The following is a 57,671-nucleotide window of genomic DNA, read 5'->3' on the forward strand; positions in this document are numbered from 1 at the left end:
CTCTTGCTCCTTCTTCTAGTTTAGATACTGCATTGATGGTTTCACCTATATTAGAAGAAAAGTTGATGGCATTTCCTGAAGTTACTTATGCGCTAAGCCGTATCGGGCGACCTGATATTGGCGGCGATCCTGAACCAGTTAATAACATCGAGATTTATATCGGACTTAAACCTGTATCCGAGTGGACCAGTGCTTCAAACCGTTATGAACTGCAAAACAAAATGGAACAATCGCTTGAAGAGTTTCCGGGACTTTTACTGAACTTTTCTCAACCAATTGCCACCCGTGTAGATGAGTTACTATCTGGTGTAAAAGCACAACTAGCGATAAAGCTGTTTGGGCCAGACCTCAATCAATTGGCAGTTAAAGGGCAAGAAATAGAATCGGCAATTAAAGAAGTTGAAGGCGCTAGAGATGTTGCGCTTGAACAAATAGCTGGTGAAGCTCAATTAGTTGTAAAGCCAAACAGACAAGAGCTTTCACGTTTTGGCCTATCGGTCGGTGATATAATGGAAGTGATACGAGATGGTATAGGTGGAGTTGAAGCAGGACAAATCATCAACGGGAATGAGCGTTATGATATATATGTGCGTTTAGAAAAAGAATATCGTAGTAATAAAGAAGCTATTTCTGATATTCGCATTCAGTCTCCAACAGGGGCTTGGGTTCGTCTTGGTGATGTTGCAACAATCTCTTTTGAGTCAGGCCCTCCGCAAGTGAGAAGAGATGATGTGCAACGACGTGTTGTTATCCAAGCCAACGTACAGAATCGAGATATGGGCAGTGTTGTTGCCGATATCAGACAAGTAATCGCCGAGAAAGTCGATTTACCTGCTGGCTACTCTGTTGCCATTGGTGGTCAATTTGAAAGTCAACAACGAGCACAACAACGGTTAGCTATAGTGGTTCCTTTATCTTTGGCGCTAATTGCTCTTTTGCTTTACTTCGCATTTGGCTCAGTTGGTCAAGCCATGTTGATTTTAGTTAATGTCCCATTAGCTGTTATCGGTGGTGTTTTCTCCTTATATTTCTCTGGGCAATACTTGTCCGTACCAAGCTCCGTTGGCTTCATTACACTATTTGGTGTTGCAGTGTTAAATGGTGTGGTTATGGTTGAAAGTATAAACCAGCGAATTAGAGATGGCTTAGAAGTCACTGATGCTGTTTTTGAAGGAGCAACTTCTCGTTTGAGACCTGTTCTTATGACAGCAATAACATCTGCATTAGGTTTAATACCGATGTTAATGTCAAATGGTGTAGGAGCTGAAATACAACGACCACTGGCAAGTGTTATAGTTGGTGGTTTGATAACAGCAACATTACTCACATTGTTTGTTTTGCCTGTTTTATATCGCTGGTTCTCCAAAAAGAAAATTGAGGAGTTATCCCGCTAATTCAATTTTCATCAATTGTGAAGCTTCCGAATCAAGGAATATGAATTGGAAGCTTCGCTTTATTGCTATCACTAAAAAGCTAGCTATTACGTAAAATTACTAATCTGATCGAATATTGAATTTGTTGAAGTCATTCTAGACTCCTTATTTTCGTTATTTAATGACTTTTATGTTGAGACTTAAGTTGCTCTCTCATTTCTAAAACTCGATCTGCCGAATAAGCTCCTGCTCTCATAACAACCAATTCAACAAACGAAATATCAATTAACTTGTGGTCAACATCAATCACATAGTAACTCCCATTATGTGTGGTTATTTCTAGTTTATCCTCGACAGCAGTTTTGCTAATAATCTTTGAAGTTACTATTTGCTCAAATGGCCGAAATCTGAATGTTTCATCGTCAATAACCACCCCTGATAAAAACTCGCCAATAAATGATTTTTCAAATTCTTTATAGTCATAGACTGAGACTATGTAGGCATCCTTTAAAAATGTTTTATCCATGTGTTACTCCCTACTAATAGCTAGCAGGGAGCATATCTCGCAACTCTAATAACTCATTTGGAGAATACATACACTCATGCATTAAATTGAACTCAAATACATTTACATCAAACTCTTTTGGTTCAGCATCTAAGGTATAAAAGTCAGCACCAAAAGTTCGGAACTCAAGGCCATTGATTTCGATAACTTTTGTTGTGAACAAAACTTCTCCCTTTTTACCGCAATCACTATCTTCAGCAAATGTGGCGTAAAGCACCTGTTCAACTTTTTCCTCTGTATCAGATTGAATTGAGATAAGTGTGGCGTTAGTCAGTTTGATTTTTGGTCTCATGCTTGTGCTTCCTTGTTATCCTCAATGCTAAACGGGCGAAAAAAACTTAGATATTTAACCCCATCGACTTCTAGTAAATTCTTGTCAGCATCAAAATGTGACAGAACACTAGATTGATACAACGAAATGTATTTTTCATAATCTATGGTGTTAAAAAAATTGGTATCAACGCGACGGGCATAGAAAATTAAGCTCTGCTGGTCTATACGAATAGTAAACTTTTGATCTCCATCTACGTTTTTGACCTGTAGACATAAATCGGGTTTGTGCCAATCAGATACATAGGAAGGAACCAGTGGGAAGCCATAAACCAAATAACGCATGCCCTCGATTTTGAAGGTTGTTGGACTGAACTGAGTCTTGCTTACTTTGCCGCTGTTGAATAGTTCGAGTGTCAACATCAGCCAATGTTCATGTTTCGAAAAGCTATTTCCGTCAGATATACAGCCTTCGAATTCACCATCATGGTTTACATGATTGATGTACATGTATTTTTTAATGTTATCCAAGGAAAGCTTTTCAAACGGAAACTTTGAAGCGATGAGCCTGAAATAACAACCATGAACTTTTAAATCTGCATATTGAACTATCAACGGATCATCAAAGGCATCAAAGTATGGTCGCCACTCTAAGCGGAAGTCAGCTCCTGTATTTACAATAAACTTGGCATCTTCAGGTAACCCTAAAGCTTGGTAGATCACTGAAACTAACTCTAATGTTTCGATATCTACCAGCATCAGGCTTTCAATGCGGTTTGCCATTGACTCAATTTCTTTATGAAGCGACTCAATGATTTCTTGATCATCATATTCATTGATCATCAAGTATTTCAGGGAATCGTGCTTTAGAATTGAATCCAGATTTTCCTGTTCAAACACCTCAGTGAGACAATTATGGGTATCAGAAAAATGAGGGCTGTTATAAACACCTCTAGCCCACAGACCTTGTGCGTAAAGATCAGGAAACTCTAATAACTCAGCAAACTCTTTAGCTTGTTTGTTAAGCTTATTCTTTAATTGGTATAGCGAGATCATATAGTTCTCCAAACAGTGCTTGCAAACAAACAATGGCCTACTAACACACTGTTTATCTGACTATTTGAATCACCAAATTTTTCGGATGCTCCGCTTCACTGCTCATATTTTTAACGAAAAAAATATGCGTAGGCGTAGGCTGTCCGGTCAGCCTTCATCTTATAATATCGCCAAAAAACAAAATGACAACTTACGTATTTGTACAAATTTATGTAGATATTTTGAGTTTAAACTCTGAAAAGCTAAGCCCAAAAAGGGATATGACCAATTCTTCATTTATATTGGAGCCGGGAAATTTTTTTTCAAAATTTCCGATGATGCTATCTAGGTGGCTAGCCAATATTTTTACTAAAAATATTTCCGAGTTTGGTGAGAGAGCGGAAAGTACTATCAATGGATTGTCAAAAGATTCAGCTTTTATTTTTACTAGTAAATCACTGTAACTGTCACAGCCGTATAGACAAATAGATACTCCTTCTTGGGCCTGCCCAAGGGGAATTGATAACTTTTTTGACAACCTCTTTGCCTGACGCTTTATATTACTTATAAGCGCTTCTGATTCAAAAGACATACGCACACCAAAACATAACAACTAAGGTCCACAGCACCCAAGTCATTACATCTTCAATGTATGATTAATCTTTTAAACCCAGAGTAAATCCATTTCGTCCGCATGTGTGGAAACTGGCTTCTCTGAAAAGCCACTGCAAAAAGCAGTGGCTATTGTCGCAATATTATAAGGAAATGTGAATGGTAGTTTGATGCCTACATATTCTTTTCAGTGAATTCAGCCAAGCTACTACGCTCTACTTCATCAAAAATCAGCACTGATCCTTTTTCATAATGACGATACACATTAACAGCCGCACTTGCACCAGACGAAGCAGGTGTTACAAACTTATCGTCAATCTGGGCTAGGTTACCCAATACAATAGTCCGACAATTTTTACCTCCACGACTTAACATACCCTTGATTTGCGCTCTAGTCATGTTTTGAGCTTCATCAATGATTAACACAGCATCGTCTATTGAACGGCCCCGAAAGTAAGCCATGCTAGTAAATTCTATATTGGCTTTTTCAATCACATGCTCAACTGTTGCATGAATATTTCCTTCATGATTATCATCAGAGTGCATCGAGATAAGTGCATCCGTAATACCTGCAAGCAAAGGCATCGATTTTTCAGTTAAATCACCCGGAAGGAATCCGGGATCGTCATCCATAAAGTCTCTTGACCGCACCACAACAATTTTTTTGTACTTTTTCAACTCCAATACTTGATGCAGCGCCGAAGCAACTGCCAAAAAAGTTTTTCCGGAGCCAGCAGGGCCAAGGATGATATTTAAGTCATAGTAAGGGTCTGTTAATTGGCTTAAAGCTACCGCCTGACGCTGATTTTTTGGCAATATGCCCCATACCTTTTCTTGCTTACGAGGCAATAACTTTGTGTATACCTCAGTATCAGTCACTTCTGAAATCCGGCCAATGTGTCCGGCTTCATCGTACCAATACATGTTTGGCTGAACTTCATCGTTGAACAAGCTGATTGGGAATGTATAAACCTCTCCTGAGACTTTGAAATCTTTATCTGATTCAATTCGATCAAAAAGATCACCTTCAAAGGCTTGTACGCCTGTATAAAGCAAATCTATATCTGCGATTTGATTATCAACGGATACATCTTCAGCCATAACACCAACAGTTCGAGCTTTTAATCGCATATTGATGTCGCGGCTAACGATGGTAACGTCTTTATCTAACTCTTTCTGAAGATGCAGTGCATAGTTAATTATTCTATTGTCAGCATCGCTACCTATCGTGTGCTTTAATTCTTTTGCCATGTCCAATTGAGTATCAATACCAATGAACAACTTGCCTCTTTTAGCTGTTTCAGTAGAAGGCAGTGGAATACCTGCTTCCATTTCTTCTGCACTGTGCCCATTAATTATGTCTTCAAGCATACGAATACATACACGAGCATCAGCACTTACCGATTTATTGGTTCTTTCTTTTAAATTATCTAACTCTTCTAAAACTGTTAGACAGATGTATACATCTTCACTGTAAGCGAGCAATGACTTTGGATCATGAACTAGTGCCGATGTATCTAATACTCTTGGGTTTCTGTGTTCACTTAGATTATTCATTTTAGTTCTCCTTTGAGAACGATTTTCATTAATTAGCATTTTAGATTTACCTTAGGTTTATTATTTTTGTTTGTGCCTTCTTGCAGGTTAAATCCGTTATTTATATTTATTGATTAATGGTTCTGTTCTTTAAGTCACACTTAATGACATGTTAGAGAGATTAGATCTGAGCTTGTTATAAATACTCAATTTCTTCAGTAAGAATAAGGTCTGTAGATAGGTCTGCACAAATATTGAAAAAAAGCTTGCAGTAATACCTGTTTTACCACAACCCGCTGGACCAGTAAGAATAACCAGTTCGATATTCGGATCGAGCAACGCATTTAATGCCATCGCCTGATAGATGTTTTTTGGCGATATGCCCCAGGCTTTCCTTGCCATTAGACGTTGACGCCCCAAATCAACAAGCTCCACCTGCTCTTCTGAAATTGACGATACCCGTGCAGCAAAATCTGTGCTGTCGTCTAAAACATATTCATTGATAAATACACTTTGTAAAGCACTTCGTGGAATTTTGTGCACCGCATCTCTGCCGTCTTTCGTTGTCTCAACGCTTTTAATTTTGGCCCAAAAATCGCCTTCTACTTGTTCAAAGCCTTTTGTTAAAAACTCTATATCATCGATTAACTGATCAGTGGTGTAATCCTCTACATGCTTTAAGCCTGCTCCTTTGGCCTTTAATCGCATGTTGATGTCTTTGGTAACTAACACCACGGTAACTTTTGGACGTTCTTTTTGTAAATGCAGTGCTGCATTGATTATACGGTTATCATTTTCGCCACCGGGCAGTCCAGATACTTCACTCGTTATATGATGGTCATTCATGATGATTAAATGTCCAGTAACTTTACTGTCTTTTAGCTCCCCGCGATTAAGAGGCACACCTTCTATCATTGCTTCAGGCTCTACATCATGAAGCGTATTTTCTAACGATCTAATCGCCACTCTAGCGTCACGAGAAACGTCTTTGTGTCTGTCTTTAATATGATCAAGCTCTTCAAGAACGGTCATGGGGATGAGGACATCATGCTCTTGAAAATTGAAATAGGCGTGTGGGTCATGCAACAAGATATTTGTATCGAGTACAAACAGTTTAGGTTTAGTGTCATTCTTTTTAAGATTTGTACCACTCATAGTGTCCACCTTCTTTTTATTCTTCCCTATCTATCACTGTAGCTAATAAATCTCAGATTTGATGACAATTTGATGAAATTATTTAGCTACTAGAAACAATGTTCTACTTCTCAAAAGAACAATTTTCAGCCGGAACACTCAACAAATAACCAAAGGTGGCCTATGTTTAATACCGCTATAAGGATTTTTAACATTTAACAACGATTTTTGACGCAGAAGGGAGTAGACTACGCGCCTTTTTTTCGGCTTTCTTTACATGGGAGAATATATGAGTTTTTCGATAGGCCAGCGTTGGGTTAGCCAAGCTGAGTTTGATTTAGGTTTAGGTACCGTAATAAAAGTAGACAACCGATTTGTCCAGGTCCTATTTCCGGGTGCCGAAGAAACTCGTCAATACGCAATTGAACAAGCGCCGTTAATGCGCGTTGAGTATTCAATTGGCGATACGATTACCAGTATGGAAGGTTTTGAGTTTACGGTTTCTGAAGTTGAAACTGTTGGTGATATTTTGATTTACCACGGACAACGCGAAGATAACGAAGAAGTAGTGAGCGTTAAAGAGATAATGCTCGATCACCATGTACGTCTAAATAATCCAGAAGCTCGACTATTTACTGGCGCTTATGACAGAAAACATTGGTTTAGCCTAAGACTAGAGGCGCACCAGAAAAAGGCAGAGTTAGAAACCTTTTCTCTTCACGGTTTATTAGGTGCCCGCGTAAGTCTAATTCCTCATCAACTTTACATCGCAGATACCGTAGGAAAGCGTTTTGCTCCTCGTGTTTTATTATCTGATGAGGTTGGCTTAGGTAAAACTATAGAAGCTGGACTGATTATTCATCAACAGCTTATTTCTGGACGAGCGTCTAGAGTTTTAGTTGCCTTACCGGAAAGCTTGCAGCATCAATGGTTGGTTGAGATGTTACGCCGCTTCAACCTAAAGTTTGCGATTTTTGACGACCAGCGTTGTGAGGCAGAATCAGAATCAGATCCAAGCAAAAACGTATTTGAAAATGAACAACTTATTTTTGTTAGCCACGAATGGCTGAGTCATCCAGGAAAATGGCAATCTACTCTTGCTAATACCGACTGGGATTTAGTTGTTGTAGACGAAGCACATCATATATCTCCGCCAGAGAACAACAAAAATGATGACTCAGCAAACACCTTATATGAGCACATTCAAGATATTGGTAAAGCGACAAAAGGCTTAATATTACTTACTGCAACTCCCGATCAATTAGGCCATTACGGTCACTTTACTCGCTTACAATTATTAGACCCTAATCGCTTTCACGATTACGCCTCTTATCAAAAAGAGGAGCTTGAGTATAAGGCCGTAGCGGATATTGCAAACAAACTATTAAGTCTAGATGAGCTTGATCCTAGTGAAGTTAAAGCCTTATCTTTATTGTTAGATGATGAAAGTAGTTTGGCTCAAATCAATGAATACCAATCCAGTAGTGATAAGTCGTCTACATCACAACGACTCATTGCCGATTTATTAGACCGTCACGGCACGGGCCGAATAATGTTTCGTAACAGCCGACAAGGCATAAAAGGATTCCCGGAACGAAAAGTATTTGAGTACCCATTAGCCAGACCAGCAGAGTTTGCACCAGGAATTGAGTTACTTGGAATGCACCCAGAGCTAAGGCATAAACCTCAATCAGATAGCCTAGTCACGTGGTCACAAATTGATCCCCGTGTAAAATGGCTCTGTGAGTTTTTATTAGAAAATAAAGATGAAAAAGTGTTAGTCATTTGCGCCCATGCAAATACTGCAATGCAACTTGACGACGCACTATTTGAACGAGAGGGTCTTCGTTCAACGGTATTCCATGAAGGAATGACCATTGTTGAGCGCGACAAAGCAGCCGCTTACTTTGCTGATGAAGAAAAAAGTGCTCAAGCACTAATATGTTCAGAAATAGGATCTGAAGGCAGAAACTTTCAATTTGCGCATCACCTTGTTTTGTTTGACTTACCAGCCAACCCAGATTTACTTGAACAGCGTATTGGTCGCCTGGATCGTATAGGACAAACTCAAACCGTTAAAATACACGTTCCTTATATTGAGGGCAGTGCTGCTCAAAACTTATTTAAGTTTTATCACCAGGCTTTTAATGCGTTTGAACAGACTAGCACTACTGCACGAGTGGTCTTTGAGCAAAACCTGAATGCCATTCAACAGCAGGTTTTAAATTCACAAGATATTGAAAGTTTGAACACGTTAATCGAGCAATGTGATATCGCCAATCAAGCCTTAAAATTAGAGGTTGAACAAGGGCGAGACCGCCTATTAGAAATTAACTCAAGTGGCGGCGAACAAGCCAAACAAATTTGTGAAACCATAGAAGAAATTGATGACAGCACTGAACTTATGTCGTTTATGACACAAATTTGGGATCATTTTGGTGTTAACACCGAAGAGAAGTCAGACTATAGCTTCATATTGAAAGCAGGTGAGCACATGATGACCGATCATTTCCCTGCGTTACAAAATGACGGCATGACCGTATGCTTCGAACGAGACATTGCTTTATCTCAAGAAGATCAACATTTTTTAAGTTGGGAACACCCAATGACGACAGGCGTGCTCGACATGCTAACGAGTTCCGACTTAGGTAATACGTCTGTTTGTTTATTAAAAAACAAAAAACTACCTGCCGGTACCTACTTTGTTGAAATCAACTTTTTAATAACAACTAATGCACCAAGAAACTTGCAATTACACCGCTATCTTCCAAATACGCCAATCCGTATGATGCTGGACAAAAATGGTAACGACCTTGCACCTAAAGTTAAACAAGGTTCTTTAGATGAAAGTCTTAAAAATGTTAAAAAGACAATGGCGACACAATTAATTGGTGCGTTGAAGCCTGAGGTTATAAAACTTCTTGAGATTGCGAATCAAAAAGTTCAACCGTTTGTTGATGAGATTACCTCAGCTGCAAAGCAGAACCTTATTGATAATCGTGAACAAGAGCTTAACCGAATGAAAGCATTACAGGCAATAAACCCTAGTATACGCGATGAGGAAATTGAGTTTTTACAACATCAATTAGATCACTGTGTTGCAGAAATCGACGCCGCCCAAGTTCAACTTGATGCAATTCGTTTGATTGTTGCCGATAACAGTTAATTGAGTCCAAAAAATGGGGTAAACTTATGCTTACCCCATTTTTATATTTGAACGCTGTGGCTATATTAAATTACCAACCTCCAACATCACCCTATTTAGATATTCTTTATCAAGACGAAGACATTGTTGTATTAAACAAGCCTAGTGGGCTGCTCAGTGTGCCGGGTCGTAAAATCGAGCACTTTGATTCACTAATGAGCCGAGTCCAAACTGTCTGGCCTAAATCCTGTGTTGTTCACAGACTTGATATGATGACATCGGGTGTAATGGTCATGTCGATGCACCTTGATGCGACACGCCATCTCAATAAACAGTTTGCTGAGCGTACTACAGGAAAATATTATATTGCGGTTGTCGCTGGACATATGCCAGAAGACAATGGACACATTGACTACCCATTAATAGTTGACTGGCCGAACAGACCAAAGCAAAAGGTCTGCTACGAAACGGGCAAGGCTAGTATGACTTATTATGAGGTGTTAGAGCGTAGCGAGATCAACGGTCAAGCCGTTACTCGTGTAAAATTAACCCCGATTACTGGACGAAGTCATCAGTTAAGAGTTCATTTACAACAACTCGGCTTTCCAATTATAGGTGACAGGCTTTACGCACCTGAGAATATCGTTAAGCTAGTTGACAGATTACATTTACATGCAGAGCAACTGGAAATCTTTCATCCTAGCAACGGAGAAATGCTAACCTTTTACAAAAAAAGTGATTTTTAGAAAAATAATACAAACTATTCGTTAAATGCGATTGATTCTCATTTAAACTTAAACTATAGTCCACCCATCTAATGATAACCATTCTCATTAACATTAAGTGGATAGTCTGAATTATGTTTAAAAAGTCTCTTATTGCTCTAACTGTTATTGCAACGACCCTACTTACCGCTTGTTCTGGTTCAAGTGACGGAGAAGATCAACAAGCTCCAACAAATATTAACATCTCAACTAACACAGTTGTTGAAAATGCAGCTGGCGCTGAGATAGGTACGTTAAGTGCAACAGACGCTAATAGCGCTGATACTTTTACATTTGCCACTGACCACACTTCTTTTGTTATTAACGGCACTACACTTTCGTTAGCGGAAAACTTCCAACTAGATTATGAATACGCAACGTCTATTGACTTAGATGTGACCGTAACTGACTCTAGCAACCTGTCTTTTACAAAAACACTTACCATAAACGTTGAAGACGTATTAGACGTTTACGAATTTGAAAACAAGCTCAGTGCTACTAATAGTGTTTCGTACTCAGGCCAAGTTGCTCGCCACGTTTTAATTGCTGAGTTAACAGCATACATAGATTCAGGTTTACAAGCCGATATTAATTCTCAAACTATTTCATCTCGTTCAGAAGCACTCGAAAAGCTAATGTCATTTTATAAAATGTCAGAAGACGAATTCGCGATCTACGGCGACCGCGCTTTAACCTTATCAACCCTTGCAGAGCGCAAGCAGAAAACGTTACTAGAAATCTCAAGCACTTTAAAAGATTTGTCTGGCAAAATTGCTGGTAACGATCCGAGCGGCCAACATAAAGACTGGGCTGCTGAGTTTTTAGCATTTGGCGAGAAAGGAAGCTTATCTCCTGAAGGATTGATACTCCACTTCTTTGATCAAATTGCTGACAATGTAGAAACTCAATTATCTGGTGCAACTCGAACTGATATCAACGGCGACGTCATTTCAAAAGTGTATCTAGGTAGTAATGGTTTAGATTACAAACAACTTGTACAAAAAACACTGTTAGGTGCAGTCGCTTACTCGCAAGGCACCGACGATTACCTAGACGCAACAATTGACGGTAAAGGACTAAAAGCAAGTAATGAATTTTTAGTCAGTGGTAAAAGCTATACCGACCTTGAACATCAATATGACGAAGGTTTTGGTTATTTTGGTGCCGCTAGAGATTACTTAAACTACAGCGACGAAGAAATTGCTATCAAAGGAGGCCGTGACGCTTTCCAAGGTATGTCTGACAGTGATTCAGATGGCATGATAGATCTTAACTCTGAATATAATTTTGGCCATTCCCAAAATGCTGCAAAAAGAGATTTAGGCACAGCAAATAATACTTCACCGACTGACTTTACTGCAGCTGCCATGCAAGCGTTTTTGCAAGGACGCGCAATTATAAACGAGAATGTTGGTGCGGAATTAACAGATACGCAAATGCAGAGTTTATTAGCTCAAAGAGATGTTGCTGTTGCGAACTGGGAAATGGCAATTGCTGCAACAGCCGTTCACTACATTAATGATGTAACCGCAGACTACGCTAGTTTTGGTACAGATGAGTTCAATTATGCAGACCTAGCAAAACACTGGTCAGAGTTAAAAGGCTTTGTTATTAGCTTGCAATTTAATCCGTTAAAAAAAATAACGGACGAAAAATTTTCAGAGCTTAATACATTAATTAAAGATGCGCCTGTTTTGAGCAATGACTTAGTTGAGGGCTATTTAACAGACTTAGCTGCTGCTCAATTGATACTGCAAGAAGCGTATGAATTTGAACCGGAAAATGTTTCGAACTGGTAATAAAAAGCTATTCACATAGGCTGACACTTGTCGGCCTTTTTGCGTTTCTAACTATAAATTTTTTTGTTAAAAGAAATAATTGGACATCCAATGACTACAAAATTTAATAAAACTTTACAAATACTTACGGTATTTACTAGTTTAGCCATGCTAGGCGCTTGCAGCGATTCCACTTCAAGTGAGACTGGTAGCGAGTTTAATGGCAATCAAGGATCTTCGAACAACAACACAAATATAGACTTTAACAAACAAACATTAGTTGCCAATTTAGTTGATCACGTGTACTTACCTAGTGTTTCTAAATTTACTGCTTTTGCTTCAGAGCAAGCATTAGCGACAACCGCGTTTTGCGATGACTTGATCAATAATCAAACCGTAAATGCGGAACTAGAACTCGCCGCGCAACAAAGTTGGAAACAAGCAATGAGCGCCTGGCAAACTCTTGAAATGATGCAAATAGGTCCTTTAGCTGATAATGAAAACCAGCTACGAAATCAAATTTATTCTTGGCCGGTTGATAATCAATGTGCAGTTGACCTTGATGTTAGTTATTTTGAAGTAGGCAATATTGCCGGCACAGACTACAACATAAAAACTAGAACAAGTAATCGTCGTGGTATGGATGCGTTAGAACATTTACTGTTCACAGAAACATTAGACCATAGCTGTAAAAGTGATAGTTTGGGCCCTCAAAACTGGAATCAACGCCCCGAGTTAGAAAGAAAAGTCGCCCGTTGTGCATTTGCCATTGAAGTCGCAAATGACATAAGCGATTCAGCACTGTCGTTAGAAAATCAGTGGCTAGGAACAAATAATGATGGTTTTGGTCAAGTGTTAAAATCGATTTCGAGCAGTTCGACGAACGCAGCTTTTGAAGATATCGATGCAGTAATCAATCATCTTACCGACGCGTTATTTTATTTAGACACCATAACTAAAGACGCAAAAATCGGCGCGCCAATTGGTTTAATTACCAACAGCTGTGGCACTGCAACCTGCCTAAAGGATATAGAATCCCAGATAAGTAAGCATTCACTAGAAAATATTAAAGCTAACCTTAATGCACTATTAATCATATTCCAAGGTACTAGTCCTGAACAACAAATTGCCTTTGACGATTATCTCATTGCTGTTGGCGCCGAGAGCTTAGCGGAGCAAATGCGTGCTGATATTGAAAGTGCTATCACGAGCATTGATGAGTTTGCCGAGCAAGATAGTTTTGAGAACGCGGTTCAAAACAATCCGGCTAGTATTCAAACACTTTATCAAAATACTAAGAAGATCACCGACAATCTTAAGTCCGCGTTTATTGTCTTTTTATCATTACAACTGCCAAGTTCATCTGCAGGAGATGCTGATTAATGAAAAAATACTTTGTAGGCTCACCACTAGCTATCGCTGTAATGTCAGCTCTAACTGCCTATTCATCTTCTAGTTTTGCATTGGATGATTTGAATAACGAGGCCAAAGTTAGTACGAAAAAAAGCGTTGAGCACATTCAAATAATCGGGCGAGACGATAAATTAAGAACCGAAGCTGGCTCCGCCACGTTACTCGATGAGTTAATCTTAGAAAAGTATGAATATGATGATATTCATCGAGTTTTAGCGAATGTACCAGGTGTTAATATACGTCAAGAAGATGGTTATGGATTGCGCCCTAACATTGGCTTTCGCGGCGTTACGCCTGAGCGATCCAAAAAAATCAACATTTTAGAGGATGGTGTTTTAATTGGTCCTGCCCCTTACTCGGCACCGGCTGCTTATTATTTCCCAAGTGTTTCAAGAATGACGTCTGTCGAAGTAGTTAAAGGGCCTGCTGCAATAAAGTTTGGTCCAAATACAGTGGCGGGCACTCTGAATATGACAACTCGCCAAGTACCTGACTCATTTACTGGTCAATTGGAAATTGCAGCTGGTTCAAACGGTTACAAAAAAACGCATGCGCATGTTGGAAATGAAATTCAATTGAGTGATGGTTACCTTGGCTTTGTTTTAGAGCTTTTGCATAGCGAAGCGGATGGTTTTAAAGACATTGACTTTGCTGACCGCAGCCTATTTGATGAAGATTCAGGATTCGATAAAAACGACGTCATGGCGAAATTGGCTTATCGAAATCAAGTTTCTTTATTTAGTAATGATTTGAACCAATCATTTGAATTAAAAGTATCTAGTTCTAATGAAGAGTCTAACGAGACTTACATGGGTCTTACTGACGCCGACTTCTTATCAACACCCTATCGTCGTTATGCGGCAAGCCAAACTGGTGATATGGACTGGCAACAAAACCAAGTTCAGCTTACTCATCAATTATCTAATGCCGACTTTAGCTTAACTACTCGCCTTTATAACAATGAGTTTGAACGGGCATGGCAAAAAGTAAATGGCTTTAACCAAACAGGCAACGCCTCGATTGATAGAAGCTTACAAGAAATACTTGCTGACCCGATCGGTGAAATTAATCAAAACTATTATCTAGTATTAACAGGACAAAAAAACTCTGAAGAGGTTTACGAACAGCTTGTTGTCGGCACCAATGATCGTTCGTATTTTTCTCGTGGGTTACAAAGTGACATCAATTGGTCTTTATCCTTTTTGGATTTAAAGCACCTAATTAGTGCGGGTGTTCGTTTTCATAAAGATAGAATTGACCGCGATCATTTTGAGCAAAATTACTTAATGAATAGTGGTGTAATGACGCCTGATCAAATTGGCACTAAGTTCACAACGGTTGATTATGAGCAAACATCTGCAACCTCCGTCTACTTAGCAGATACAATCTCATTTGGTAAGCTGGATGTTACACTCGGAGGTCGTGGCGAACTTTTAGAAAGCCGCTACCAAAATGAAGCTATTGATAAGTCAAACGACTGGCAAGAGAAAACCACGAAAACATGGCTGTATAGTGCCTCAGCGTTTTACACACTTAATCAAGAATTAGGTATTTTTGGTGGCGTACATGAAGGTTATGTTCCAACGAGTCCAAAACAACCATCGCAACTAAAGCCAGAAGCTAGCGTCAACTATGAGTTAGGGTTACGTTACAACGAAAAAAATACCAAAGTTGAGGCCGTGTTGTTTTACAACGACTTTGATAATCTAAAAGAAAGTTGCTCGTTCTCTACTTCGGCTTCTTGCGCCAACCTTGGAAATTTAGATCAAGAATACAATGGTGGTGAAGTGGATGTTCAAGGTTTAGAGCTAAACATCCAACGACGTGAACGTCTTAATGAAGATTATGATTTACCTTGGTCAATAACTTATACCCGAACCGATTCAGAATTTAAATCTGACTTCGAATCGACGTTTGAATTATGGGGAAATGTCACTGCTGGTGATCCTGTGCCCTACCTTCCAGACAACCAAGTTACTGTTAACTTAGGTTTAGAAAGCAATGAATGGCAAATCAATCTTCTGATCAAGTACATTGACGAAATGCCTGAAGCGGCTGGTGATAATGTTGCCTTATCTGGTTTATATACAGACAGCTACACCGTTGTAGACTTATCGGCAAACTACATGTTTAACGCTAGTCATACACTGTATCTGAAAGTCGACAACATTACTGATGAAACTGCGTTGGTAAGCAGACGACCTTTTGGAGCAAGGCCTAGCAAACCACAACAAGTCTTTGTTGGTTATAAGTATAGCTTTTAGGCCTATTAATGTTCACGTCTATCATTGCTGATATTGAGCCTATTTTAAGACTCATTTGGCAAGATGTTTTAGCACATTTACTCAGCCCCAATAAGCGTTTGTATTGGGGCTACATATTATCGACATTGTTTTTGATAATGCTTGTGTTTACCTTAGATTATAGGCGTACTGGCCAATGGAATTGGCGAAAGGCATTTGGACGTGACATCCTGCTGCACTCGTCCTCGCGTCTTGATAGCAAAATTTGGTTTATCAATTTATTTATCAAGGCTTGGGTAATAACGCCATTACTATTTTCTGTCGCGCCTATTGCTATTTTTGTTCATAACTCGTTAAACAATATTTTTGGCGTGGTTACATTTACCCCACCCGAAGATTGGGTTGTACTTACTAGCTTTACATTATTCCTATTCTTACTTGATGACTTTACCCGCTTTTTATTACATTGGCTGATGCATAAAGTGCCCTTGCTTTGGCGCTTTCATCAGGTGCATCACAGCGCTGAAGTAATGACACCGCTAACTGTTTATCGAACTCATCCATTGGAAAGTTTTTTGTATGCCGCAAGACTATTGTTAGTTAATGCCATTACCATTGGTATTGGAGTCTACTTGTTTAAAGCTAAATTGAGTTTTTACGATATAGCAGGTGCCAACGTTGGTGTATTCTTATTTAACCTATTAGGCTCAAACTTGAGACATTCTCACGTTTGGTTATCTTGGGGAAAACAATTAGAGAACTGGCTTATATCCCCAGCTCAACATCAAATTCACCACAGTTTAGCGCAAGAACACTGGGATAAAAACTATGGAACTGCCTTGGCTATATGGGATCGAATTTGGGGTACGTTAGTTAAAGGGAGTGAGGTTAAAGATGAGCTACGCTTTGGCATTAACGATAAAAAAATAAACACGTTAAACGACGCCTATTTTGGACCGTTTAGAAGATCAAACCAAAAACCATAAAGTGTTACAAAATATAAAATTGCTTGAAACTTCCTTACCAGCCCTTATAACTAATAAAAGTTAAAATCTTAGAGGGAACATCATGTTTAAAAAATTACTTGCCAGTGTAGGTATTGGCAGCGCTAAAGTAGATACCTTTGTGCTATCAGAACATCTAGTACCTGGTGGAGAATGCAATTTAAAAGTAGTTATCAAGGCAAGCGACTCCGTTGAGCAAGATATTAATGGTTTAGAATTAGCATTGTGCACAAGTGCCAAATCTGAAAAAGATTTAGGTGATAGTGAAATAAAAGTGAATGAAACTGTTATTTTAAGTCGTTGGGCAATGACGCCTAACGAACTCGGTTTAACTGGAAGCGTATTAGCCCCCGGTGAGACAATAGAGTACGACCTGACCATTACTCTGCACCCTGACACACCTGTAACGTCTGTGACAAATAGCTTATCGAAAGTATGGATTGCTACTGGTTTAGACATTGATAAAGGTTTAGACAGCTCAGATAAGGATTACTTAGATATTCAACCAACGCAATTTCAAAAACATGCAGTTGACGCTATGTATGAACTTGGCTATAAAATATCTAAGGTCGACGTAGAAAAAGGCTATTTACGAGGCAATGGTTTTCAGTCCGAGGTGAACTGTTATCAAGAGTTCGAGTTTAGACGCCAAGCAGGGTTATTTTCAAGTAGTGAAGCTGAACTTAGTTTTGTCAGTTTAAACAATAGTGTGGGTTTATTGGTTGAAAAAGACCGCTTTTTAGGTGGTGATGCCTATTACAGTGAGGTATTACCTAACAATGCCAGTTATTCACTAATCAAGGCAAAATTAGAGCATTGGCTCTAACTTAATAAAAATTAAAAACGAACATAAACAAAGGGTTACTTTTCAGTAGCCCTTTTTAATACATAAAGTTTTGTGCATTTTATCTACATGCGATACATTAGTTTTGCAAGGGAATAATAATAAAAATAAACTCATGAAGTTAGGTAGTAAAATATGCGCATAATCAATCAGTCTATTGCTCTCCAATTGGTCTTTTGGACCGTCCTTCCGCTTTTTATCTTGTCAATTATTGTAGGAACAAACCATGTTTTTAGTGTCAAAGAAGATACTGTCAAACGTGTTGAGTCTGGAATCAATGACATAGTAGAACGCAACGCGATGGAGATAAAAAGCTTCTTTGAAGCAAAAGGTCAAGTCATCCATAGTGTATTTGCTAGCCCACAGGTCAAGAACTGGTTTAGTGATTACAATAATCGAGGTGGCGATCTAAGCTCAGACCAAGATTATCAGCAAATAGTCCGCTATTTTAGGTATTTTTCAGATCAAGACGCGACGATTAAAAGCGTCTTTTTTGGTTCAGGTAATACCTTTGAGTATTTCGACTTAAATGGTCGTCATAACGACCCAAGTTATTATACGCATAAACGTCCCTGGTGGCCTGAAGCACAAAACAAAGGCAGACTATATGTCTCTGATCCTGCAGTAGATGCCAATGACGGTTCGATTAATGCAACAGTGAAAACACCAATATACGACGATAATAGAAAACTTATTGGCGTAGCAGGTGTGGATATTCTTATATCGACCATAGGCGAAGAGTTACTAAGTAAAATAAAGTACGAAGGCGAAGGTTTCGCTTTTTTAGTCACTGACGAAGGTAAACTTGTGTATTTTCCTCGCTTTAGTGATGACTTTGCTCCAGGTTCACTTATTCAAGAAGTAGATAATAATTTTAGATCAGCTAGCGGCTTTAAAGAGTTTAGCCGTTTAGTAACAAACAAAAACCAAGGTAAATCATCTGTTATTTGGAATGATCAGCCTCATACAGTTCTCTATACTTCAATAGAAAGTGAATACCCACTAATGCGCTGGCGCTTAGGTTTTATTGTTCCTGATACAGTAATTGAAACGCCTGTTAACAAAGCCATCACTGAGAATATAATATGGGTTGTCATTACTATGCTGGTAGTCTGTGGTTTAGTATACGCAGCGACCAAGCCTATCATTAAACCCATTAAAAGCTTAGTTGCAGCGATGAAGGATATTTCGGAGGGAGACGGTGATTTAACAAAACGCATTGACGACTCTCGACAGGACGAGATTGGTGTTCTTGCAGCTGAATTTAATAACTTTATTAGCCGAATACAATCGCTTGTAAAAGAGTCTATTGAGATCTCCTTGCACGTTCATGACCGATCAGCGCAAGTAGAAAAAACGTCGACTGAGATTATAAGGCTCGTTGACAAAGAAAAGTCTGAAATTGTACAAGTCGCTAGTGCTTCAGAGGAACTTGCCTATACTAGCGAACAAATGGCCAAAAACACTTCTCAAGCTATGACACACGCGGCGATGGCAGAAGAGCAAGTTGTTAATGGCGGTAAAGTAGTAAGTAGCGCTATTGTTGATATTACCGCCCTTTCTAAAAATGTACTCGGTGCTGCAGATGTTGTTCGTAATTTACGACAAGACTCTGAAAATGTTGGCGAAGTGCTAGACGTGATTAGAACAATTGCCGAGCAAACGAACTTATTAGCGCTAAATGCCGCTATTGAAGCCGCCAGAGCGGGTGAACAAGGTCGAGGTTTCGCCGTTGTTGCCGATGAGGTAAGAACGTTAGCTAGTCGCACTCAAGAGTCTACTGCGAATATTCAAAATATCATTGAGGGCTTACGCAGTAGCGCTTCGCAAGCAGAAAATGTTATGGAAGAAAGCCGTGAGTATGCAGAGCGTAGTATTCATCAAACACAAAAGATTGAAGAGACATTACGTGAAATTACAACCGCTATTCACGAGATCCAACAACAAACTGAGTCTATTTCGCAAGCAAGCACCGAACAAACAGCAACAGCACACTCCGTATCTAAAAATGTTGGGCATTTGAAATCACTTGCTGATGATTCAGTCACAGAAACTCAAGGGGCTACAGACTCAATTAGCGACATGATTGTGGCAGCAGACCAATTATCCAGAGTAATGGGGCAATTTAAGGTGTAGTCGTCGCATTTCTTAATTAAGTATATTAACAAACTTAAGTTTAAATTCTAAAAAGCCAGTCTTTCGCACTGGCTTTTTTCTATCCATCAACATCTCTAAGCTTTTATTTCTAATGCCTGATCATCGAGTCTTGCTTTGTAAAAAGACCATAGTATTATCAAATATTAAATTTAATAACCTCAAAAAGTGAGATTAGGTTGAACGCAAAGTTAGCACTAATTAAGTGGTATGTAGCCTTAATGTTACTTGGTTTTTTTTCCTCGTCTATTAATGCGAACAATAATAGTGATTGTTTAGCGCCCTCAAAACAGTGTCTCGAATTTGCAAACGCTGGACTGCAAGATTCTACACCATACACTTTTAAGTGGTTTAACCTCAAAATTCATCAAATTGAGTCTTTAATCTCTATTAAAGAGTTTAACTTAGCAAAACAAGAAATTAATGAAATTGATTTGGCAAAAGCGCCAGCGACATTCGTTAGCTATGTAACAATGTACAAAGCAAAAGTATTAATAGTAGAAGGAAAGAAGGAGCAGGCGCTTCAATTACTTTTTGATGCAAAACTGAACTTAATCAAACTTAACGATGTTTTTTACAGTCCCATGCGAAGTATTTACATCGCTAACTTATTGCAAGATTTAGGAAAGATCGAAGAGTCTTTAGACATTTTACTCTCTATCAAAAATAAGTTTTCCAAAAGTAAAAACATACATTTAATGTTAGAACTATATGGTAATTTAGGACACGCGTATCGAAGGATGGAAAATTACCAGCTGTCACTTGAACATTACTTAGAGGCTTTACCATTTGCAAAGGCTTTAAATAATAACCAGCAAATAATGGTAATTTACACGCATATTGGTAATAGTTATATTTATATGCAGAATTTTAAGAACGCAGAACCTATGTTAAAAAAAGCGCTAAAATACGCGCAATTAGACGATCATAAAATCTCAATAACAACGGCAAAAATTAACTTAACATACTTTTTATTGAATCAAAATAAGCTGAATGAAGCCAAAAAACTCGCGTTAACTATCAACCCAGGCAATATAAATACATATCAATTAAAGACGTGGGACATTATCAAAACCCGCATACAAAGCGTTCCATAACGATTGTTAAAAACATTGCTAATTCTAATACCGCCCAAAACAACAAAAGCCAGCAATTCGCTGGCTTTTAATCCGATAAAACTTAAGTTCAAAGATGAATTAACGCGATTGTGTCGTTAAATTATCTACCCTGTTAAGTCGTCAAAGAACTTTTTAACACCATCAAAAAAACCTTGTTCTTTTGGACGGTATTTTGAAGTTTTACCAGTCATCGTTTCTTCAAACTGCTTCAATAAGTCTTTTTGCTTGTCGTTCAAGTTAACCGGCGTCTCTATCATTACTTTACACAGTAAATCACCAACAGCACCACCACGCACCGACTTAACACCTTTACCACGCAAGCGGAACATTTTGCCAGTTTGCGTTTCAGACGGCACTTTAAGCTTCGCTCTACCATCTAATGTCGGAACTTCGATTTCGCCACCAAGTGCAGCCGTTGTAAAGCCAATTGGAACTTCGCAATATAAATTACTTCCGTCACGCACAAAGATTGGGTGGTCTTTAACATGAACTTGTACAAACAAATCACCCGCTGGTGCTCCATTTGCGCCCGCTTCGCCTTCACCAGCTAAACGAATTCGATCGCCGGTATCAACACCCGCTGGGATCTTAACTGATAAGGTCTTTGTTTTTTCAACTCGGCCTTGACCATGACAGCTGTTACAAGGATCAGAAATAATCTGGCCTTGACCTTTACACGTTGGGCATGTTTGCTGAACTGCAAAGAAGCCTTGGCGCATTTGCACTTGCCCAGCGCCATGACAGGTTGAACAGGTTTTTGGCTTAGAGCCCGCTTTTGCACCTGAACCGTCACATGGCTTACAAGACACCCACGTCGGTACTTTAATTTCCAGCTCTTTGCCACGTACTGCATCTTCTAAACTCATCTCTAAGTTATAGCGAAGATCTGAGCCTCGTTGCTGACGTTGTCCGCCACCACCACGACGACCACCACCGAATATGTCACCGAAAACGTCACCAAATACGTCCGAGAAGTCGGCATGACCACCGCCAAAACCACCGCCACCATGACCATGTTCAAACGCAGCATGACCATGTTGATCGTACTTATGACGCTTATCTTCATCAGACAACACCTCATAAGCTTCTTTAACTTCTTTAAATTTTATTTCTAAGTCTTTATCGCCCGAGGTACGGTCAGGGTGATATTTCATAGCGAGGCGTTTGTATGCTTTTTTGATGTCACGCTCTGATGCACCTTTATCGACACCTAGAACTTCATAATAATCGCGTTTCGACATAATAAAAAAAGTACCTTTTAATTCTCTTAACTACTTACCTTTCATATAGCCACAGCTTTAAAAAACAAGTAACTAAGAAAGCAATTTAACAATACGTAATTAACAAACAAGGGCGTATAAAACGCCCATGTTAATTTTGTTAACTTTTACAAAGTCTTAACGATTATTTTTTATCGTCTTTAACTTCTTCAAATTCAGCATCTACTACATCGTCGTCAGCTGCATTTGTTGCTTGCTCAGCACCTTCGGCACCAGCGCCACCTTGAGCTTGGGCTTTCGCTTGCGCAATTTCCATAAGCTTTTGTGATGCTTCCATTAATGCTTGAGATTTTGCTTCGATTTCTTCTTTAGTACCAGACTTAGAGGCATCTTTAAGCTCATTGATTGCTTTTTCGATAGCTTCTTTATCGTCACTTGGAAGGTCGTCGCCAGCTTCAGTCACTTGCTTTTCTGTTGCATGTGCTAGTGCATCTGCTTGGTTACGTGCTTGCGCTAACTCTTCAAACTTTTTGTCTTCTTCAGCATTCGCTTCTGCGTCACGTACCATTGCTTCAATTTCATCATCTGATAAACCAGAAGACGCTTGAATCGTAATTTTTTGCTCTTTACCTGTATCTTTATCTTTAGCAGATACATGTAAGATACCGTCAGCATCAACATCGAATGTTACTTCGATTTGAGGTGCGCCACGTTGAGCAGGACGAATACCTTCTAAGTTAAACTGACCAAGCGACTTGTTGCTTGACGCTTGCTTACGCTCACCTTGAAGAACATGAATCGTTACCGCTGATTGATTGTCTTCTGCTGTAGAGAACGTTTGCGATTGCTTAGTTGGAATCGTTGTGTTCTTTTCAATAACCGAAGTCATCACGCCACCCATTGTCTCGATACCTAGAGATAATGGAGTTACGTCTAGTAATAATACGTCTTTAACGTCACCAGAAAGTACACCACCTTGAATCGCTGCACCAATTGCTACTGCTTCATCAGGGTTAACGTCTTTACGAGGCTCTTTACCGAAGAACTCTGTAACAGCCGCTTGAACTTTAGGCATACGTGTTTGACCACCAACTAGGATGATATCGTTCACATCGCTTACTGATAAGTCTGCATCTTTAAGTGCCACTTTTAATGGCTCTAGTGTCGCTTGAATCATATCTTCAACAAGAGACTCTAGCTTAGCGCGAGTGATCTTGATGTTCATGTGCTTAGGACCAGATGCATCTGCAGTCACATATGGTAAGTTAACTTCAGTTTGTTGTGCTGAAGATAATTCAATTTTTGCTTTTTCAGCGGCTTCTTTAACACGCTGCATTGCTAGCGGGTCATTTTTAAGGTTAACACCTTGTTCTTTGTTGAATTCTTCAACTAGGTAATTGATTACACGGTTGTCAAAGTCTTCACCACCTAAGTGCGTGTCACCGTTTGTCGCTAATACTTCAAACGTTTGCTCGCCATCTACTTCATCAATTTCAATGATTGAGATATCAAATGTACCACCACCTAAGTCGTAAACAGCAACAACATTGTCGCTACCTTTTTTACCAACACCGTACGCTAACGCTGCAGCAGTAGGCTCGTTGATGATACGTTTTACGTCTAAACCAGCGATACGACCAGCGTCTTTAGTTGCTTGACGTTGTGAGTCATTGAAGTAAGCCGGAACCGTAATAACCGCACCCGTTACTTTCTCACCTAAGAAGTCTTCTGCTGTCTTTTTCATTTTCTTAAGAACTTCAGCAGACACCTGAGGTGCCGCCATTTTTTCGTTCTTAACTTCAACCCATGCATCACCATTGTCAGCTTTAACAATGCTAAATGGCATGATGTCGATATCACGTTGAACTTCTTTGTCTTCAAAACGACGACCGATTAAACGCTTAATTGCGAATAATGTATTTTTTGGATTTGTAACCGCTTGGCGCTTAGCAGGTTGACCTACTAATATTTCACCTTCATCTGTGTATGCAATGATAGAAGGAGTTGTGCGATCGCCTTCCGCGTTTTCAATTACACGAGGCTTGTCACCATCTAAAACAGCGACACAAGAGTTTGTTGTACCTAAATCGATACCGATGATTCTACCCATGAGATTTACTCCGAAAACAACTATTAAAAGGGATAAATTAATTCTTGCACTATTAGTGGGGGTACTAAATACGTTTTCAACTAAAAAAGTTAAATTTTTTTACAATTTTTTGAACTTTTTTTTGATAAGCCAGAAAACCAAAAAAAATCACTTTCAACGCTCAGTAAAAATAATAAATTAACTCATACCAAGGCGATGCCAAATGCATTTTACGTTATGTGCATGTGTTTGAACTACAGCATGTGGTATTCGCTTTTCTTCCAAATTTAACGATTGTTGATGAAACAAAATGCGATAGTCCTCATAGGCTAACCACAACTTTTGACTATCATCTTTCGAGATTAGGTTAAGCTGTGCTGCCAATTCCAATAGCCGTTTATTATCACAATAGTCCGCCAACTTTTCGAATTTCTGGCTAAACTGTAAAACCAAATATTGGGTTATAAACTCAATATCCGCTATTCCACCGCGTGACTGTTTTAAATCAAACATGGTCTCGCTTTCTTTACTGAGATTTTCAAACATTCGCTGACGCATGGCGCTTATATCATTTATTAATTCGGTTTTATTACGAGTGGCCTTTAAAATACTTTTTCGAACATCCTCGAATTGAATAATTAGATGTTCACAACCTAACACGGCTCTTGCTCGAACTAACGCCTGATGCTCCCAAGTCCAAGCTTCATTGTGTTGATAGTCGTCAAAAGTATTAATGTTTATTGCCAGCAAACCACTGGCGCCAGAGGGTCTTAGTCTAGTATCAAGCTCATATAGAATACCGCTCGGTGTTCTTGTGGTGAAAAAGTGAAGGATCCTTTGGGCTAACTTTAAATAAAATTGTCGAGAATCGATTGCTTTCTTACCGTTTGTCGCCTTACTACTTTCACAACCATGTATGAACACTACGTCTAAATCTGATCCGTAACCCAGCTCATGGCCACCTAACTTTCCATAGCCAACTACGGCAAAGTTTTTATCCATGTCAGTCGCGCCGTCTGGATAACCATACTTTTTAACCATTTGACGCCATGAAAGATTCACCACCTGATTTAATATCGCTTCTGATAAAGCGGTCAAATGATTACTAACGCTAGGCAGGTCGATTATTTGAGAGATATCACAAGCAGCAATAATTAATTGTGAAGACAACTTAAACTGACGCAATATTTCCATTTGTAATTCTAAATCGTCCTCATCAACTCTCAGTAAACTGCGTCTTAAGTCCGCTTCATAATCACTAAGTTTTGGAACGGTATACAATAACTTGGGATCAATTAATTGATCTAAAAGTAAAGGGAAGTTTTTTAATTCTTGGCCAATGAAGTGACTCGCTGAAACTAGGCTCACTAGCTGAGTCAATGCGCCGGGATGTTCAACTAACAACGCCAAGTATGTCGTACGAGCCGCTATTCTTTTTATAATCTGAAGGATATCACGACATTGCTGAGTAGATGTTTGTTGGCGTTCGCACTCAGACATTAAATGCGGAACTAATAGATCCAAACGGTCCCGGCCTTTGCTACTCAGTACCGCTTTAATTAAGTCCGGTTTGAGTTCATTTAAACAAAGCGCTAACGACTTACGACTATCTGCTTCAGTGCTTACCTGATGTTCAGACTCGGTAATTGGTATTTCAACTTCTTGTGGATCTGAAGACCAGGCTGATTGCCAATATTCGCTTCTTGGGTCACTCTTTGCATTTTGATCAGAAGGCGTTTCGCCAATTAACTCACCAAAAATATGGTGTATAACTTGAGTAACATTATTAACCTTGGTTAGTAAGTGCGCCCAGTCACTTAACCCTAACGTCGCAAGCAATCGATTTTGATTTGTCTTATCCTTGGGAAGCGTCTGTGTCTGTTTGTCATCAAACGCTTGTAAATACTGCTCGCAATTTCTCAACCAAAGATAACTTGTCTGAATTGCGTTTGCTTCATCTTCAGTAAATATTTTTATTCTGGCGAGCTCTGGTAATACTGATAAAAAACTAGGTAGCTGTAATTGAGGCTCTTTTCCGCCTCGCAACATTTGCAAGGCTTGTACGATAAATTCGGCTTCTCTAATTCCACCTTTGCCTAGTTTTATATTGTTTACTAGGTTTCGTCTTACCACTTCCGTTTCAATCTGTCGTTTCATCGTGCGCAACGACTCGATGACACTAAAGTCTATATAACGCCGGTACACAAAAGGTTTTAGCAAATTAATCAGTTGCCTTTGAGCCGACGCTTCTTCATCAGAAGTAAAGTCATAATGAGCTAATGGCCTAGCCTTTAAAAGCGCGTATCGCTCCCACTCTCGGCCTTGCTCTTGGTAATAATCTTCAAGTGCAGCAAAGCTACTCACTAATGGGCCACTGTCACCAAACGGCCGCAAGCGCATATCCACTCTAAAAACTTGACCATCAGGTGTTAACGTATCGAGTAAATGAATAATTTTTTGTGATAATTTAGTAAAGTAAGCTTGGAAATCTTCTTGTTTTCGCCCTCCGGAAGTCACTCCTTTTTCTCTGTAACAGAAAATTAAGTCTATATCGGAAGAAAAGTTAAGTTCATATCCTCCTAGCTTACCCATTCCCATGGCAATTAATGCGACACGGTTACCATTGTTTAATATTGGTAAACCCCAACGAGGTGCTAAATCCGCTTCGGCCCATTGACGCGCCAGTCCGTAAAATAAGTCTGCCGCATAAGAAAGTTGTCGCATGCTGTTTTTAATATCGATCTGACCAAGAAAATGCTGAGCAGCAATGCTTGTCATTATGTGTTGTCGGTGGATGCGTAGGGCTTTTAGCGCTTCTTGCTCATTTTTTGCTTGCCATTCTTTTTCGGTCATAGACCAAGTTGGGGTTTGCAAGTTTAAATGATTATTTGCCAAATCTTTTAAAACTTCCGGATAACGGGTGCAATTGCGGTAAATAAAGTCGCTAATAGCCAGTAAATAAATTAATGTCGGCGCGTTATCCTCGTCGACGCGACATATATTTAACGCGCAAAGCTCGTCTAAACGACGTTCACCCAATTGGCGTAACGACGCATCTAAATGTTCTAGACTTATTGTTGCACTATTGCCATTTTGCTTATTACTGGCTTGTTCAAACTCAGCTTCGTCATTCACAATTATTATCTACCAATACGGTTTAATTTGGCTGATACTGCCAATTGAGGCTGCCAACGCCTTGTTTAAGCTATCTTGCTTACCCTTAACCCAAGCTAGATATTCAGAACTCACCGCTGCATTTAACGAGGTATCATTATTTTCGCTGTCCTGGGCATCGACGGTTAATAATCTTTCAAGTCGTGTTAGTAATAAAAACTCTTCACAACCCACCAGCAAATCATGTTGACTGTTATGCATTGATTCGCCCTGCTCTGCGTACAAGCTACCTAACGTTATTCCAGTTAATATCGATTCCACAAGTGGCCAATAAAGAGCAACTAAGTTAGCTTTATCACTATTGTTCGTGTAATTCGCTAACGCTACCTGAACGTTTTGCCAGGCTTTTTCTAGCCACAAATTTGAAAACTCAACGAGAGGCTCTTTCAATAAACCTAAATTTTCAAGTGGCATAGATTGTCGCCATTGTTTTTGGCTCAACCACTCAACAAAATTTACCACTAATTGGTTGTACTCAGTGGTACTAAAAAAGCCCACAGCTTTCATTAACTTTGATTCAGGTAATTGTTGCTGTGCCATTAATTCTGACAAATGCTCGCTGTTTTCTATTTCTTTTCGGTATGGACTCTTTCGGCTAACCAATTGGTTTAACTGATAAAAGCCATCGACCCATTTGTGCTGGTGACGAATGCTTTTAAAAGCTTCAATAAAGTGTTCTATTTGAGTTTGCGGTAATGCAGACGAAAAAAGCTGTAGTATATGGATGATCAATGACCAGCCATCAATGACTTTTCTAAGTGCTTTAGGTGACATTGACGAACAAAAAACTTGTTCATTGTGCTGAACAAATTTTAATGCCTCGGAGGAGGCCTGAATTAAAGCGGTTTCAAATTCGACGTTTTCTGGTAATTCAATTCGATTAAGATCTGTGCATTTCAGCATTTTGCCCGTCAGAAGCTGATAACCTCGGGCGGCTTTACTAAGGAAACCAAGGCGCACATCAACTTGTGAATTTATATAATGAGCGAGATTAAAAAGATCCTTTTCTTGACCAGACACAAATTCAAGCTCAATTTCACTAATAATAGACTCTTGTGAACCCGAGCGAATAACACCTTGATCTAATACACATTCAATTACGGTGCCTGAGGGCATTTCAACGAGCCAAGTCGTTCTTTCAAAATCCGTTTCAAATAACAATTTCAAATTAGGCTGGATGTCATTTACAACAAATCCTGTTGGCCATATGTTGTCATCAAATAAACTTAAGTCGGCTACTAAATTCACTGGCGTTGGTAACTCAACATTAAATTCTGGACGGCGATGAAGACCACCAATGTCTTGACCCGCTAACTTAACGGTTTGCTCAGCTTCAATATGACCGTTTGAGAATTTACTCGAGCGGATTCTAAGACCCATGTCAAAACTTCGTAACGTTTGATCATCGGTATCGAAGTAACCATTGCGTAATTGCTTTTGGTGAGTTGTAGTGATATTAAAATGTGAAGAACTTAGTGCAGAAATAAACTTTGCCACTAAGTCAGGTTGGATAAGAAACTTTAACTCTATTTCCATTAATTAAGGTTCTGTTTGCTATTGGAGTGGTCAGGTTACCTAACTCACTCCACAAACTCAATGATTAGCCTATTTTACTGAAATCATCCATCATGATGACAAGACTTCTAAGATGCTTTTGCTATGCCAAGACCACCTAACTGTGCCTTTACTTGCCCAGCAGATAAAGCACCTACAGGTCGGCGAGGAATGTTACCTTTGAAAATAGGTTCTGGCGGATAGGCACGCTCTTTTTTGCCAATTTTGTATAAAATGCCATTTCTAATTTCGTCGACTTTGTAACCTGTTTTCACTTTTATACGAATATGAGGAATACCGGCGGCTTCTAGTGCGCCCGTTACAAACCAGTCTTGCTTTGATTTATGACCACCACTCGCTTGATTCACTAAATCTACAGCTGCAATAATGCGATAAGTTTGAGGGTCACAAAGTACGTAATCAATCACTTTGCTAGACGCTTTAATCATAGCTGAACGCTTAGCTCGACCTTTAACGCTATCTTTGGTTTCAATAATATCTTGCAGACGTACACGATTAACTATTCGGTAGTCATTACCTACAGCTTTATCCAACAAAGCCAAAAAGCCTCGTTCAACGTTAGTAAATAGCTGTGACTTCTTTTTAAAAGGATAAGGATTGCTGGTGTCAATAAAGTGACTGGCCACTAGCGCAATGGTCAAAATCAACCCTACTAATAATACTAAAACCCATTCCATATAACTCTCCACTAAACGATAGATAATTCTTTATCGATATAAGCAGATACTGTGCCATTTAAACGTTTTATTTTTGACACCTACCTCTATTTCTGTTTTTAGTGCTTTTGCATAGCCAAGGAGCTATCGCTCTATTATAATTTCTCTTAATTTCAGATTGATAGATTACTATCCAAATTTACAAGAGAGTTTGATATGACAATTGCGATTATTGGCGCAATGGAACCAGAAGTTGCCATTTTAAAGAACAACATGGAAAACCTGAACACCACAAAAATAGCCAACTATGAATACTTTTCGGGGCAGCTAAATGGTCAGGATGTGGTATTAGTTCAGTCAGGTATTGGCAAGGTTGCATCGGCTATTGCAACTGCATTGTTAATTAATAACTTTAATCCTGAATATGTTATTAATACCGGTTCAGCGGGTGGTTTTGACAAAGAACTAAAAGTAGGTGACATTGCGGTTGGTAATAAGCTTGTTCATCATGATGTCGATGTTACTGCGTTTAATTATGAGTTTGGTCAAGTGCCTAACATGCCAGCGCGTTTTAGTGCCGATGAAAAGTTGGTGGCATTGGCAAAAGAGTCAATCGCAGAAATGGACGAGATCACTTGTAAAGTGGGTTTAGTTGCGACAGGCGACAGCTTTATGTGTGACCCGGTTCGTATCGAGGCGACTCGTCAACAATTTCCAGATATGCTTGCAGTAGAAATGGAAGGTGCCGCAATCGCACAGACTTGCTATCAAATGGATACGCCGTTTTTAGTGATTCGTTCACTTTCGGATATTGCAGGAGAGGAATCTCCAATGAGCTTCGATGCCTATCTAGAAATCGCGTCTAAAAACTCATCTGAGTTAGTGATGAAGCTTTTAAATAAATTATCTAAGTAACATTCAATATTATGATTGAAACAATGGCTGAACTTCCACACTTATTGGCTGCAGCCATTGTCATTATTGTTGAATGGATATTACCTATCCCGTTTCGATATTCGCCTTTAAAATTATGTGCTCTTCTAGCCGATGCTATCGCTAAAAAGGTAAATACGCCTGGCAGCGATCGACAGCGCCAAATCTCGGGTTTCATGTCGTTACTTACCTACTTTGTATTTGTCACTGTCATTATTTGGGCATTGTTGTTTATCATGCCCTATGATGTATGGACAGAGGCAATTCTTCTATACATTAGCCTTAGTTACCATTCCGTCGCGAAAGTTAATAAATCAATAAAAGATGCCCTGCACAATAAGCAGAACACCTTAGCAAAGGACTACTTAGCCGAGCATGCTGAATTTGATACCAAACCACTATCGCCCCTTGGAATTGTCAAAGGCGCTTTAGAGGTGGAAATACGTTCGTGGGCAACCGCATGGTTAACGCCCATAATACTATTTCTTGCTTTTGGAGGCGTTGCTGCGATTGCTTATCGAGTATTGGACATCGCCGTTCAGCGTTGGTGTGCTTTCGACCCTAAATTTGATAGCTTTGGGTTACCAAGTCTAGCAGTCCGCTCAGCGTTAGATTGGGTAATTGTTGTGATGGTTGCGCCAATTTACTCTGTATTTAAGTCGAGTCCTGGGTGGTGGCGAATGTTTCGTAAATATCAACCTGACTGGCCACAGCAGCAAAGCTTAGTTGAACTAGTTTGGTCGTGCATAGTTGCAGCAGGTTGCAGAATTGAAATGGCAGGTCCCGCTATGTTTAATGGCGTAAAGGCAAAACGACTACGAATTAATGAGGGACAGAAACCGTCTCAAACTACCATTGCTGAACTTCAAAGTTGGAATACCCGATTCATTATTTTTGTATTAGTGCTTTTATTATTATTTTGGTTAATCGCTAACACTATTTAGTTATCTATCAATAAGGAGTTTTTATGTTAAAAAATCTATTTACCCTGCTCGTCAGTGCGTTATTTGGGCTTATGAGTTATACGAGTACGGCAGCGGATACTGCTAAAATATCCGCTGAAGAATATTTAAAAAACAAGGATAACTACCAAATTTTGGATGTCCGCTCGCCTAGCGAATTTGCCGAAGGCCATATTGAAGGCGCGATTAATATTCCACATCACGCCATTATTGATGAAATAGCTAAATTAAAAGGGATTGAAAAAACCATTGTTGTTCATTGTCGAAGTGGTCGCAGGGCTGAAAAAGCTGAATCTATGATGCGAAAAAATGGCCTTACCGACTTCATTCACTTAGACGGTGATATGCTTGGTTGGCAAGCAAAACAACTGCCTTTAGTAAAACCTTAATTGATTTTATTGCTCGGAAAGTGTGGCTTCAAGTAAGCCCTCTTTCTCAGTCTCTTTTGTTAACAAACTTTCATTTAACAAGTCTTTATTACGCTGTTTTAGTTCAGCCAACTTTTCATTAACGTCACTTGTAATAATAACTTTGTCACCGTTGTCTAATAAACTATAAACCAGTTCGATGTCACTGTTTCTAAGACGTACACAACCATGAGTAGTGCGACTACCAATTGAGCCAGGGTTAGACGTCCCATGTAAAAAGAGCGAGTCACCAAAATGTAAAGCGTGATTACCCATAATGCCTCGCCAGCACCGCTCACCTCTGGCTATTTTATCGGCGAATTCGACTTCCATTTTTTTAGGTATACACCATTTAATTCCGTCGCTATCAAACAACTTAAACTCAACATTAAACTCACCCTCTGGCGTATAGTAACATTTACCGCCTTGGCTCTTTGGTAGGCACCTGTCGTAACCGAGCGCAACGGGAGAAGTCATGATTGGTTTGATGTCTTGCATAGTTTGCTCATAAACCGTCACGTTAAAAGAAGACTTGTCGATAATAACTAAACGTTGGGTATCAGCAGAGCGTTTAATTTGCTTGGGTTGCGTTCTGTCTTGCAAACGCACTGGCTTTATTAACCAAACAGGCTCTGGTAATGGCTGCCATTTGTTTTCAGGAAAATGTCCAGTGACTTTCAATGAGTCTTCATTTTCGAAGGCGCTGGTGAATGTTTTTCCCTTATACCATTGAGCAATTGCTTTACCTTGTCGATCAAAAACCGTTGCATCTTCTAGCAGCCGATAAGCTTTTGCCTTTTGCTTTTTAGCATCGAGTAACGTTTCTAACGGAACATGAAATATAGTCGCAGGCGCGGAGGTCGTTTGTGGGTGCTGTTCTTCAATATTACTTGATACTTTTATATACCACATTGGAAAAATGGACTGCCACTCACCTTCAGGAAAGTGTCCGGACACTCGAACCCAGAGCGTGTCTTCCATGTTCGATGTAAATAGAGTGTGGCTAGGCCAAGTTTGAATTACCTTGCCATTCGGCTCATCATAAACGTCGACTTTTGCCGTTGTTAAATAGGTTTTTGCCGCCCAACTAGGTACGACAAACAAGCCGAAAAATACAACCGTCATCCATAACGTTACTCTTTTTTTCATTACAAAAATTCCAATATTTGAGCGCCTTATGTTCTAATGGGACTACGCGCTTTTAAACATTCCAGGGTAATACCATGAAGAATAAAACACTTACCGCTATTTTGCTATCTCTAACGCTTTCCTCCGCACCAAGCTTGGCAAAGGACTTTTTTGTTGGCGAAATTTCCGGCCCAAGTATATTAAAAGAGTTTAAGTCTTTCGCTTCGCATAAAAACGATGTGACCTACAGCAAAGCTGATCTAGCCTCCCTTCGCGCTATTGCAGAACCAATAGAAGTAAAAGTGTTTTTTGGCGAGTGGTGTCACGACAGTGTAAGAGAAGTACCCCGCTTAATTTCACTATTCGAACAAGTCAACAATAACAACATTAACGTTTGGTTTTATGGCCTGGATACCGCCAAATCGGATCCTAGTGGCATCGCACTAAAACACTCTATTAAAAAGACCCCAACGGTTATCGTATATAAAAATGGCGTTGAGTTAGGTCGCTTTTTAGAGTTTCCAAAAACAGATTGGGCGAATGATATTTCGCAGTTAGCACTGAAAAAATAGACTGGATATGACCCGTCCTGAAATAGATTGACACATTAAAAAAGGAGCTCTAGAAGACGGGCTACTGAATGAACTTGGAGCTACCAATTCTGTTATTGGTAGCTTTTTACGTTTTTCTGATAGAAATTTAAAATAAAACAGTACATTAATTATCAACATTAAGTAAGCTAAAAGCCAAGCCATTACAATTAGCTTATGATTTTCAGCATGTTATCATGCCTTTTTAAGTGTATATGCCTTTTACTGTTGATAGCGATTTTCAAAGTTGCTAATTTATAGAGTTATAAAGCAGTTACAAGGAAAGTAATGAAAACCGTATTCAACCTAATTTTGTTTTTATTCTCAAGCTTCAGTATATCTAAAGAGATTAATCCTGCCGATTGGTTACTCTGGCATAAAGTTGAAACTGAGTTACCCTATTCATCAACGTTAACAATTTATCCGCCCGTAATGCTCTATGCAGAGAATGGAGTGCTTAGAGGCTCTATTTCTGCACCGTACTCCCTTAGCGGCAATAACAATAGAGTTATTAATGAATTTTTAATTACAGTCACGGATGGACGAGGAAATACACATTTTCTTGAACCTAAAATGGAATCAGTGGGCTTTGTTAATGATACTGGTATTAGTATGTCCTCTCTTAGCTCTAACTCTTTTTACAACGGTAAAATTCTAATCCAGCTTTACAAAACTAATTCACTAGAGAATCGTCAGGCGTTGTCTGATAGAAATAAAAAAGACATAGCTAGGCAGCAAGGAATTGAAAATGCTTTAACCAGCATAAGAATTCCTAGACCAGTTTTAGGAGAAATATGGCCCATTAAAGCCTTAACATTACAAGGGCAGAATATAGATGTGATCATCTCTTCATCAAAATTCACAATAATCCAACTCTATAGTGAGTTTTGTGGTTTCTGTAGAAAAGCAATTCCTTTAAATAACTCATTAAATGCTTCTGAGAATATTAAAGTTATAGGTATAGCTGGAACAAATAATATTAATGCATTTAAGAGATACTTAAACACTAGTGAACTTGAATACTCGTTCATTGCCTATGAGGACGACTACGCAGAATCAGCTCTGTTAGAAGCTACAGGTCAACAGGGTTTCCCAACGTATTTTGTTCTAGACCCAACAAAGCAAGTAGTCGGAATTTTTGTAGGGACTCCTTCTCTTGAGAGTTGGCTTGCAGATCAAGCTATCATTATTGAGGAATTATAGATAATCTGACTGATTTTTATAATATATTGTTGAAATTTAAGTACTAATTGTAGTGCTGTTACTAGTAATTAAGATGATTTGGTAGGTTTCTTAGCTATAAGTGAGTGTTTTATATAGTGGGGTTGCAAAAAAGCCACTGTTAAATACAGTGGCCTCCAAGTTCATTCAGTAGCCCGTCTAGATGAGCTCCTTTTTTTAATCCTTTTTATAAAAGGGCAACTTGTCTTTGGCATCTAGCCGCAAGCGTTGTTGCTCACTTCTAAAACGGGCGCCTTATTCCGCCGAGTCGTCCTGTTGCTCATTATTAGCAACCGGCTTCATGTGCGGGAACAAAATAACGTCTTTGATGGTTGGTGAGTCAGTGAACAACATTACTAAACGGTCAATACCGATACCTTCACCAGCTGTAGGTGGTAAACCATACTCAAGCGCTTGAATGTAGTCTTCATCAAAGTGCATTGCTTCAATGTCACCGGCATCCTTTTCTTCAACTTGTTTCTTAAAGCGGTTTGCTTGGTCTTCAGCGTCGTTTAACTCTGAGAAACCGTTTGCAAGCTCACGGCCGCCAACAAAGAATTCAAAACGGTCGGTAATAAACGCATTTTCATCATTACGACGAGCCAATGGAGATACTTCCCACGGGTAGCCTGTAATAAACGTTGGTTGGTCTAACTTCTCTTCCGCTGTCGCTTCAAAGATTTCACAAAGGTATTTACCTGCACCCCAAATACCTTCTACTTCAGGCTCTTTAATGTGAAGCTTTTTAGCAATCACTTTTAGCGTGTCTAAGTTGTTTTCAGGATCTTTAATTGCAGCTGCCCATTCAGGATTATTTGCTGCTTCATCGTAATACTTAAGAACCGCATCAGACATGGTTAAGCGAGTAAAAGGCTGTCCAAAGTCATATTCTTTCGTTTCAACAACGTTACCTTCTGCGTCTTTAACCGTATTAATTACAACTGCAGAACCTAATACATTGTTTGCAACGGTACGTAACATTTCTTCTGTTAAGTCCATCAAGTCATTGTAGTCAGCATAAGCCTGATAAAATTCAATCATTGTGAATTCAGGGTTATGGCGAGTTGAAAGACCTTCGTTTCTGAAGTTACGGTTAATTTCGAATACACGTTCAAAACCGCCAACAACCAAACGTTTCAAGTATAGCTCTGGCGCTATACGAAGATACATGTCACGACTCATTGCATTATGGTGCGTAATGAATGGACGGGCTGATGCGCCACCAGGAATTACCTGCAGCATTGGCGTTTCTACTTCCATAAATTCACGGTCTGCTAAGAAACGACGAATACCTTCCACAACTTTTGACCGGATCATGAATGTTTTGCGAGTATCTTGGTTTGTGATCAAATCAACATAACGTTGGCGATACTTTGCTTCTTGGTCTGTTAGGCCATGAAACTTCTCTGGCAATGGGCGAAGCGACTTTGTAAGTAGCTCATAGCTTTCCATATTTACGTATAGGTCGCCTTTTCCTGACTTATGTAAAGCACCAGACACACCAATGATGTCACCAATATCTAAAACACCATATTTTTCTTTTAGATCTTTCTGAACATTTTTGTCTGCATACGCTTGAATGCGACCTTTCATGTCTTGTAATAACATGAACGGACCACGCTTAGCCATAATACGGCCAGCAATAGATACCTTTGTATCCATTTCAATTAACTTTTCTTTTTCGAACTCACCAAACTCTTGTTGAAGGTCGTCGCTGTAATGTTCACGACGGAATTTGTTTGGATGTGCATTAGCCGAGCAGTTTTCGCGAATGTTTTCTAACTTTGCACGACGCTCTGCAATGAGTTTGTTCGCGTCTTGAGTTTGTTCAGTCATTTATGTTCTCAATTACCGTATAATGATTAATCTAATGATTTATGTACTGTTTATTTTTAGTGTAAGTCTGTTCTACTGTCTAATTAATAATTTACAGACTTACTTGCACGATTTATTAAAAGTCTTATAACCCAGCTTTCAAGCTTGCTTCAATAAATTTGTCCAAACCGCCATCCAAGACTGCTTGCGTGTTACGACTTTCAACACCTGTTCTTAAGTCTTTAATACGTGAGTCGTCTAATACGTATGAACGAATTTGACTGCCCCAGCCTATATCCGACTTGTTGTCCTCAGCTGCTTGTTTTTGTTCGTTTTGCTTAAGCATTTCCAATTCATAAAGCTTTGCTTTTAACTGCTTCATCGCTTGGTCTTTGTTTTTATGTTGTGAGCGTTCGTTTTGACATTGCACCACTGTATTGGTTGGCAAGTGTGTAATACGAACCGCTGAATCGGTGGTGTTTACGTGCTGACCACCAGCGCCTGACGCTCGGTATGTATCAATTTTTAAATCAGACATATTAATATCGATGTCAATATTGTCATCTACTTCGGGATAAACAAATGCAGACGCAAAAGACGTATGGCGACGAGAGTTTGAATCAAACGGAGACTTACGAACTAAACGGTGTACACCCGTTTCTGTTCTTGCCCAACCAAACGCATATTCACCACTAATACGGATTGTTGCACCTTTGATACCCGCAACATCACCATCTGTAACTTCAATTAATTCAGTTTTAAATCCTTTCGCTTCACACCAACGCAAATACATACGAAGTAAAATATTACACCAGTCTTGCGCTTCTGTACCGCCAGAGCCCGCTTGTAAATCAATATAAGCGTCATTGCCGTCTAGTTCACCAGAAAACATACGACGAAACTCTAGTAGTTCTAATTTACTCGTTAAATCATTTAACTCCGACTGCGCTTCTTCAAACGTTTCTTCGTCTTCGGCTTCTTGTGCCAGTTCAATTAAACCATCAATGTCTTCACAACCTTGGTCAAGCTCATCAATCGTTTTTACTATGGCCTCTAACATTGAACGTTCTTTGCCTAGCGCTTGGGCTTTAGCAGGATCGTTCCACACATTTGGATCTTCTAGTTCACCACTAACTTCTTCTAGCTGCTCTTTTTTGCCAGCATAGTCAAAGGTACCCCCGAAGGACTTCGGTACGTTCACGGATATCAGCTAATTGGTTTAGAACCGGATTGATCTCAAACATGGATTTAATAATAACCTTTAAATTAAAAACGACTCAGAAAATTGCGCCGAAGTGTAACAATATTAGTGTATCTACTCAAATACTGCTTTGCATTTATACAATGCAGTATGCTTTTATTTTTCAGCTTCTATAAGCTTAAGTATAGGCTCATTTGCATCAGGAAACGTTAAAGCTAAAAGCTCGTTTTTACTGAACCATTTTACCAACTGCCCCTCTTTTCCCGCAGGCTCACCGTTAAAGTTCTCAACAAGTTGAAAATATAACTGCACACGTTTTTCAGGATAATCAAACTCTAACTCGTGATAGCGAGTTTGTACTGTTGGAGTTATGCCTAACTCTTCCTGAAGCTCTCGTACTAAGGCTTGTTCAACGGACTCATCGGATTCAATTTTACCACCGGGAAACTCCCACTTTCCGCCCTGATGCAAATGTTCTAGACGTTTACTTAATAGATATTTCCCATTAATTCGAATAATAGCAGCTGCAACTCGTATCGCTCGCTTATTATCAGACATGTTTGTTTGTGTCATAACCGCCTACTACGTTACCTAAAAATCTTTAACAGAATCTATATAACAAAAAAGGCGAGCTCTGCTCACCTTTTTTAATATCACCAAGCTAGTTGAGCGCTAGCTTAACTTACCGTGACATTGTTTATATTTTTTACCTGAACCACATGGACAAGGATCGTTACGACCAACCTTGACGCGGTTGCTAACACTAACTTCTGTTTTTTGCTCATTGGCTAACTGGTTAGCTGATTCATGTTGATATTCTCTTTCCGCCGCTTCAGCCTTACGACGTTGCTCTTCAACAGCTTCAACATCTTCTTCAGCTTTAACTTGCACTCGACATAAGATTTTTATCACTTCAATTTTAAGCTGCTCTAGCATATTGCTGAACAACTCAAAAGATTCACGCTTATATTCTTGTTTCGGGTTTTTCTGTGCATAGCCACGCAAGTGAATGCCCTGACGAAGATGGTCCATTGCCGCCAAGTGCTCTTTCCAATGCTGGTCTAATGTTTGTAACATTACAGCTTTTTCGAAATGACGAATCACTTCTGGACCAACGTGTTGTTCTTTTTCTAGATACATCGCATCAATTTCTTCGCTCACTCTTTGTTTAAGCGTTTCTTCATGCAAGCTCTTGTCTTCATCTAGCCATTTACGAACTGGCATTTCCACACCAAAATCAGCAGATAATTGCTCTTCTAGCGCTTCTAAAGACCACATTTCCTCTAGGGAATGAGGTGGAATATGTGTATCTAAAACCGTAGCAACAACATCTCGGCGAATACTCTCAATAACTTCACCAATATCACCATCGTCTAATAACTCGTCACGCTGTGAGTAAATAACTTTACGCTGATCATTCGCAACATCATCATATTCTAATAATTGCTTACGGATATCAAAGTTACGAGCTTCAACTTTACGTTGAGCATTTTCGATAGCTTTGTTTACCCAAGGATGCTCAATTGCCTCACCCTCTTCCATACCTAGTTTGCGCATCATGCCAGTGACACGCTCAGAGGCAAACAAGCGCATTAATGTGTCTTCCATCGATAGGTAAAAACGCGATGAACCTGCATCACCCTGACGCCCAGAACGACCACGCAACTGGTTATCTATACGACGAGATTCGTGACGCTCAGTACCAATAATATGTAAACCACCGGCTTTAATTACGTCATCATGACGCTTTTTCCATTCCGATCTAATATGCTCTATTTGTTGTTCCGTTGGGTTTTTAAGACGCGCAACTTCTGCATTCCAGTTTCCACCTAACACGATATCGGTACCACGACCGGCCATGTTAGTTGCAATAGTTACTGAGCCTGAACGACCTGCGTCTTCAACAATCTGTGCTTCTTTTTCATGTTGCTTAGCATTTAGAACCGAGTGTTTAATTTTATCTTTTTTCAATAACTGCGAAAGCAATTCAGAAGATTCGATTGAAACCGTACCAACTAAAACAGGCTGACCACGTTCTTGACAATCTTTAATATCTTTAATAATTGCTCGGTACTTTTCTAACTGCGTTAGATAAACCAAGTCCGTCATATCATTACGGATCATAGGTTTATTAGTAGGGATTACTACCGTATCTAGTCCGTAAATTTGTTGAAATTCAAATGCTTCAGTATCAGCTGTACCTGTCATGCCTGACAATTTGTCATACATACGGAAGAAATTTTGGAACGTAATAGAAGCTAATGTTTGGTTTTCATTTTGAATACGAACACCTTCCTTCGCTTCTACCGCCTGATGTAACCCTTCAGACCAACGACGCCCTTCCATTGTACGGCCAGTATGTTCATCGATGATAATAACTTCGTCATCTTTAACAATATAATCAACATCTTTTTGATACATGATGTGGGCACGAAGTGCAGCATAAACATTATGAAGCAAAGGAATATTGACAGCACTGAATAAAGAGTCTGTCTCTGCAATCACGCCAGCTTCTTGTAAAATTTGCTCAACGCGAATCTGACCGCGCTCCGTTAAATAAACTTGTTTGCCTTTTTCATCGGCAGTGTAGTCGCCATCACCCTCAACGCCCTCTTCATCGTCTTTTTCTTGGCGCTCAAGAAGTGGCACAATTTTATTTATTTCAATGTAAATTTCAGAATTATCTTCAGCTGGACCAGAAATAATCAAAGGGGTACGAGCTTCATCAATTAGAATGGAGTCAACTTCGTCGATCAGTGCAAAGTTTAGTGCTTTTTGAACTCGTTCTTCTGCGCTAAATGCCATATTATCGCGCAAATAGTCAAAACCAAATTCATTGTTCGTACCATAAGTAATGTCGGCTTGATATGCCTGCTTTTTCTCTTCATGATTCATACCCGGAACGTTACAACCAACGCTCATGCCCAAGAATTCAAAAAGAGGTCGATTATACTCAGCATCACGACGAGCTAGGTAGTCGTTTACGGTGATAACATGCACACCTTTACCTGTTAGGGCATTTAGATAAGCCGGCAAAGTTGCCGTTAATGTTTTACCTTCACCAGTACGCATTTCTGCAATACTGCCTGAGTTTAAAACCATGCCACCAATCATTTGCACGTCAAAGTGACGCATTTCAAATACTCTTTTGCTTGCGGCACGAACTGTGGCGAAGGCTTCTGGAAGAATATCGTCTAACGTTTCATTTGCCTCTAAACGAGTGCGGAACTCGACCGTTTTTGCTTTAAGCTCAGCATCCGAGAGACTCTCAAATTGTGGCTCTAAAGCATTAATCGCATCGACGATTTTGTTTAATTGTTTTAGCGTACGTTGATTTCGGCTACCGAATAATTTTGTTAATAGTGAAGAGATCATATTTTTCAGCTTTACTTCTGACTGTTCTTATAATGAAAACAATCGGCTAAAGGCCGACTGTTTAGTTCCTGTACAACTAGATAGACACCAATCCTGGCTTTATATTTCACTAGTTCGCTTTTCGGTAAACATAAGGTAATGGATCAATTTGTTTACCACGTTTTAACACTTCATAATGCACATGGGGGCCTGTTGAGCGACCCGTGCTACCCATCTTACCGATGGCTTGGCCTTTTGTGACGATATCACCAACATCGACTAATAGAGACTTATTGTGTCCATATCGAGTGACCACACCATCACCGTGATCAATTTCCACCAAGTTTCCATAACCGAAGCGACTATCTGCCCACGTTACCACGCCTGCCCCTGTCGCGACAACAGGTGCGTCTTCATCTCCGGCAAAATCTAAGCCTTTGTGCATAGCAGGCATGCTAGTAAATGGGTCTTTTCGGACCCCATAGTAGGAAGATAACCATCCTGACTTTATAGGCCGGCCCGATACAAAAATTTCTTCTTCTATATGGGTATTCATTAATATAGATTCAAGTACTGCCATTCTTCTTTCTTGGCCATCAAGCTTTTGCAGCATTCCTTCCATTTCAGCGAACAAGTCATCCACATTAGAAACTACATCGCCAGCTGTCTCTGTACTAGGCCCACCAATACTTGAATCTAAATCAAAGTTAAATTCTTCGGCGGGAATATTAGCTTGGGATGCGACCCGACTGGCGACTGCGTCTAGGCGATTAACTTGGCCTTTAATTTCACCTAACTTTAGGGTTAATGCGCTTAGTTGATGTTCAGCTTGACGTTTTAAATCAATAATTTGGAGCTTTTCGTCACTGTATTCTTTTTGCGCTAATATCAGTTGTTCGCGAACGTGATTGGTATCGCTGTTCTCAACAACCGCATAGCTGACGAACCAAATGGCAGCAACAAGGAAACCAACTGCGATAGGCAGCCATTGAGCTTTAGGCATTTTTACCTTAAAGCTAACGTTCTTTCCTTTATAAATAAGTGTTAAACTCATTAAATACTACCTAGTCTATATGGATTAAATGTTGTGAAATCACCAAAATCATTAAATGATTTAATGTCACGCGACAAAGCAAGCGCGAATTTAGTGAACTACCAACAAAAAACGAGCAATTTTCGAGCCATTCAACAGCTACTTGTTTCTGTTTTAGGCGACAATATCGCTCAAAACATCGTCGTTAGCAACTTTAAAAACTCGATATTATACCTTGAAACGCCATCAGCAACGATCGCCACAGCGTTTAAAATGCATCAATCGAACATTCTCTCGCACGTGAGGCGTAAAATCAATCCAGCAACCGTTACGGTCGAGATGAAAGTCAGCCCTCGCTCAACAATATTAAACCACTTAAAAAGATCAAGTAATTCAGAAATAACGACGCCACCTGCTCGCCTAAAATCGTCTTTAATTCCTGAGGAAGTGGCTAACTCAATACAGTCGATAGCGCAATCTAGCGATGAAAAGCTAAAACAATCTTTAGAGCGTTTAATGCTGCATAGAAAAAATAAGTAACAAACCTAATTTATTTATTAGGTCAAAACCCAACTTTGCGATTCTTCTTTTAGCTGCTCTAACTCATCTAGCAGTTCAAATAACTCAGGCTCCAATGCCTTAATTTTTCGTAGCGCTTTTAAGTTTATTTCAATTTGTTCAGTTAATGATTTTATTTTTGGTATTCCAGTATAACAACACGCGCCATGAAACTTATGGATAGCTTTTATAACCTGCTCAACATCATCCTCTTTCATGCCGTGATTTATTGACTCTACGGTTGCAGGAATACTCTTGAGCATTAAATCCAACATTTGTATTGCCAAATCTCTTTTTCCCGCAGCCCTTTGCAACGCCATTGGCCAGTCAATATGATGATAGCCTGCAAAATCAGGTGCCGAACCACCTCTTAGAACCGCCTCCTTTGAAATCACTTGATTATTTGTCACCTTGTAACCATTGCCTGCAAATTCTATCAATATCTGTTTAAGAACGGATTCATCTATCGGTTTCGCTAAGTAATCATCAAAACCACAGTCTGACATTGTTTCTTGTTCTTCAGATGTTGCATGAGCGGTCACTGATATAATAGGTGTAGTCTCGTTAATTGAGGATGCTCTAATTTCTTTACAGGCGGTGACTCCATCCATGATTGGCATTTGAACATCCATAAATATCAAGTCGTAGCTATGCTTTTTAGCCATGTTAACCGCTTCAAGACCGTCATATGCAGTGTCAGCCACTACGGCCATTTCCGTTAGCAGCGTCGTTAATAGCTTTAAATTAGACTTATTATCGTCAACGGCTAATACCTTTAATCCACTAAAAGATGTTGATTTTACTTGCTCTGTTGGCTCAGCTTCTTGATATGGACTTGTTAATGCCTCAATCAGTTTCTTATGGTTAATTGGTTTACTAATACAGGCTATTGCACCAGACCCAATGAGCGCTTCTTTTAGATTAGGTGAAATACTGCCTATCATGGCTATTGTGTTCGTACATGATGCTGTTGCCTCTGATACAAGTTGCTGTAAAAGGCCAATTGTACTTGGCGAAACATTTCTAGAAATCAACACCAAGTCAAAGTCTTGCTTCAACTTTTCGGTAAATTCAGCCTGGCTTTCACACGTTACAATTTTTAAATTCGTATAATCTGTTAATAGGTTATTTATATCGTTGAGCGATTGCTTATTGTTGTCGAAGATGAGAATGCGTTTTTGGTTTAGTACGTCTGTAACTATAGGTTCAGCGACTGCAATACTGTTTTCTTTCACAACAATATCGAAATAAAAACTGCTACCGTGATCCTTTTCACTTTTAACACTGATTTTACCGCCCATCGCTTCAATTAGTTTTTTACAAATATTAAGGCCAAGTCCGGTGCCACCAAAGCGTCGCGTAACGGAGCTATCCGCTTGACCAAAAGCAGAAAACAACTTTTGAATTACATCTTTTTCTATGCCAATACCTGTATCTGAGACGATAAATTTTATTTTATGGCCCTGTTCATCGCCCCCTTTGTACTGAACATCCAATCGAATAAAACCTTGATGAGTAAATTTCAGAGCGTTACCCATTAAATTAAGAATGATTTGTTTAAGGCGATCTGGATCACCTCTTAACGAGTCGGGTGTAGCTGAGTCAATACCAAGGTGAACATCAATTCCTCTATCAAAAATAGTCGGTGCCATTAAAGTCATCACTTCATTGACGGTATCTCTTAATGAAAAAGGAATTGTCTCCAGCTCCATTTTGCCAACATCTAATTTTGAGAAATCTAAAATGTCATTAATAATTCTTAATAGATTTTTAGCAGAAGACTCTATTGTTTCTAAAAAATCATTTTGATTATCATTTAAAGGAGTCTTTTTCAGCTGCCTTGTAAAGCCTAGTACGCCATTAAGTGGGGTTCTTAGCTCATGTGACATATTTGCAAGAAATTGTGATTTAACGTCATTCGCTGCTTGCGCATCTTTTCTCGCAATACTTAGCTCCACGTTTTGTATTTCTAACAGTTCTACAGTTTGATGCAGCTCTTGAGTATACTCACTAATATTATGTTCGGCTTGTTCATTGGCTAAATGAATTTTTTTTCCAAGTGTATTGACTCCGTCACGCAGTACATTTAACTCCGCCAAATACTGCTCAGTTATTCGTAACTTAGTGTTACCCGCCGCTATTTTCTTTATCGACTTGTTAATTCTTTCAATCGGGTTAATGAGCTTCTTAATGAACATTTGCGCAACGGCAAAACTGATAAATAAAGCCACAACTAAAACACTTACCATTAACAATAGTGACGACTGTTGCTGCAATAACACTTTATTACGACTTAGCTCTACGACTAGATAGCCATAAAGAGCACGATTATCACCATTAATTACCAATAAATTTGATGACTTAATATTTTCTCCCCAAATTGGAGAGCGGATATACACGATATCACCGAATCGTTGCACGCTACTGACTGCAGGAATCGCTTTACCGGCTGGCAATTTCGTTTCTTGAATTCTGGCATGTTCGTTAGTTGATAAAAATATTTGATGATCAGGCGAGAATACCGTGATGTTTTTAACCGCTGGACTACCGCGTCGATGCGCTAAATCTAACGATTCTGCTAGAAATTCTATATCATTTTGTTGAATAGACTTGGCTGTTAACATGGCTAGAGGTTCAGCTAAAGAAAGTCCTCGCTCTATTAAAACGTTTTCCAGTTCCATATGACGTTTGTAAATTAAAATGCCACCAAGTAGCAAACTAATTAGCAATGTTGGAAATATAATAACGACAAACGCCCAATGACGCATGGAAAGCTGAGATTTCATGAGGTTTTTTCGAGTATAATAAAAGCCAATTGATATTCATCTAAAATAACTCAAAGCGGGTGCACAAACAATGGCGAAATTTTTTAAGCCTACAAAACAACTTAAGTCTAGAAAACACGCATCGTCGGCGAAACAACTAAGTCACTTCGTTGGTGCTGTTGAAAAATACGATCTAAATCTAAAAGCGATCGTGACTAACCCTCATAATAAAGTTGCGTTTGTTTCAGGTTTGTTAAAAGGTGAAAAAGCCAAAATAAAGCCAACTAGCTATACCGACAAAGTATTACAAGGCGATATTGTCGAAATTATTGAACCAAGTGCCCAAAGAATAAAACCCAATTGTCCACACTTTGGAACATGTGGTGGCTGTCAGTTACAGTATCTTTCAAACGACAATCAAGTGGTGGAAAAACAAGCTGCTCTTAAGCAATTATTAGAAATGCAATTAGGACCGTTGCAAGCAGAATGGCAAGCACCAATTAATAGCTCACCGTGGGGATACCGAAGAACAGCTCGATTGGCCTTATGGTGGACAACAAAGAGCAAACTAACACTTGGATTTAGAGAGTCTAAATCTAAACACATTGTCAACATTGACTCATGTCCAATACTGACACCCAATTTAGAAAACATTGCGTTGACCATTAAGCCTACTTTATTAAAACTTGAAAATGGTCGCCATTTAACGCATATGCAACTTTTTGATTTAAATAGTTATCAATGTGTCATTTTAAGGGCAACTGATGTTCTGTCCTTAGCGGATCAAAAAGAGCTCATCGCTTTTGCAGAAGGATTAAATGTCCACCTGTTAATTGAATATAACGACAATCGTTTTGACGTTTTAAGAAGCCATAAAGACGCAAATCAAGCGCAGTTGCACTACAACACTGATAATTTAAAATTTGAGTTTTCCGCTAAAGACTTTATACAAGTTAATCAATCGGTAAACGACAAAATGATCCAACAAGCTATGACTTGGTTAAACCCGTCTGAAGATGACGTGATACTCGACTTATTTAGTGGTGTTGGTAATTTCACTTTACCATTAGCTAAACGTTGCAAACAGGTCATTGGGGTTGAGGGAGTAAACGACATGGTTAACCAACTCAAGCATAATGCTAAGCTAAATGGTTTAAATAATGTCGAAGCCTATCAGGCTGACCTTTCAGTTTTCGATGAAAAACGACCTCCTCAATGGTTAAAGCCAATTGATAAATTGTTACTTGACCCAGCACGAGATGGCGCATTAGCCGTAATGCACACGATACCGAAAATAAAACCAAAACAAATTTTATATATCTCTTGTAATCCCGCTACTATGGTAAGAGACTTAAAAGTGCTTATTGCAGCTGAATATCAGTTGAAAAAAGTCGGTATTCTTAATATGTTCCCCAACACAGCTCATATGGAAGCTATGGTGTTATTAGAAAAGTGAAGTAAGGAAAGAATGTGGTTTCAGTAACTCGAGTTCATAACCTAGAAAAAGTTTTAGCCAGCCATGATATCCATGAGTGGCTGACGAACACGGGCTTAGAACCACATACAGTTGATGTAATTAATAAAGGCGTAACTTGGCTTTTATCCGAACAGCAGTCTCCTAAAGCCAGTAAGGCGCATGATATTGATTTTGTGCGTCAAGGTTTGCAAATTGTAGAGATCATGCTTGAACTAAGTATGGACGATGAAAGTCTCGTCGCAGCAATGATCTATCCGTATTACGGACCACAAGCTACGGACAAAAAGCTTAAAGAAAAAATCACTAATCATTTTGGCAGCTCAACACTATCTTTACTCGATGCAGTGCGAAAGATGGCTAATTTGGGATTATTGTCTTCGCGTGTAAAACACTCGGCAGCGCAAGCAGAAAAAATCAGACGAATGTTAACGGCCATGGTTGAAGATGTGCGCGCCGTTGTTATCAAACTAAGTCAACAAGTCGTCTATTTAAGAGACATAAAAAACGGCGATGAAGAAACACGAGTTTTAGCTGCAAAAGAAACCCAAACTATATTTGCTCCACTAGCAAACCGATTAGGTATCGGGCAATTAAAATGGGAACTAGAAGACTACTCTTTCCGCTACTTGCAACCGAGCGTTTATAAAAACATTGCTTCGAATTTGGAAGAAAAACGCGCAGACCGCCAACAGTATCTAGAAGACTTTGTATCAACTTTATCTAATAAAATGCGTGAAATAGGTGTTGAAGCTGAAGTGTATGGGCGACCTAAGCACATTTATAGCATCTATAAAAAAATGCAAAAGAAAGACTACGACTTTTCACAACTTTTCGACATAAGAGCCGTTAGGGTAACAACTCAAAAGCTTCAAGATTGTTACGGTGCATTAGGTGTTATTCACACAAATTGGCGTCATATCCCATCTGAATTTGATGACTATGTTGCGACTCCAAAACCTAATGGCTATCAATCTATCCATACCGTTATTATTGGCCCGCAGGGCAAGCCCATCGAAATTCAAATTCGTACCCAAGAAATGCATGACGAAGCGGAACTCGGTGTTGCAGCCCATTGGCAGTATAAAGAGAGCGATAGTAAAAACAAAAACGTTAAAATGTCGAGCTACGAAGAAAAGATAGCCTGGTTACGTAAACTTCTTCAGTGGCAAGAGGAGATGGCCGACACCAATGATTTTGCTGAAGAGCTCCATAACCAAGTAGTTGAAGATAGAGTATATGTATTCACTCCTGACGGTGATGTTGTCGATCTACCAAGTGGCTCTACGCCATTGGACTTCGCCTATTATGTTCACACCAATGTCGGTCATCGCTGTATAGGTGCAAAAGTATTTAACCGAATTGTTCCGTTTACTTACCAATTAAAAACCGGTGATCAAATCGAAATTATCACAGGTAAGGAGCCAAACCCAAAACGAGATTGGCTGAATCCAAACCTAGATTATGTCCATTCATCTAGGGCTCGCGCAAAAATTCAAACTTGGTTTAAGCAACAGGACAAAGACAAAAATATTATCGAAGGCAAACAAATGGTAGAGCATGAACTCAACCGTTTGGATATTCCTTGGAGCGAAACTTCACATGCAGTGGAGCGCTTTAATATGAATTCGATCGATGACTTATTGGCGGCAATTGGCGCCGGTGATGTTCGCTTATATCAAGTCATTAACTTTATTGAGTCTAAAGCAACGAATCAGCCGAAACCTGAAATTGATCCTCGGTTAATTCAAAAACCACGGAAAAAGTCTAAAAAGAATCAAAATGGCGTCGTGCTGCAAGGGGTTGGCAACCTTATGAATCAACTTGCTGGCTGTTGTAATCCAATAATGGGTGACGATATCGTTGGCTATATTACGCAAGGTCGCGGTGTTGTTATTCATAGAGCAGATTGTGATCAATTTAAAGTTGTTATGGATGAACATCCAGAACGATACATTGAAGCTAGCTGGGCTGAGCAATACTCGGGTGGTTTTGTTGCAAACGTTAAAATCTTTGCTAACGACAGAAGTGGATTATTGCGAGACATCACTACGATTTTAGCGAATGATAAAATAAACGTTTTAGGTATGACGACGGATTCTGATGTTAACAATCAAGTTGTAACTATGGGTTTAAAATTAGAAGTTTATAACCTTAGTGCATTTAATCGCGTGTTAGACAAAATCAGTCAAGTTGATGAAGTATTAAAGGTTAAAAGAGTTTAAATGAATTTTCAGCAAAAGCTTTCACTGTTAAACGAACAAACTGGAATTAACAAGCTTCTTACAATTATGTCAATGCTACGCGACCCCAAGCATGGATGTCCATGGGACTTAAAACAAACTTTTAAGTCTATTGTACCGCACACGTTAGAAGAAGCTTATGAGGTGGCTGAAGCCATAGAGCAAGAAGATTTTGAGGAGCTACCCAAAGAATTGGGCGACCTGTTATTTCAGGTGGTCTTTTATGCTCAATTAGGGAAAGAAGAAGGTAAATTCGACTTTGATAGTATTGCTCAAACTATGTCTGAAAAACTAATTCGTCGTCACCCTCATGTATTTGGTGCTTTAACAAATGAGCAACTAGAAGATTCTCAGATTAAGTACAATTGGGAACAGATAAAGTCCCAGGAACGAAGTGAAAAATCCGGTCAAGCATTTACCTCTATTCTCGAAGATATTCCGGCAGCACTACCTGCATTAAATAGAGCTCAAAAAATACAAAAGCGTGCTGCTCATGTGGGTTTTGATTGGCCTGATGTTCTGGGTGCTTTGGATAAAGTAGAAGAAGAAATTGCCGAGCTTAAAGCTGAATTAAAAAGCGGGCAAGCTCACCAAAATAACAAAGAACGTATAGCTGATGAGTTGGGTGACCTTTACTTTGCACTTACTAATGTGAGTCGACACTTAGGTTTAAACGCCGAGCAAGTAACACGACAAGCAAATGACAAGTTTTCCCGACGATTTAAATCGGTTGAAGTATTGGCTAACCAAAAAGAGCAAAGTCTTAAAGCGTTGTCACTGGAAGAAATGGAATGCCTTTGGCAACAAGTAAAAGCTAACGAAAGTTAAACTTTTTCTAAAAATTACCTTTACTAGGTAATTAATTGATGCTTTTTTTATTTTTAACGCTATTCTTAAAGCTCAACGTTTAAAAAAAATGTATCGATGACTTTAAATTTTAATACTAATAAAAACAACCAGCTCCCCTCATTTTCCAATGACCTAGAAAGCATTTACCGGTTGACCTTTGATAATCTAGCTACTGGATTAGCGATTACAGACTTAAATGGCAAATTTATAAAAATAAATCGACGGTTGTGTGAGGTACTTGGCTACACGCAATCCGAACTTTTAGATCTGAACTTTAGTGATCTGGCTATGCCTGAGGACATTAAAGAATGTCTATCTTGGTCTAAATCTATTTTATCTGGCAAATCAAACGCTGACTTTACTCGCATCAAAAGGTATCGTCATAAGCTAGGCCATCTCATCTGGGCTAAGCTGACAGCCTCCTTAGTAAAAGACGAACAAAATAATCCAAGTTTTTTTATCTACTCACTCCAAGACATTGTTGAGCTCAAAGACACCGAAGAAGCGCTTGATATCGCCTTAGTAAAACTTCGCAATGCTTATGCTGAGCTTGATCGTTTATCGTCACTGGACTTGCTCAGCGGTGCCCAGAAATATGAAGCGACTAAAGAGCAGATTTTATTTTCCATACAGGAATATAAACGACATAAAACACTGGCCACTCTGGTTGTTACGAACATTGATGGCTTAAAACATATAAACAAAGAACATGGCAAAATATTTGGTGATAGAGCGCTTCGTGCGGTAGCAACCCGTTTAATGGATGAAGCCAGGAACAATGACTCAGTTTGTCGTTATTTTGAGGATGAGTTCATCATTGTATTGCCAAATACCAACTTTAGACAGGCACTAGATTATTTTCAAAGAATAAGCGATAGAGTTGAGTTTAGGCTAGAGAATGGTGATATGAAAAAAGTCGACGTATCTATTGGTGCGAGCCAGATTTCAGACCAAATAAACACAGTAAATGATTGGATAACAGAAGCTAAATCTTTAATGTTTGAGCAAAAGCTAAATAAAAAAACCAGCTAAATAACTATCCTAATTTGAACAATTACTTGCTGGTTATTTAATATCTAAAATTAAGTAAACAATTCGCTCTCAATATATAAATAAAGAAAGCGAGCATTGTTAGATAGCTTTAATTTCTGTTAGTTGCAACTCAAGCTTATCTAGGCTTTGTTGATAGTCAGCCAATTTAGCTTGTTCTTTTTCAAGCACTTCTTGTGGTGCGTTATCAACGAACTTTTGATTCGATAATTTACCAGTCACTCGCTTTAACTCACCTTTGGTTTTTTCAATGGCTTTTGTTAATCGTGCAATTTCAGCTTCTTTATCAATTAAGCCGGCCATAGGAATAAGTACATCCATTGCGCCAACTAAGCCACTCGCTGATGCTGGGGCTTTTTCACCTTCAGCTAACACGCTAATATCTTCCAGTTTTGCTAATGCAATTAAGAAGGCTTTATTTTCATCTAAGCGATCCATATCCTGCTCAGAAGCGTTGCGTAAAATCACTGAAATAGGCTTATTTGGAGATAAGTCCATTTCGCCACGAATATTACGAATAACTAAAATAAACTGCTTTAACCACTCTACGTCAGCTAGCGCTTTTTCATCAACACGACTTGCTTCATATTGAGGAAATGCACTTAGCATTATGCTGTCAGCTTTATTCGCACCTAATGCTGTTAACGGAACAACTCGTTGCCAAATTGTTTCTGTAATAAATGGCATGATTGGATGCATTAATCGCAGTAGAGCTTCAAGAACATCAACTAGCGTTTTGCGTGTCGCTTTTTGCTGCGCCGGTGTGCCTTTAAAGATTACTGGTTTTGTTAACTCTAAATACCAGTCACAGAATTGATTCCATGTGAATTCATACATAGCGCTTGAAGCAAGATCGAAGCGGTAGGCATCTAAATGTCCTCTAACCGTTTCAATAGTTTTTTGTAGCTGGCTTTGAATCCAACGATCAGCTAGTGAATACTCTAGGTCAGCACTATCAGCAGCTAGGTCGCGTCCACAATCATGCTCTTCTGTATTCATTAATACATAACGACTCGCATTCCAAAGCTTGTTACAAAAATTTCTGTAACCCTCTAAACGTTTCATGTCCCAACTAATATCACGGCCAGTAGAAGCGAGCGCTGACAACGTGAAACGAAGCGCATCAGTTCCGCTTGAAGTCATGCCTTCAGGGAATTGCTTGCGAGTGCTCTTCTCAATTTTTGCCGCCAACTGAGGCTGCATCATGTTACCGGTGCGCTTTTCAACTAACGTTTCTAATTCAATGCCGTCAATAATATCTAATGGGTCAATTACGTTACCTTTAGATTTAGACATTTTGTCGCCGTTTTCGTCTCGAATAAGACCTGTAACGTAAACTGTCTTAAATGGTACTTGTGGTTTACCGTCTTCATCTTTGATGAAATGCATGGTCATCATGATCATTCTGGCAACCCAGAAGAAAATAATGTCAAAGCCAGTAACTAACACATCAGTTGGATGAAACTTCTTCAAATCTTCAAGGTTATCTGGCCAGCCCATTGTAGAGAAAGTCCACAGCGCAGAAGAAAACCAAGTATCTAATACATCGTCATCTTGACGAAGCGTTACATCATCTGCGAGTTTGTGCTCTTTACGAACTTCCGCCTCGCTTGATCCTACGTATACTTTTCCGTCATTATCGTACCAAGCTGGGATACGGTGTCCCCACCAAAGTTGGCGAGAGATACACCAATCTTGTAAGTCACGCATCCACGCGAAGTACATATTTTCATACTGCTTAGGAACAAACTCAATATCACCATTTTGAACCGCTTCAGTGGCAACTTTTGCCATAGACTCAACACGAACATACCACTGATCTGTTAACATTGGTTCTATAACCACACCACCGCGGTCGCCGTAAGGCACTGTCAAATCGTGCTCTTTGACTTCGTCTAACAAACCTAACTCATCCATAGCAGCAACGATCGCTTTACGTGCAGCAAAACGCTCTAAGCCTTGAAAATCAGCCGGGATATCGGTGGCATAAACGTCGCTTTCTTCGCCGTTCGTGTTAAATACTTGCGCCGCTTTGCGAATATGACCAGTGAAGTCTAAAACATTGATCATTGGTAATTGATTACGCTTGCCAACTTCGTAGTCATTAAAGTCGTGTGCGGGTGTTATTTTTACACAACCCGTCCCTTTTTCCATGTCTGCATGTTCGTCGCCAACAATTGGAATTTCACGATTTACAAACGGCAGTAATATTGATTGCCCGATTAACGACTTATAACGCTCATCTTCTGGGTTAACCGCTACGGCGGTATCACCTAAAAGTGTCTCAGGGCGTGTTGTTGCTACCACTAGATAGTCTTTGCCGTCCGCGGTTTTTTGTCCGTTCGCCAGTGGATAACGGAAATGCCACATGTGGCCTTTTTTATCTTTGTTCTCTACTTCTAAGTCTGAAATAGCAGTTTGTAATTTCGGATCCCAATTAACAAGACGCTTACCGCGATAGATAAGATCATCGTTATATAAATCAACAAATACTTTTTCTACTGCTTTTGACAAACCAGGGTCCATAGTAAAACGTTCACGTTCCCAATCGACTGAATTACCGAGACGACGCATTTGTTTGGTAATATTACCGCCAGACTCACTTTTCCATTCCCAAACTTTGTCGATGAAGGCGTCTCGACCCATTTCGGTACGAGTTGGTTGGTTTTCAGCAGCTAATTTACGCTCAACAACCATTTGTGTAGCGATACCAGCGTGATCCGTACCCACCTGCCATAAAGTATTAAAACCATCCATACGTTTATATCGGGTCAACGCATCCATAATTGTATGTTGGAACGCGTGCCCCATATGCAAGCTACCTGTGACGTTTGGTGGTGGAATTACGATACTGTAACTGTCACCTTCGCCACTTGGCTTAAAATAACCTTTATCTTCCCATTCTTTATATAGGGATTGTTCGATGTCACTAGGATTATAGGTTTTATCCATTTTGATAATAGCCTTGAATTTATTTGAGTCGTTTAAACGATTGAGTCTGGAATTGGCGTGGTTGTAATATTAAAACCCGCTTGTTTAAGAGTTTTGTAGCGTTCACGAGCGGCTGCTTTGCCTGCATCATCCATTGGCACAAAGTCATGCCATTCAGTTATCCCTTTCAACTGCTGATAATAGTCAGGAATGTGCTCGTTGGTATTCACAAAACATTGACGGCGCTGCGTACTCGGCTGCCAGTTTATTTCTACTGGTGTACCATAATGCGGGCCTTCACCCGGCAAATTATGTGGAATAAATCGGTCCGCTTGAAACTGCCATAACCATTCATCTAATTGATGTGCATGGTCTTGGTCTTTTGCACCTAACAACACTTTTTTGTGCTGCCTATATAAATCAGCCGTTAGAACACAAGCGTAATGCCAATGCGGAATTACATCATTGGCATCATCTGTTTTTGGCAATGTATGCTGGTCGGATAATAACCAAAAAATTACATTCATAACGACTCGACTTAATTTACTTTAAAATAGCGATTGAGCCTATTGCTCAACCGCGATGCCCGCACGGTTCATCAAGAACTGTGTAAGCATTGGAACCGGACGTCCAGTTGCACCTTTATTTGGTCCACCGCTTACCCAAGCTGTTCCTGCAATATCTAGATGAGCCCAGTTGTACTTCTTAGTAAATCTAGACAAGAAACATGCTGCGGTAATAGTGCCAGCATCTCGACCACCTAAGTTAGAAAAGTCTGCAAATGGACTCTCTAACTGGTCTTGATACTCATCCCATAATGGTAAACGCCATGCTCTATCACCAGATTGCTCTGATGCATTTAATAGCTCGTGCGCTAACGGATTATGACTACTTAATAGGCCAGTTGCATGTTTACCAAGAGCAATTACGCAAGCACCAGTTAATGTGGCTACATCAATAACTAATTCTGGATTATAACGTTCAACATAAGTTAACGCGTCGCAAAGCACTAAACGCCCTTCTGCATCGGTATTTAACACTTCAACTGTTTTTCCTGACATTGTAGTTAATACGTCGCCCGGTCGGTAAGCATTTGAGCTTGGCATGTTTTCACATCCCGCTAAAATACCGATAACATTTAATGGCAAATCTAACTCAGCTAGAGAGCGCATTGCACCTAAAACACCGGCAGCTCCACCCATGTCATATTTCATTTCGTCCATTTGCGCAGATGGTTTAATCGAAATACCACCTGAATCAAAAGTGAGACCTTTACCAATCAATACAATTGGCGCATCGCCTTCTTTGCCACCTTTGTAATCTATAATGGTCATAATAGATTCATTGTCACTACCACGCCCAACGGCTAAGTATGAATTCATACCTAGCTCAGCCATTTCTTTCTCACCTACCGTTGATACAGAAACCTTTGGGTATTCTTCTAACGTTTTGCCTTGCTCGGCCAAGTACGCAGGATTACAAATATTTGGTGGCATGTTAGCGACATCGCGGCACAACTTAGCGCCATTAGAAATTGCTAAGCTATGTTCAATTGCCGACTCGCCTAATGCTAACTCTCGACGAGTTGGTACGTTAAATACTAATTTTCTTAATGGACGACGAGCTTCATCTTTTTTGCTTTTCAGCTGATTGAAGCTGTATAGACTATGCATTGTTGCTTCAACAGCTTGTCTTACTTTCCAGTAAGTATCTCGACCTTTAACATGCATCTCTGTTAAAAAACAAACCGATTCCATAGACCCGGTTTCATTTAAGGTATCAATTGTCTTTTTAATGATCTGACGATACTGACGCTCGTTAAGCTCACGCTCTTTACCACAGCCAACTAGCAATACACGTTCACTTAATACATTCGGTACGTGATGTAATAATAAGACTTGGCCAGGCTTACCTTCTAGGTCTCCGCGACGTAATAAATTGCTAATGTATCCTTCGCTGATTTGATCTAATTGTTCCGCTACCGGAGAAAGTCGACGAGGCTCATATACACCTACAACAATGCATGCACTGCGTTGTTTCTCGGGACTGCCGCTTTTTACACTAAATTCCATGATCTCTCCAAAATATAAGTAAATAAAAGTAATCTACTTAAATTTAAAATTTTTATCGGTCTTTCACTGATTTACCATTATAATCAAGCCTTGCACGATTTTTTAAGTCTAGAAATGGCTTGTGGTCCGATTGTTATAGCATGAGTTTACTCTGCTATGAAAAAGTTTTCTTACTAAAATAAGAAGTTTACTCAAAAATCGGTATTATTCCAGTAAAAGTACAAGTTTTATAAGGTTTATGGGTGATAATTTTACGTTATTTAACCGCTGAAATATTTAAGTCTCAGTTCGCGGTTTTTATTGTTCTTATGAGTATTTTCATGAGCCAAACTTTCGTTCGTATTTTGGCTGATGCAACGGAAGGCAAAATTCCGGGTTATCTAGTGGCGTCTATTATTGGTTTACGCTTTCCGCAACTTGCCGCCATTATTCTTCCACTTAGTGTTTTCTTAGGCGTTATGTTGGCCTATGGCCGATTATATGCCGATCAAGAAATGAGCGTATTAAAGGCATGCGGTGTATCTGAATGGTACGTCGCCCGCGTCGCCCTTTTATTTGCCACTATAATGGCAATTATCGGCGGCTCAATCACACTATATTTCTCACCTATCTCAGCTGAATACGAATACCAAGTCCGTGAAAACGCAGCCGCAGAAGGGGTATTATCAACGTTAACCGCTGGACGTTTTCATAAAGCGGGTAAAGGCGACTCTGTTGTATTTGTGCAAGAAATTGAACGACGTAATTCTGAAATGAAAAAAGTATTTGTCGCACAGGCCAATGAAGATGGTGTTGAAAGCGTTGTGTTTGCACAAACTGGTCGACTTCAAGATTTACCAAGTGGTCAACAAGATCTTATTCTGTCTGCTGGGCACAGATATAACTTTGATGAAAATTCAGATTTACAACGCCTTAATTTTTCTCAATATCAAATTTTAATGGAAGAGCAGGCTGTAGAACGCAGAAGTCGAAATTTGGCTGCACAATCGACATTAGAACTTGTGAACTCTAAAGACGTTGAGTCTCAAGCAGAATTTCAGTGGCGATTAGCGATTCCACTTACTATTCCTATTCTAGCGCTCATTGCAGTACCACTTAGCTCTGTTAATCCTCGCCAAGGCAGATTTGGAAAAATTCTACCTGGGTTAGTCATTTTCTTTAGCTATTACATACTTTTATTGTTAGCTAAATCAGCGTTAGAAGATGGTAAAATCCCGCTATCTGTTGGCTTGTGGTGGATACATATTATAGGGCTGTGTACCGCCGCTATGATGCTAATGAAGGACCGCTCAAGTGGTGGTAAGCTCCGCCAAATTTGGCTATCAACTAAATCTAAAAAATCAGCTTCAAGTAAGGACAGCGTTTAATGTTTGGCATGACGAT

The 57,671-nt window shown here is 39.5% G+C and carries 42 protein-coding genes and 1 pseudogene (2 of these 43 running past the window's edge); 22 read left to right on the forward strand and 21 right to left on the reverse strand.

Annotated elements, in window-relative coordinates:
* Positions 1-1,394: the end of an efflux RND transporter permease subunit gene (locus tag J9318_RS11855; RefSeq protein ID WP_064435650.1), read on the forward strand. It extends 1,807 nt beyond the left edge of the window; 1,394 of the gene's 3,201 nt are visible here — the last part of the coding sequence; its start codon lies beyond the left edge, outside the window; its stop codon occupies positions 1,392-1,394.
* A 157-nt stretch (positions 1,395-1,551) separates the two neighbouring features.
* Here J9318_RS11855 and J9318_RS11860 read toward each other — a convergent pair whose 3' ends face one another.
* The 6 genes and pseudogenes from J9318_RS11860 to J9318_RS11885 form a co-directional block, all read right to left on the reverse strand.
* A complete protein-coding gene (locus J9318_RS11860; RefSeq protein ID WP_064435649.1) occupies positions 1,552-1,899 on the reverse strand; it encodes a hypothetical protein in 348 nt (115 codons plus the stop codon).
* A gap of 13 nt (positions 1,900-1,912) precedes the next feature.
* Entirely contained in the window at positions 1,913-2,230 is a 318-nt protein-coding gene (locus J9318_RS11865) for a hypothetical protein (protein ID WP_064435648.1), read from the reverse strand.
* On the reverse strand, positions 2,227-3,264 hold the full coding sequence (locus J9318_RS11870) for a hypothetical protein (RefSeq protein WP_064435647.1): 1,038 nt from the start codon (positions 3,262-3,264) through the stop codon (positions 2,227-2,229). Before J9318_RS11870 ends, J9318_RS11865 begins: the two co-directional genes overlap by 4 nt.
* 208 nt (positions 3,265-3,472) lie before the next feature.
* Positions 3,473-3,835: a hypothetical protein gene (locus J9318_RS11875; protein WP_064435646.1), complete on the reverse strand. Its 363-nt coding sequence runs from the start codon at positions 3,833-3,835 to the stop codon at positions 3,473-3,475.
* A 194-nt stretch (positions 3,836-4,029) separates the two neighbouring features.
* A complete protein-coding gene (locus J9318_RS11880) occupies positions 4,030-5,412 on the reverse strand; it encodes a PhoH family protein (RefSeq protein ID WP_210560111.1) in 1,383 nt (460 codons plus the stop codon).
* Positions 5,413-5,670: 258 nt separating this feature from the next.
* Positions 5,671-6,546 (reverse strand): annotated as a pseudogene (locus tag J9318_RS11885) (PIN domain-containing protein); the annotation flags it as partial.
* Positions 6,547-6,814: 268 nt separating this feature from the next.
* On the opposite strand from J9318_RS11885, the gene rapA reads away from it, so the two are divergent.
* From rapA to J9318_RS11930, 9 genes are all read left to right on the forward strand, one after another.
* Positions 6,815-9,691 carry an RNA polymerase-associated protein RapA gene (gene rapA, locus J9318_RS11890; RefSeq protein ID WP_210560113.1) on the forward strand — a complete coding sequence of 959 codons (2,877 nt, stop codon included), beginning with the start codon at positions 6,815-6,817 and terminating at the stop codon, positions 9,689-9,691.
* 26 nt (positions 9,692-9,717) lie between these two features.
* Positions 9,718-10,416, forward strand: coding sequence for a pseudouridine synthase (locus J9318_RS11895; protein ID WP_210560114.1), 699 nt, complete (start codon positions 9,718-9,720; stop codon positions 10,414-10,416).
* 113 nt (positions 10,417-10,529) lie between these two features.
* Positions 10,530-12,233, forward strand: a complete 1,704-nt coding sequence (locus J9318_RS11900; protein ID WP_210560115.1) for a DUF4856 domain-containing protein — start codon at positions 10,530-10,532, stop codon at positions 12,231-12,233.
* Between the two features lie 90 nt (positions 12,234-12,323).
* A complete protein-coding gene (locus J9318_RS11905) occupies positions 12,324-13,595 on the forward strand; it encodes an imelysin family protein (protein ID WP_210560116.1) in 1,272 nt (423 codons plus the stop codon).
* The gene (locus tag J9318_RS11910; protein ID WP_244731667.1) at positions 13,595-15,889 is read left to right on the forward strand and encodes a TonB-dependent receptor family protein; all 2,295 of its coding nucleotides are present in this window, start codon (positions 13,595-13,597) and stop codon (positions 15,887-15,889) included. The genes J9318_RS11905 and J9318_RS11910 overlap by 1 nt, the downstream gene beginning before the upstream one ends.
* 8 nt (positions 15,890-15,897) lie before the next feature.
* Positions 15,898-16,854: a sterol desaturase family protein gene (locus J9318_RS11915; protein ID WP_210560117.1), complete on the forward strand. Its 957-nt coding sequence runs from the start codon at positions 15,898-15,900 to the stop codon at positions 16,852-16,854.
* Between the two features lie 82 nt (positions 16,855-16,936).
* Entirely contained in the window at positions 16,937-17,698 is a 762-nt protein-coding gene (locus tag J9318_RS11920; RefSeq protein ID WP_210560118.1) for a sporulation protein, read from the forward strand.
* A 153-nt stretch (positions 17,699-17,851) separates the two neighbouring features.
* Positions 17,852-19,852, forward strand: coding sequence for a methyl-accepting chemotaxis protein (locus J9318_RS11925; protein WP_210560119.1), 2,001 nt, complete (start codon positions 17,852-17,854; stop codon positions 19,850-19,852).
* Positions 19,853-20,049: 197 nt separating this feature from the next.
* Positions 20,050-20,967, forward strand: coding sequence for a tetratricopeptide repeat protein (locus J9318_RS11930; protein ID WP_210560120.1), 918 nt, complete (start codon positions 20,050-20,052; stop codon positions 20,965-20,967).
* Positions 20,968-21,092: 125 nt separating this feature from the next.
* Here J9318_RS11930 and dnaJ read toward each other — a convergent pair whose 3' ends face one another.
* The 5 genes from dnaJ to J9318_RS11955 all read right to left on the reverse strand — a co-directional run bounded on the left by dnaJ (position 21,093) and on the right by J9318_RS11955 (position 29,723).
* Positions 21,093-22,229 carry a molecular chaperone DnaJ gene (gene dnaJ / locus J9318_RS11935; protein ID WP_210560121.1) on the reverse strand — a complete coding sequence of 379 codons (1,137 nt, stop codon included), beginning with the start codon at positions 22,227-22,229 and terminating at the stop codon, positions 21,093-21,095.
* A 163-nt stretch (positions 22,230-22,392) separates the two neighbouring features.
* The gene (gene dnaK / locus J9318_RS11940) at positions 22,393-24,318 is read right to left on the reverse strand and encodes a molecular chaperone DnaK (protein WP_210560122.1); all 1,926 of its coding nucleotides are present in this window, start codon (positions 24,316-24,318) and stop codon (positions 22,393-22,395) included.
* 177 nt (positions 24,319-24,495) lie between these two features.
* Positions 24,496-27,432: a bifunctional [glutamate--ammonia ligase]-adenylyl-L-tyrosine phosphorylase/[glutamate--ammonia-ligase] adenylyltransferase gene (gene glnE, locus J9318_RS11945; protein ID WP_210560123.1), complete on the reverse strand. Its 2,937-nt coding sequence runs from the start codon at positions 27,430-27,432 to the stop codon at positions 24,496-24,498.
* Between the two features lie 9 nt (positions 27,433-27,441).
* Positions 27,442-29,007 (reverse strand): CYTH domain-containing protein, encoded by a 1,566-nt coding sequence (locus J9318_RS11950; protein ID WP_210560124.1) that lies wholly within the window; start codon positions 29,005-29,007, stop codon positions 27,442-27,444.
* 107 nt (positions 29,008-29,114) lie between these two features.
* Positions 29,115-29,723, reverse strand: a complete 609-nt coding sequence (locus J9318_RS11955) for a DUF2726 domain-containing protein (RefSeq protein ID WP_210560125.1) — start codon at positions 29,721-29,723, stop codon at positions 29,115-29,117.
* A 195-nt stretch (positions 29,724-29,918) separates the two neighbouring features.
* Here J9318_RS11955 and mtnN point away from each other — a divergent pair, with 195 nt between their 5' ends.
* Genes mtnN through J9318_RS11970 form a run of 3 tightly spaced genes read left to right on the forward strand, consistent with a single transcriptional unit; the run spans position 29,919 to position 31,986 of the window.
* Positions 29,919-30,617: a 5'-methylthioadenosine/S-adenosylhomocysteine nucleosidase gene (gene mtnN, locus J9318_RS11960; RefSeq protein ID WP_210560126.1), complete on the forward strand. Its 699-nt coding sequence runs from the start codon at positions 29,919-29,921 to the stop codon at positions 30,615-30,617.
* Between the two features lie 23 nt (positions 30,618-30,640).
* The gene (locus J9318_RS11965; protein ID WP_210560127.1) at positions 30,641-31,579 is read left to right on the forward strand and encodes a cobalamin biosynthesis protein; all 939 of its coding nucleotides are present in this window, start codon (positions 30,641-30,643) and stop codon (positions 31,577-31,579) included.
* A gap of 23 nt (positions 31,580-31,602) precedes the next feature.
* On the forward strand, positions 31,603-31,986 hold the full coding sequence (locus J9318_RS11970; protein WP_210560128.1) for a rhodanese-like domain-containing protein: 384 nt from the start codon (positions 31,603-31,605) through the stop codon (positions 31,984-31,986).
* 6 nt (positions 31,987-31,992) lie between these two features.
* On the opposite strand, the gene J9318_RS11975 is transcribed toward J9318_RS11970, so the two are convergent.
* Positions 31,993-33,153, reverse strand: a complete 1,161-nt coding sequence (locus J9318_RS11975; protein WP_210560129.1) for a L,D-transpeptidase — start codon at positions 33,151-33,153, stop codon at positions 31,993-31,995.
* 74 nt (positions 33,154-33,227) lie between these two features.
* Between J9318_RS11975 and J9318_RS11980 the strand changes: the two genes are divergently transcribed.
* Positions 33,228-33,704, forward strand: coding sequence for a thioredoxin family protein (locus J9318_RS11980; protein ID WP_210560130.1), 477 nt, complete (start codon positions 33,228-33,230; stop codon positions 33,702-33,704).
* 306 nt (positions 33,705-34,010) lie between these two features.
* Complete coding sequence (locus J9318_RS11985) at positions 34,011-34,925, forward strand: TlpA family protein disulfide reductase (protein WP_210560131.1); 915 nt, start codon at positions 34,011-34,013, stop codon at positions 34,923-34,925.
* Positions 34,926-35,198: 273 nt separating this feature from the next.
* Here J9318_RS11985 and lysS read toward each other — a convergent pair whose 3' ends face one another.
* From lysS to J9318_RS12010, 5 genes are all read right to left on the reverse strand, one after another.
* Positions 35,199-36,779, reverse strand: coding sequence for a lysine--tRNA ligase (gene lysS / locus J9318_RS11990; RefSeq protein WP_210560132.1), 1,581 nt, complete (start codon positions 36,777-36,779; stop codon positions 35,199-35,201).
* Positions 36,780-36,903: 124 nt separating this feature from the next.
* Positions 36,904-38,002 (reverse strand): peptide chain release factor 2 gene (gene prfB / locus J9318_RS11995; protein ID WP_210560133.1). Its coding sequence is split into 2 segments (ribosomal slippage): positions 36,904-37,926 and positions 37,928-38,002, totalling 1,098 coding nucleotides; the frame shifts between segments, so codons are not numbered across the junction.
* Between the two features lie 113 nt (positions 38,003-38,115).
* Positions 38,116-38,532 carry an 8-oxo-dGTP diphosphatase MutT gene (gene mutT / locus J9318_RS12000; RefSeq protein ID WP_244731671.1) on the reverse strand — a complete coding sequence of 139 codons (417 nt, stop codon included), beginning with the start codon at positions 38,530-38,532 and terminating at the stop codon, positions 38,116-38,118.
* A gap of 99 nt (positions 38,533-38,631) precedes the next feature.
* Positions 38,632-41,334, reverse strand: a complete 2,703-nt coding sequence (secA, locus tag J9318_RS12005; protein WP_210560134.1) for a preprotein translocase subunit SecA — start codon at positions 41,332-41,334, stop codon at positions 38,632-38,634.
* A gap of 109 nt (positions 41,335-41,443) precedes the next feature.
* On the reverse strand, positions 41,444-42,367 hold the full coding sequence (locus J9318_RS12010) for a M23 family metallopeptidase (protein WP_210560135.1): 924 nt from the start codon (positions 42,365-42,367) through the stop codon (positions 41,444-41,446).
* Between the two features lie 33 nt (positions 42,368-42,400).
* On the opposite strand from J9318_RS12010, the gene J9318_RS12015 reads away from it, so the two are divergent.
* Positions 42,401-42,886 (forward strand): DciA family protein, encoded by a 486-nt coding sequence (locus J9318_RS12015; RefSeq protein WP_210560136.1) that lies wholly within the window; start codon positions 42,401-42,403, stop codon positions 42,884-42,886.
* 17 nt (positions 42,887-42,903) lie between these two features.
* Here the strand turns inward: J9318_RS12015 and barA are convergent, their stop codons facing one another.
* On the reverse strand, positions 42,904-45,690 hold the full coding sequence (gene barA / locus J9318_RS12020; RefSeq protein ID WP_210560137.1) for a two-component sensor histidine kinase BarA: 2,787 nt from the start codon (positions 45,688-45,690) through the stop codon (positions 42,904-42,906).
* Positions 45,691-45,760: 70 nt separating this feature from the next.
* Here barA and rlmD point away from each other — a divergent pair, with 70 nt between their 5' ends.
* The 4 genes from rlmD to J9318_RS12040 all read left to right on the forward strand — a co-directional run bounded on the left by rlmD (position 45,761) and on the right by J9318_RS12040 (position 51,267).
* A complete protein-coding gene (rlmD, locus tag J9318_RS12025; protein ID WP_210560138.1) occupies positions 45,761-47,125 on the forward strand; it encodes a 23S rRNA (uracil(1939)-C(5))-methyltransferase RlmD in 1,365 nt (454 codons plus the stop codon).
* Positions 47,126-47,139: 14 nt separating this feature from the next.
* On the forward strand, positions 47,140-49,368 hold the full coding sequence (relA, locus tag J9318_RS12030) for a GTP diphosphokinase (protein WP_210560139.1): 2,229 nt from the start codon (positions 47,140-47,142) through the stop codon (positions 49,366-49,368).
* A complete protein-coding gene (gene mazG, locus J9318_RS12035) occupies positions 49,369-50,214 on the forward strand; it encodes a nucleoside triphosphate pyrophosphohydrolase (protein ID WP_210560140.1) in 846 nt (281 codons plus the stop codon). It begins immediately after the preceding gene.
* A gap of 96 nt (positions 50,215-50,310) precedes the next feature.
* On the forward strand, positions 50,311-51,267 hold the full coding sequence (locus tag J9318_RS12040; protein WP_210560141.1) for a GGDEF domain-containing protein: 957 nt from the start codon (positions 50,311-50,313) through the stop codon (positions 51,265-51,267).
* 99 nt (positions 51,268-51,366) lie between these two features.
* Here J9318_RS12040 and J9318_RS12045 read toward each other — a convergent pair whose 3' ends face one another.
* From J9318_RS12045 to pepA, 3 genes are read right to left on the reverse strand one after another with little or no spacing between them, the layout of a single operon-like run.
* Entirely contained in the window at positions 51,367-54,237 is a 2,871-nt protein-coding gene (locus J9318_RS12045) for a valine--tRNA ligase (protein WP_210560142.1), read from the reverse strand.
* A gap of 32 nt (positions 54,238-54,269) precedes the next feature.
* Positions 54,270-54,743 carry a DNA polymerase III subunit chi gene (locus tag J9318_RS12050; RefSeq protein ID WP_210560143.1) on the reverse strand — a complete coding sequence of 158 codons (474 nt, stop codon included), beginning with the start codon at positions 54,741-54,743 and terminating at the stop codon, positions 54,270-54,272.
* 39 nt (positions 54,744-54,782) lie between these two features.
* The gene (gene pepA / locus J9318_RS12055; protein WP_210560144.1) at positions 54,783-56,288 is read right to left on the reverse strand and encodes a leucyl aminopeptidase; all 1,506 of its coding nucleotides are present in this window, start codon (positions 56,286-56,288) and stop codon (positions 54,783-54,785) included.
* A gap of 242 nt (positions 56,289-56,530) precedes the next feature.
* On the opposite strand from pepA, the gene lptF reads away from it, so the two are divergent.
* Complete coding sequence (gene lptF / locus J9318_RS12060) at positions 56,531-57,655, forward strand: LPS export ABC transporter permease LptF (protein WP_210560145.1); 1,125 nt, start codon at positions 56,531-56,533, stop codon at positions 57,653-57,655.
* On the forward strand, positions 57,655-57,671 hold the start of the coding sequence (lptG, locus tag J9318_RS12065; RefSeq protein WP_244731675.1) for an LPS export ABC transporter permease LptG. It continues 1,060 nt past the right edge of the window; the window shows 17 of its 1,077 coding nt (coding positions 1-17); it begins with the start codon at positions 57,655-57,657; the stop codon falls past the right edge of the window. The genes lptF and lptG overlap by 1 nt, the downstream gene beginning before the upstream one ends.

Origin of the sequence: Psychrosphaera aestuarii, assembly GCF_017948405.1 — a bacterium.
Taxonomy (GTDB): Bacteria; Pseudomonadota; Gammaproteobacteria; order Enterobacterales; family Alteromonadaceae; genus Psychrosphaera; species Psychrosphaera aestuarii.

Excerpts from the sequence above, each read along its gene's own strand:
- J9318_RS11860 (WP_064435649.1), bottom strand. The coding sequence starts at position 1,899 with ATGGATAAAACATTTTTAAAGGATGCCTACATAGTCTCAGTCTATGAC.
- J9318_RS11865 (WP_064435648.1), bottom strand. The coding sequence starts at position 2,230 with ATGAGACCAAAAATCAAACTGACTAACGCCACACTTATCTCAATTCAA.
- J9318_RS11870 (WP_064435647.1), bottom strand. The coding sequence starts at position 3,264 with ATGATCTCGCTATACCAATTAAAGAATAAGCTTAACAAACAAGCTAAA.
- J9318_RS11875 (WP_064435646.1), bottom strand. The coding sequence starts at position 3,835 with ATGTCTTTTGAATCAGAAGCGCTTATAAGTAATATAAAGCGTCAGGCA.
- J9318_RS11880 (WP_210560111.1), bottom strand. The coding sequence starts at position 5,412 with ATGAATAATCTAAGTGAACACAGAAACCCAAGAGTATTAGATACATCG.
- rapA (WP_210560113.1), top strand. The coding sequence starts at position 6,815 with ATGAGTTTTTCGATAGGCCAGCGTTGGGTTAGCCAAGCTGAGTTTGAT.
- J9318_RS11895 (WP_210560114.1), top strand. The coding sequence starts at position 9,718 with ATGCTTACCCCATTTTTATATTTGAACGCTGTGGCTATATTAAATTAC.
- J9318_RS11900 (WP_210560115.1), top strand. The coding sequence starts at position 10,530 with ATGTTTAAAAAGTCTCTTATTGCTCTAACTGTTATTGCAACGACCCTA.
- J9318_RS11905 (WP_210560116.1), top strand. The coding sequence starts at position 12,324 with ATGACTACAAAATTTAATAAAACTTTACAAATACTTACGGTATTTACT.
- J9318_RS11910 (WP_244731667.1), top strand. The coding sequence starts at position 13,595 with ATGAAAAAATACTTTGTAGGCTCACCACTAGCTATCGCTGTAATGTCA.
- J9318_RS11915 (WP_210560117.1), top strand. The coding sequence starts at position 15,898 with ATGTTCACGTCTATCATTGCTGATATTGAGCCTATTTTAAGACTCATT.
- J9318_RS11920 (WP_210560118.1), top strand. The coding sequence starts at position 16,937 with ATGTTTAAAAAATTACTTGCCAGTGTAGGTATTGGCAGCGCTAAAGTA.
- J9318_RS11925 (WP_210560119.1), top strand. The coding sequence starts at position 17,852 with ATGCGCATAATCAATCAGTCTATTGCTCTCCAATTGGTCTTTTGGACC.
- dnaJ (WP_210560121.1), bottom strand. The coding sequence starts at position 22,229 with ATGTCGAAACGCGATTATTATGAAGTTCTAGGTGTCGATAAAGGTGCA.
- dnaK (WP_210560122.1), bottom strand. The coding sequence starts at position 24,318 with ATGGGTAGAATCATCGGTATCGATTTAGGTACAACAAACTCTTGTGTC.
- J9318_RS11950 (WP_210560124.1), bottom strand. The coding sequence starts at position 29,007 with ATGGAAATAGAGTTAAAGTTTCTTATCCAACCTGACTTAGTGGCAAAG.
- J9318_RS11955 (WP_210560125.1), bottom strand. The coding sequence starts at position 29,723 with ATGGAATGGGTTTTAGTATTATTAGTAGGGTTGATTTTGACCATTGCG.
- mtnN (WP_210560126.1), top strand. The coding sequence starts at position 29,919 with ATGACAATTGCGATTATTGGCGCAATGGAACCAGAAGTTGCCATTTTA.
- J9318_RS11965 (WP_210560127.1), top strand. The coding sequence starts at position 30,641 with ATGGCTGAACTTCCACACTTATTGGCTGCAGCCATTGTCATTATTGTT.
- J9318_RS11970 (WP_210560128.1), top strand. The coding sequence starts at position 31,603 with ATGTTAAAAAATCTATTTACCCTGCTCGTCAGTGCGTTATTTGGGCTT.
- J9318_RS11975 (WP_210560129.1), bottom strand. The coding sequence starts at position 33,153 with ATGAAAAAAAGAGTAACGTTATGGATGACGGTTGTATTTTTCGGCTTG.
- J9318_RS11980 (WP_210560130.1), top strand. The coding sequence starts at position 33,228 with ATGAAGAATAAAACACTTACCGCTATTTTGCTATCTCTAACGCTTTCC.
- J9318_RS11985 (WP_210560131.1), top strand. The coding sequence starts at position 34,011 with ATGAAAACCGTATTCAACCTAATTTTGTTTTTATTCTCAAGCTTCAGT.
- lysS (WP_210560132.1), bottom strand. The coding sequence starts at position 36,779 with ATGACTGAACAAACTCAAGACGCGAACAAACTCATTGCAGAGCGTCGT.
- mutT (WP_244731671.1), bottom strand. The coding sequence starts at position 38,532 with ATGACACAAACAAACATGTCTGATAATAAGCGAGCGATACGAGTTGCA.
- secA (WP_210560134.1), bottom strand. The coding sequence starts at position 41,334 with ATGATCTCTTCACTATTAACAAAATTATTCGGTAGCCGAAATCAACGT.
- J9318_RS12010 (WP_210560135.1), bottom strand. The coding sequence starts at position 42,367 with ATGAGTTTAACACTTATTTATAAAGGAAAGAACGTTAGCTTTAAGGTA.
- barA (WP_210560137.1), bottom strand. The coding sequence starts at position 45,690 with ATGAAATCTCAGCTTTCCATGCGTCATTGGGCGTTTGTCGTTATTATA.
- rlmD (WP_210560138.1), top strand. The coding sequence starts at position 45,761 with ATGGCGAAATTTTTTAAGCCTACAAAACAACTTAAGTCTAGAAAACAC.
- mazG (WP_210560140.1), top strand. The coding sequence starts at position 49,369 with ATGAATTTTCAGCAAAAGCTTTCACTGTTAAACGAACAAACTGGAATT.
- J9318_RS12040 (WP_210560141.1), top strand. The coding sequence starts at position 50,311 with ATGACTTTAAATTTTAATACTAATAAAAACAACCAGCTCCCCTCATTT.
- J9318_RS12045 (WP_210560142.1), bottom strand. The coding sequence starts at position 54,237 with ATGGATAAAACCTATAATCCTAGTGACATCGAACAATCCCTATATAAA.
- J9318_RS12050 (WP_210560143.1), bottom strand. The coding sequence starts at position 54,743 with ATGAATGTAATTTTTTGGTTATTATCCGACCAGCATACATTGCCAAAA.
- pepA (WP_210560144.1), bottom strand. The coding sequence starts at position 56,288 with ATGGAATTTAGTGTAAAAAGCGGCAGTCCCGAGAAACAACGCAGTGCA.